The sequence below is a fragment of the candidate division TA06 bacterium B3_TA06 genome, assembly GCA_005223075.1.
GTDB lineage: Bacteria > Hydrothermota > Tepidihabitantia > B3-TA06 > B3-TA06 > B3-TA06.
Window position 1 is genome coordinate 114037 of record NJBO01000001.1, and the last position, 57671, is coordinate 171707.

The 57671-nt window shown below is 53.3% G+C and carries 50 protein-coding genes and 2 tRNA genes (2 of these 52 only partly in view); 32 read left to right on the forward strand and 20 right to left on the reverse strand.

Annotated features, from left to right (window positions below; translation table 11 throughout):
* The 4 genes from CEE36_00595 to CEE36_00610 form a co-directional block, all read right to left on the reverse strand.
* A protein-coding gene (locus CEE36_00595) for an amidophosphoribosyltransferase (GenBank protein TKJ44273.1) crosses the window boundary here: on the reverse strand, positions 1-721 show its 5' portion. Its footprint begins 44 nt before the window's first position; the window shows 721 of its 765 coding nt (coding positions 1-721); its start codon is at positions 719-721; its stop codon lies beyond the left edge, outside the window.
* A 10-nt stretch (positions 722-731) separates the two neighbouring features.
* Entirely contained in the window at positions 732-1613 is an 882-nt protein-coding gene (gene lgt, locus CEE36_00600; protein TKJ44274.1) for a prolipoprotein diacylglyceryl transferase, read from the reverse strand.
* A gap of 41 nt (positions 1614-1654) precedes the next feature.
* Complete coding sequence (locus tag CEE36_00605) at positions 1655-2788, reverse strand: hypothetical protein (protein ID TKJ44275.1); 1134 nt, start codon at positions 2786-2788, stop codon at positions 1655-1657.
* Between the two features lie 69 nt (positions 2789-2857).
* A complete protein-coding gene (locus tag CEE36_00610) occupies positions 2858-3616 on the reverse strand; it encodes a rhamnulose-1-phosphate aldolase (protein ID TKJ44276.1) in 759 nt (252 codons plus the stop codon).
* A gap of 560 nt (positions 3617-4176) precedes the next feature.
* Here CEE36_00610 and CEE36_00615 point away from each other — a divergent pair.
* The 6 genes from CEE36_00615 (at position 4177) to CEE36_00640 (ending at position 12556) form a co-directional block, all read left to right on the forward strand.
* Positions 4177-4389, forward strand: coding sequence for a hypothetical protein (locus CEE36_00615; GenBank protein TKJ44277.1), 213 nt, complete (start codon positions 4177-4179; stop codon positions 4387-4389).
* 230 nt (positions 4390-4619) lie between these two features.
* Entirely contained in the window at positions 4620-7154 is a 2535-nt protein-coding gene (locus CEE36_00620) for a hypothetical protein (protein TKJ44278.1), read from the forward strand.
* A gap of 11 nt (positions 7155-7165) precedes the next feature.
* On the forward strand, positions 7166-7918 hold the full coding sequence (locus CEE36_00625) for a hypothetical protein (GenBank protein TKJ44279.1): 753 nt from the start codon (positions 7166-7168) through the stop codon (positions 7916-7918).
* Positions 7915-9969, forward strand: coding sequence for a hypothetical protein (locus tag CEE36_00630; GenBank protein ID TKJ44280.1), 2055 nt, complete (start codon positions 7915-7917; stop codon positions 9967-9969). Before CEE36_00625 ends, CEE36_00630 begins: the two co-directional genes overlap by 4 nt.
* 11 nt (positions 9970-9980) lie before the next feature.
* Entirely contained in the window at positions 9981-10736 is a 756-nt protein-coding gene (locus CEE36_00635; protein ID TKJ44281.1) for a hypothetical protein, read from the forward strand.
* Positions 10733-12556: a hypothetical protein gene (locus CEE36_00640; protein ID TKJ44282.1), complete on the forward strand. Its 1824-nt coding sequence runs from the start codon at positions 10733-10735 to the stop codon at positions 12554-12556. Before CEE36_00635 ends, CEE36_00640 begins: the two co-directional genes overlap by 4 nt.
* A gap of 65 nt (positions 12557-12621) precedes the next feature.
* On the opposite strand, the gene CEE36_00645 is transcribed toward CEE36_00640, so the two are convergent.
* From CEE36_00645 to CEE36_00655, 3 genes are all read right to left on the reverse strand, one after another.
* Complete coding sequence (locus CEE36_00645) at positions 12622-13266, reverse strand: MBL fold metallo-hydrolase (GenBank protein ID TKJ44283.1); 645 nt, start codon at positions 13264-13266, stop codon at positions 12622-12624.
* Positions 13267-13524: 258 nt separating this feature from the next.
* Positions 13525-15315: an excinuclease ABC subunit C gene (locus tag CEE36_00650; protein TKJ44284.1), complete on the reverse strand. Its 1791-nt coding sequence runs from the start codon at positions 15313-15315 to the stop codon at positions 13525-13527.
* On the reverse strand, positions 15312-16772 hold the full coding sequence (locus CEE36_00655) for an RNA-splicing ligase RtcB (GenBank protein TKJ44285.1): 1461 nt from the start codon (positions 16770-16772) through the stop codon (positions 15312-15314). The genes CEE36_00650 and CEE36_00655 overlap by 4 nt, the downstream gene beginning before the upstream one ends.
* A 194-nt stretch (positions 16773-16966) precedes the next feature.
* On the opposite strand from CEE36_00655, the gene CEE36_00660 reads away from it, so the two are divergent.
* From CEE36_00660 to CEE36_00670, 3 genes are all read left to right on the forward strand, one after another.
* Positions 16967-18139, forward strand: coding sequence for an aminotransferase (locus tag CEE36_00660; protein ID TKJ44456.1), 1173 nt, complete (start codon positions 16967-16969; stop codon positions 18137-18139).
* A 378-nt stretch (positions 18140-18517) separates the two neighbouring features.
* Complete coding sequence (locus CEE36_00665) at positions 18518-18967, forward strand: hypothetical protein (GenBank protein ID TKJ44286.1); 450 nt, start codon at positions 18518-18520, stop codon at positions 18965-18967.
* A 76-nt stretch (positions 18968-19043) separates the two neighbouring features.
* Positions 19044-20189, forward strand: a complete 1146-nt coding sequence (locus CEE36_00670; protein TKJ44287.1) for a glycosyl transferase family 2 — start codon at positions 19044-19046, stop codon at positions 20187-20189.
* An 82-nt stretch (positions 20190-20271) separates the two neighbouring features.
* Here CEE36_00670 and CEE36_00675 read toward each other — a convergent pair whose 3' ends face one another.
* The 3 genes from CEE36_00675 to CEE36_00685 form a co-directional block, all read right to left on the reverse strand.
* Positions 20272-21702: a hypothetical protein gene (locus tag CEE36_00675; protein ID TKJ44288.1), complete on the reverse strand. Its 1431-nt coding sequence runs from the start codon at positions 21700-21702 to the stop codon at positions 20272-20274.
* Between the two features lie 255 nt (positions 21703-21957).
* Positions 21958-25569, reverse strand: coding sequence for a hypothetical protein (locus CEE36_00680; protein ID TKJ44289.1), 3612 nt, complete (start codon positions 25567-25569; stop codon positions 21958-21960).
* The gene (locus tag CEE36_00685; protein ID TKJ44290.1) at positions 25566-26705 is read right to left on the reverse strand and encodes a hypothetical protein; all 1140 of its coding nucleotides are present in this window, start codon (positions 26703-26705) and stop codon (positions 25566-25568) included. The genes CEE36_00680 and CEE36_00685 overlap by 4 nt, the downstream gene beginning before the upstream one ends.
* 244 nt (positions 26706-26949) lie before the next feature.
* Between CEE36_00685 and CEE36_00690 the strand changes: the two genes are divergently transcribed.
* The 6 genes from CEE36_00690 (at position 26950) to CEE36_00715 (ending at position 31534) form a co-directional block, all read left to right on the forward strand.
* A complete protein-coding gene (locus tag CEE36_00690) occupies positions 26950-28215 on the forward strand; it encodes a hypothetical protein (GenBank protein ID TKJ44291.1) in 1266 nt (421 codons plus the stop codon).
* 88 nt (positions 28216-28303) lie between these two features.
* Positions 28304-28996: a hypothetical protein gene (locus CEE36_00695; GenBank protein TKJ44292.1), complete on the forward strand. Its 693-nt coding sequence runs from the start codon at positions 28304-28306 to the stop codon at positions 28994-28996.
* A 36-nt stretch (positions 28997-29032) separates the two neighbouring features.
* Positions 29033-30079: a mannose-1-phosphate guanylyltransferase gene (locus CEE36_00700; protein TKJ44293.1), complete on the forward strand. Its 1047-nt coding sequence runs from the start codon at positions 29033-29035 to the stop codon at positions 30077-30079.
* Positions 30013-30501: a hypothetical protein gene (locus CEE36_00705; GenBank protein TKJ44294.1), complete on the forward strand. Its 489-nt coding sequence runs from the start codon at positions 30013-30015 to the stop codon at positions 30499-30501. Before CEE36_00700 ends, CEE36_00705 begins: the two co-directional genes overlap by 67 nt.
* Complete coding sequence (rdgB, locus tag CEE36_00710) at positions 30491-31084, forward strand: non-canonical purine NTP pyrophosphatase, RdgB/HAM1 family (GenBank protein ID TKJ44295.1); 594 nt, start codon at positions 30491-30493, stop codon at positions 31082-31084. Before CEE36_00705 ends, rdgB begins: the two co-directional genes overlap by 11 nt.
* A 374-nt stretch (positions 31085-31458) precedes the next feature.
* Positions 31459-31534, forward strand: a tRNA-Pro gene (locus CEE36_00715).
* A gap of 262 nt (positions 31535-31796) precedes the next feature.
* Here CEE36_00715 and CEE36_00720 read toward each other — a convergent pair.
* The 4 genes from CEE36_00720 to CEE36_00735 form a co-directional block, all read right to left on the reverse strand.
* Positions 31797-33581, reverse strand: a complete 1785-nt coding sequence (locus CEE36_00720) for a hypothetical protein (GenBank protein ID TKJ44296.1) — start codon at positions 33579-33581, stop codon at positions 31797-31799.
* Between the two features lie 221 nt (positions 33582-33802).
* Entirely contained in the window at positions 33803-34594 is a 792-nt protein-coding gene (locus CEE36_00725; GenBank protein ID TKJ44297.1) for an SAM-dependent methyltransferase, read from the reverse strand.
* A gap of 483 nt (positions 34595-35077) precedes the next feature.
* The gene (locus CEE36_00730) at positions 35078-35560 is read right to left on the reverse strand and encodes a flavodoxin (protein TKJ44298.1); all 483 of its coding nucleotides are present in this window, start codon (positions 35558-35560) and stop codon (positions 35078-35080) included.
* An 838-nt stretch (positions 35561-36398) separates the two neighbouring features.
* Positions 36399-37928 (reverse strand): hypothetical protein, encoded by a 1530-nt coding sequence (locus CEE36_00735; protein ID TKJ44299.1) that lies wholly within the window; start codon positions 37926-37928, stop codon positions 36399-36401.
* A 129-nt stretch (positions 37929-38057) separates the two neighbouring features.
* Between CEE36_00735 and CEE36_00740 the strand changes: the two genes are divergently transcribed.
* The 5 genes from CEE36_00740 (at position 38058) to CEE36_00760 (ending at position 39917) form a co-directional block, all read left to right on the forward strand.
* A tRNA-Pro gene (locus CEE36_00740) sits at positions 38058-38132 on the forward strand.
* Positions 38133-38139: 7 nt separating this feature from the next.
* A complete protein-coding gene (hpt, locus tag CEE36_00745; protein TKJ44300.1) occupies positions 38140-38673 on the forward strand; it encodes a hypoxanthine phosphoribosyltransferase in 534 nt (177 codons plus the stop codon).
* Between the two features lie 22 nt (positions 38674-38695).
* Complete coding sequence (locus tag CEE36_00750; GenBank protein TKJ44457.1) at positions 38696-39142, forward strand: TIGR00725 family protein; 447 nt, start codon at positions 38696-38698, stop codon at positions 39140-39142.
* Positions 39105-39422, forward strand: coding sequence for an acylphosphatase (locus CEE36_00755; GenBank protein TKJ44301.1), 318 nt, complete (start codon positions 39105-39107; stop codon positions 39420-39422). Before CEE36_00750 ends, CEE36_00755 begins: the two co-directional genes overlap by 38 nt.
* 87 nt (positions 39423-39509) lie before the next feature.
* A complete protein-coding gene (locus CEE36_00760; protein ID TKJ44302.1) occupies positions 39510-39917 on the forward strand; it encodes a GxxExxY protein in 408 nt (135 codons plus the stop codon).
* A gap of 168 nt (positions 39918-40085) precedes the next feature.
* Here CEE36_00760 and CEE36_00765 read toward each other — a convergent pair whose 3' ends face one another.
* The 3 genes from CEE36_00765 to CEE36_00775 are packed head-to-tail and all read right to left on the reverse strand — an operon-like array spanning position 40086 to position 42782.
* Complete coding sequence (locus CEE36_00765; GenBank protein ID TKJ44303.1) at positions 40086-40586, reverse strand: 3-isopropylmalate dehydratase; 501 nt, start codon at positions 40584-40586, stop codon at positions 40086-40088.
* A gap of 1 nt (position 40587) precedes the next feature.
* The gene (locus CEE36_00770) at positions 40588-41862 is read right to left on the reverse strand and encodes a 3-isopropylmalate dehydratase large subunit (GenBank protein ID TKJ44304.1); all 1275 of its coding nucleotides are present in this window, start codon (positions 41860-41862) and stop codon (positions 40588-40590) included.
* A gap of 8 nt (positions 41863-41870) precedes the next feature.
* Positions 41871-42782 carry a carboxyvinyl-carboxyphosphonate phosphorylmutase gene (locus CEE36_00775; GenBank protein TKJ44305.1) on the reverse strand — a complete coding sequence of 304 codons (912 nt, stop codon included), beginning with the start codon at positions 42780-42782 and terminating at the stop codon, positions 41871-41873.
* Positions 42783-42911: 129 nt separating this feature from the next.
* Here CEE36_00775 and CEE36_00780 point away from each other — a divergent pair, with 129 nt between their 5' ends.
* From CEE36_00780 to CEE36_00810, 7 genes are all read left to right on the forward strand, one after another.
* On the forward strand, positions 42912-43280 hold the full coding sequence (locus tag CEE36_00780; protein ID TKJ44306.1) for a hypothetical protein: 369 nt from the start codon (positions 42912-42914) through the stop codon (positions 43278-43280).
* A 196-nt stretch (positions 43281-43476) separates the two neighbouring features.
* Positions 43477-45423, forward strand: coding sequence for a hypothetical protein (locus CEE36_00785; protein ID TKJ44307.1), 1947 nt, complete (start codon positions 43477-43479; stop codon positions 45421-45423).
* A 12-nt stretch (positions 45424-45435) separates the two neighbouring features.
* Positions 45436-46005, forward strand: a complete 570-nt coding sequence (locus CEE36_00790) for a hypothetical protein (protein ID TKJ44308.1) — start codon at positions 45436-45438, stop codon at positions 46003-46005.
* 10 nt (positions 46006-46015) lie between these two features.
* On the forward strand, positions 46016-46621 hold the full coding sequence (locus CEE36_00795) for a hypothetical protein (protein ID TKJ44309.1): 606 nt from the start codon (positions 46016-46018) through the stop codon (positions 46619-46621).
* A gap of 10 nt (positions 46622-46631) precedes the next feature.
* A complete protein-coding gene (locus tag CEE36_00800; protein ID TKJ44310.1) occupies positions 46632-47021 on the forward strand; it encodes a glyoxalase in 390 nt (129 codons plus the stop codon).
* Positions 47018-47383: a hypothetical protein gene (locus CEE36_00805; GenBank protein ID TKJ44311.1), complete on the forward strand. Its 366-nt coding sequence runs from the start codon at positions 47018-47020 to the stop codon at positions 47381-47383. Before CEE36_00800 ends, CEE36_00805 begins: the two co-directional genes overlap by 4 nt.
* Complete coding sequence (locus tag CEE36_00810) at positions 47370-47780, forward strand: hypothetical protein (protein ID TKJ44312.1); 411 nt, start codon at positions 47370-47372, stop codon at positions 47778-47780. The genes CEE36_00805 and CEE36_00810 overlap by 14 nt, the downstream gene beginning before the upstream one ends.
* A gap of 773 nt (positions 47781-48553) precedes the next feature.
* Here CEE36_00810 and CEE36_00815 read toward each other — a convergent pair.
* The 3 genes from CEE36_00815 to CEE36_00825 all read right to left on the reverse strand — a co-directional run bounded on the left by CEE36_00815 (position 48554) and on the right by CEE36_00825 (position 52775).
* Complete coding sequence (locus tag CEE36_00815) at positions 48554-50935, reverse strand: ATP-dependent protease (GenBank protein TKJ44313.1); 2382 nt, start codon at positions 50933-50935, stop codon at positions 48554-48556.
* A 317-nt stretch (positions 50936-51252) separates the two neighbouring features.
* The gene (locus CEE36_00820; GenBank protein TKJ44314.1) at positions 51253-51672 is read right to left on the reverse strand and encodes a hypothetical protein; all 420 of its coding nucleotides are present in this window, start codon (positions 51670-51672) and stop codon (positions 51253-51255) included.
* Positions 51673-51746: 74 nt separating this feature from the next.
* Complete coding sequence (locus CEE36_00825; protein ID TKJ44315.1) at positions 51747-52775, reverse strand: alcohol dehydrogenase; 1029 nt, start codon at positions 52773-52775, stop codon at positions 51747-51749.
* 102 nt (positions 52776-52877) lie between these two features.
* Here CEE36_00825 and CEE36_00830 point away from each other — a divergent pair, with 102 nt between their 5' ends.
* The 5 genes from CEE36_00830 to CEE36_00850 all read left to right on the forward strand — a co-directional run.
* The gene (locus tag CEE36_00830) at positions 52878-54068 is read left to right on the forward strand and encodes a hypothetical protein (GenBank protein ID TKJ44316.1); all 1191 of its coding nucleotides are present in this window, start codon (positions 52878-52880) and stop codon (positions 54066-54068) included.
* A 1-nt stretch (position 54069) separates the two neighbouring features.
* Complete coding sequence (locus CEE36_00835; GenBank protein TKJ44317.1) at positions 54070-54336, forward strand: hypothetical protein; 267 nt, start codon at positions 54070-54072, stop codon at positions 54334-54336.
* A gap of 80 nt (positions 54337-54416) precedes the next feature.
* Positions 54417-55835 (forward strand): hypothetical protein, encoded by a 1419-nt coding sequence (locus CEE36_00840; GenBank protein ID TKJ44318.1) that lies wholly within the window; start codon positions 54417-54419, stop codon positions 55833-55835.
* Positions 55836-55893: 58 nt separating this feature from the next.
* Positions 55894-57315, forward strand: coding sequence for a hypothetical protein (locus CEE36_00845; GenBank protein TKJ44319.1), 1422 nt, complete (start codon positions 55894-55896; stop codon positions 57313-57315).
* A 71-nt stretch (positions 57316-57386) separates the two neighbouring features.
* Positions 57387-57671, forward strand: the start of a protein-coding gene (locus CEE36_00850) for a hypothetical protein (GenBank protein TKJ44320.1). It continues 522 nt past the right edge of the window; 285 of the gene's 807 nt are visible here — the first part of the coding sequence; its start codon is at positions 57387-57389; its stop codon lies beyond the right edge, outside the window.

Here is a 57671-nt window from a genome sequence, read left to right on the forward strand (position 1 = left end):
CACGAGCGCCAGCGTCCAAAAGCACTTCAGCCGCCGCGTCAAGGGTTGAGCCTGAGGTAATCACGTCATCCAAAAGGATCAGCTTGCGATCTGCGAGGAGCAAAGGATCAGCGCCTCTCCTCATGCTGAACGCGCCTTCCACGTTGGCCCTGCGCTGCTCGGGCGTCAGCCGGGTCTGGGTGCGGGTAACTCGTCTGCGTTTAATACAATCAAGCATCTTGATCCCTGTCTGGCTGGAGAGCTCACGCGCAAGCAACTCGCTCTGATTATAACCCCGCCACCAGCGTTTGGATGCATGCAGGGGGATAGGAACGATTGCATCTGCCGAGCCGAGTAAACCGTCACTTTGCACCACGAGAGCAAGCCTGCGCGAGAAGAAACGCGCCAGCCTGGAGCGACGGACATACTTAAAGGCATATACGAGCTTGTCTAAAGGATGGGTGAATCTGGCCCAGGCGCGGACGCGCGCAAGCGCGAGCGGCTTGCGAACGCACTCGGCGCAGATATAGGAGCGGCGCTTGCGTGAAACCGGCCTGCCGCAGAGCTGGCAGAAACCCCGCTCGATTGGCTGGATCAAAGCAAGGCAATTATCGCAAACAGGGGCACCGTCTGTATCCTCCTCGCAAACCAGACAGACGGACGGAAAGAAGAACTCCGCAACCGCCACCCGTAACACCCGTATCCCAAACAACACGCCCCTTAGGGCCTGCGTTCCCTTCATCGGCTTCCCCCTATCTTCGGCGAGAAGCTTTCTTGGACTTCTTGGATTTCTTTGACCTCCCTTGTTCCTTCTTGCGTCTGGCTTCTGCCATCTTTTTGCGCTCGGCAGCAACCCACTGCGGGGTGGGCACCTTCTCCTGAGTCCGACCGAAGTAAATGGCTAAACCAACTCCTACAATCACAAGACCGATGGCGATCCAGTTGTTCGTCCGCAGGTTAAGGGTATCCTCGTAGTAGCGCAGGAAGTTTACCCCGAAGCGAAAAGCGCCAAGCCCTGCGAGGAATATGGCAAAAAGCTGTCCCTTACGAAGCCTCACAAGCCTCATAAGGAGAAACAGGATAACGAAGAGTAAAATCCCACCGCCTGACTGGAAAAGCTGGGTAGGCCAGATCGAGTGGCCAGGACCGAAGATCGAGGAGGCAAAGGAATGCTCCGGGAACGTAACACCGCAGACGTCGGTGGGTTGACCGAAACAGCAGCCGTTGAGGAAACAACCTATGCGGCCGATCCCCTCGCCTAAGGCGATTACCGGAGCGATTGCGTCCAGCAAGGGAAGCACGGGTATCTTCTTTACACGGAGATATATAAGACCGGCTGCAAGGGCAAGGATGAAGCCACCGTAGTAGACCGCTCCACCTTCCCAGATCTTAAAGATGGCAGCAGGGTTATCTGCAAACTCCGGCCAGTGCATAAATACATAAGCAAGACGTGCTCCTATCACAACGCCGATTATTACCCAGAACGCAAAGTCACTCACCACTGCAGGATCTATAAGGGTGCGGCGTTTCAGGATAAGCCAGAGAAGAATTATCCCTACAACGAAAGCCAGCAAAAGCATCAAGCTGTAGGTGCGGATTTGAAAACCAGCTATCTGGAAAAGGACAGGATACATGACGCTATCCTAGGGAAAAACCTGGTGAAGTCAAGTAAAGCTCAGGAGGAGGGAGGTGGAGGGATAACCTGCAGCGGGATCGGCATAACGGTGAGCACGAGGATAATGAATGCTGCAACGGCGATTAGGATATCCGAGGCCTTTAGAGGGGTAATCTCGTCCTCTGCGGGTGGGTGCCTGAATCCGATAAGAAGGGTTATTGCAGCCCACACTAGCCACACCGAGAGCTGCCTGAATCTTACATATGTCCCGACAACGACTGCAGCCATAAGGCCATAGGTTACGAGTGCCAGCCAGATACGCTTGCGGCCTAAGAGGCCGTAGGCGATGTGCCCTCCGTCAAGCTGGGAGAGCGGCAGAAGGTTAAGAGAGGTAACGAGGAACCCCAGCCACCCTGCGGTCACCAAGGGGTTCATAACCACCTCCTGGCCGGGTTCAAGCGGCCCTTTGATAAGCCACACCAGGAACTTAAAGATAAGCGGCTCCCCGAACTCCAAGGTTCCGGGCTGCATCACATCAACACTGGCAAGCATTATGCCCACTGCGGTGACCGGTATCGCTATCAGGAATCCAACGATAGGCCCTGCCGTACCTATACGGATAAGCGTCCGGCGGTTCGGGGTAAGTCCCATTCGGATCACCGCACCCATGGTTCCGAAGAGAGGAAGGAAGGGGATAAAGAAGGGCGGGGTAGCCTGCACACCGTAATGGCGGCAGGTAAGGTAGTGACCAAGCTCATGGCTGCCCAGTATAAGTATCAGGGCCAACGAATACGGCAGTCCCTTTAACAACATCAAAGGATTGGTAAGCACCATCCAGATGAGCCTCCAGAAGCTAAATCCCTCAGGGATGCTCTCCAGGGCCATGAGGGCACCCCCAACTGTAGTGGTGATCAGTGTGATCCCCAGAAGTAACCAGTTAAGCCAGTGGCGCTGACGTAGCTTGCGGAGCGAAAAAAGACCCACCTTCAAGCGGTGAGGTGCAGTCTGTGATCCCTTGTTCGGCTCAAAGAATGGGGTGTAGCCCGCTTCTTTGAAGATCGAACGGATCGTATCAATGTTCTCGGTTTGAGGTTCATAAATCTGCCCCTCCAGGATGATGAATCGCACACCAGACTTCACTTCACCGATGCGCATGTAAGGCTCGATCCTTGAGATAAGTTCAGCTACACTCATATCAGGAGTAACTATAGTGAGTTCAAAGCCCTGGTCAAGCCAGGAGACATCGAGTGGATCCCAAGATCTTCAATCCCCAAAGGCCTCGTAGATACCTTTAAGCTGGTCATCAGAGAGTCCGCACTCCTTGCTACTATCCCCGAGAAGAAGAGCGATCCGTGCAGCCTTCTCCGCAACCTCTACAAGATCAAGTGTACATGAAAGGTTCGCGCCGGTTGCCACCAGCCCGTGCCCTCGCCAGATTACGCCACAGACACGCCGGATAGCCTCTACAGTTGCGGCGCCAAGTTCATCGCTGCCAAGGGTTATGTAATCGAGGACCTCCAGGTTGTCATGTAATAGAAGAGCCGCTTCAGGGAACATACGAATAAGGGTATCGCGGAGCTCAGCCTTGTCCTTAACAAGATGAGTTAAAGCGATGAGGAAGGTTGGATGGGTATGAAGTAACGCATGATGATCAGAGCGTTCCTTGACGAGTAGGGCGTGCACCGCAAGGTGGGTGGGAAACTCGCTCGTTACTTCTCCTCCTTCGCTTTCTGCGAGGAAAGAGCTGCCGGAATCCACGATCCCCACAAGACACAGGTTCTCTAAAGGATTCTCGGCCAAATCCCGCATCCTGCTGCCGGTGGTGGTGAGCAGAAGCGAGTGCCCCTCAAGTTCAGGCCTTGGGATGTTCAAAGGAAACCTCTCCCCTATGGGATCAAAGGAGGTCTCCAACCTAAGGGAGAGGTTGCCGCCATTGGCTTCGGCCCAGCCGCGCTCGGCCAGAAGCCCGGCAACCCTGCAAATCTCAGCCTCATGCTTGCTTAGAGCCTTTCTGAGTGCCATATCCTTTCTATCCTAACGCTAAGTGGAAGAATGTCAAGATCATAAACGCCCTTCCCTGGGCGCTGCTTGAGCTCAGACAGCAGAGCCCAAGCATATCTGCTATCCGCTTGAATAAAATGGAGGGTGGCTGCCGAGGAAACCTCAGCAGCCACCGGATAAGTATGGGAGGAGGGCGTAATTCCTTCCGTTTTCACCTCTCTTCTTTCTCTTTACTAGTTTGAAGATAGCGAGAATAACTCGATCGTCAATAGGCAAAATACCCTACCTTCTTTTCTAGGGTAAAATCCTGAGGTAAAGAACACTTGTCTTTCTTAAAAACAACAACTAATTTATGTTATATATACCATTTATGATTTTCCTGAGAGCTGGATAGTGGCGAGCAGTAAGACCCACGCAGACCAAAAAGGGGCTTTGAAAAGAGCAATGACGTGCTGAAGATTCCCTTCAAGGTAGAATGTCAAGCACATACAATCCATTCTTAACACGAAAACATAAGCATCCCAGTCTCCTTGACATAAGAGATGCCAAGCGTAAACTTCTTGTAAACCCTGGAGGTCATGATGTGGATTTATTGCGAAAATGACATCGAGATCGAGTGCGAGAGCATTGAGAAGTGGGAAGAAAACCCTTCATTCCTCAGGTTAAAACAATGCACGATCCGTAAGAAGATAACATCCAGGAAGGGGATCGCCGAGATCATACTGAACCCGAATCAGATTATAGCCATCGGAAAAGAAAAACTCGACTGGCATGAACTTCAGCGTATAAGGTAGATCGTTGAAGGCTTAAGCCTACAGTAACCTGCAGCAAACCCGTGACACCTTACCTTGATGTGGAAGCTCGGGAATGGGGTCGAGCTGCCCAGGTGAGGAAGGCAGCTGTAAGAAATCGGCATCACCGGAGAGGCTGTGGGTCTTGACAATACACTCTGAGTCGCTAAACTTATTGTTATACTTAAGTGATAGAGATTCGGAAGGCTGAGGTTTGCCTTTCGGCAAAATAGTTGGATGTAAACGATTTCATCCTAGGAGGAATCTTGAAGAGTTCGAGAGTCAGGTTTCTTGCTCCTGGCGTGCTTATACTGCTTGTTTTCATAGGTCTACTTCACGCCGAGCCAGTCGGCCCCGAGATCGCTGCAAAGGTGACCGAAACCCAAATTGAAACCATAAGCCAGCGTCTGGCGAAAGCGGATTATCTCGGCGCGAGTTATGCTTTATCCGTAAACACCATGAGACCCCTCTACACAGAGGATAAAGAAGGGTTGCTCGCTTACGTCTTCGAACTCAAGCCACAGGGTTTTATTGTAGTAACGGCGAACACCGATCTTGTGCCGGTTATCGCTTACTCTAACAACAGCTCCTTCCCCTGGGATGAGGATCCATTAAATCTCCTGCTGCACATGTTAAGAGAAGACCTCAGGATGCGTATGGCGGCACTGGAGATATTACCTGAGAGTGTGAAGGTTCGCTACAATACCCAATGGGGAAACTACCTTTCCGGAAACTTAACATTGCTTGCCCCAGGAGACTCCTGGCCGCCTGAAGGACAAACCTGGACAGGCGGTTGGGTAGAGAGTATGTGGCACCAGAGCTCCCCTTACTGGAACGAATGCCCGATTGATCCGGTTACGAGCGACCGCTGCGTTGTTGGCTGTGTGGCCACTGCGATGGGGCAGATCATCAACTTCTGGCAGTACCCTGATGCGGTGATCTTTACGGATTCAGACAGTTACACAACCAACACGCGCGGTATCTTTATCGATGCGCCGGCGGCAAGCATACCTGAGATAGACTACAACGATGGGGCGCCCACCCTTGCGGTTTGCGCGGACATCTCCTATGCGTGCGGAGTCTCCGTAAAGATGAACTACACAAGCCAGGGTTCCGGGGCATCCCACATCGATTGTGCTGATGCTTACAGAAATTACTTCGACTTTAACCGCGCCCAACGGAGGGAAGAGGAGAGCCTGGGCTTCTACGACATCCTTGAGCAGAACATGAAGGACAGTATGCCCGCCCAACTGGGAATCACGGACGCAGGTTGGAATTATGCACATTCGATCATCTGCGACGGTTTCCGTGAAACCACAGGCGACGACGAGTGGCATCTCAACTTCGGCTGGGGAGGGAATAACCCAGACCCACTGCCTTCCTCGTGGTATGTCTTGCCTGCCGGAATGCCAGCGGGTTACACCATAATTTTTGATGGGGTGCTTAATATAGAGGCGCCGAGACGTCCTGGTCCGGGAGCTCCGGAGGCCGATTTTACCGCCGATCCCCGCTCAGGACCCGCCCCCCTGACGGTGAGTTTTACCGACCTTTCCACGGGCGACCCTACCTCCTGGTCATGGGACTTCGGCGATACAAGAACATCCTCAACCCAGGACCCAACCCATGTATACGATAACGAGGGAACGTATACCGTATCCCTTACCGTTCGGAACGCGGATGGCGAGGATACCGAGGTAAAAACCAACTACATCACCGTTGGAGGTAGTGCTCCCAGCGCGGACTTTGCGGCTGACCCCCGCTCCGGACCTGCGCCTCTAAGCGTGGCATTCACCGACCTGTCTACCGAAAACCCGACTTCCTGGGCATGGGACTTCGGCGATACAAGAACCTCCACAATCCAGAATCCAACCCATATCTACAACAACGAAGGCACCTACACCGTCTCCCTGACCGCAACCAACGCATACGGCTCGGACACAGAGACCAAAACCGACTACATTGTAGTAAGCAGCACTCCTCCGCCTCTGGATGCGGACTTCTCTGCCAACCCGAGAACAGGCACAGCACCCCTCGAGGTAACCTTCAGTGATCAGTCAATGGGCAACCCAACCTCCTGGGCATGGGAGTTCGGCGACGGTGCAACCTCGGATCTACAGAATCCCACACATACCTACCAGAACGCGGGCACCTATACCGTTGCACTTACCGTTTCTGACGGGAGCGAGCAGGATACCGAGACAAAAGCGGGCTACATCACGGTTACCGAGGCCCTTCAGGCGGCGTTCACCGCCAACCCCTCGATAGGGTACGTACCGCTTACGCACCGCATGGAGGTAGAGTTCAGCGATCAGTCCACTGGTGCCCCCACCTCGTGGTCTTGGGACTTCGGTGACAATGGGACCTCAACCGAGCAGAACCCCACACACACCTATACCTCGGCAGGGGAGTTTACCGTTCGGCTCACCGTCTCCAACGCCGCCGGTTCTAACTCGACAAGCGACACCGTATACTTATTTGTGCTGCCCAATGAGTTCTTCACCCAGACGGCGGCACTTACCAGCATCGCCCGGAGCGAGATCGAGATACGCTACGGAACGCCTGTATCCACCAACATCGAACTCTCGATTTACAACGTCAACGGCCAGTTGGTCAGACGGCTCTTCTCAGAGGAGATTCCAGCGGGTGAATACGAAACCCTATGGGATTTCCGTGACGGTAAAGGTCTTTTGGTTGGACCGGGTGTATACTTCCTGCGCCTTAAGGCACCAGAAGGGCACGCGGCCTCAAAGATTATAATCACACGCTAAGGAGTGGAATGATGAAACGCACACCTCTTATTTTAGCAGTACTTCTTATCCTGACGGTGTTACTGCCCGGATGTCGTGAACGCATCGTATATACCGGCCCGGGCGACTGGCTGCTTCTGGCAGATGACCCGGACGATGGAGCAGTGGGCTACAACGCTCACTACCTATATGTTGATGCGGACTTCTCAGATGGCGTCCTGGAGTTCAAAGTCGAGACGTATGCACCGATCCCTGATGCCTATGATGATGTAATCCTTACGATCTATTTCGATACCGATCAGGATGCTTCAACAGGTCTTTCTACGTCGACTCCGGACTGGGGTGCTGAGGCGGTTCCGAACAACATCGGTGCTGACTTCATGATGTTGGCGGGCGCTGAATTCGCAGAAGGCGACAGGATCAACGAGGATGAGATCTATGCGTGGGACGGCAATGTCAACGGATGGTCCGAGACGCCCGCAGGTTCGGTACAAGACCCCTATCGCCCGGCAAATACCGACTCGGTAAAGGGCACCATCAGTTTGGATATCCTTGGCAATCCTACCGGTCAAATTGACGTGGTGGCTATCCTTCTATGCGATCCGGACGGTGAGGCTTACTACGACCACATTCCCGATCAAAACGAGGGGCACGTAACCATTGACCTGGAGAGCGGAAGCGCTACGCAGGCTTTCTCGCAAGCAGCGGGTGTTGCCGTTGATGGAGGTTCAGACAGAAGAGTTTCGCTTATCACAGGCAAAGAATTAATCGAGGAGGCAAGATGAAACGAACTATCGTCCTTCTTCTGGTAGGGATAAGCCTCGGCCTAGCCCTACCTACCGCCGCGTCCTCAAAGGGGACGCGGAAGATATACGAAGTAGAACCCACTGCCATTTCCTCCAATAACGCCGCTCTCTCCAGAGAGCCCTCCCTAATAGAAAGCCAACAGCTTACTGCATCTGAGGCAACCCTTAATAGAGCACCAAACCTTGCGATGCCTCAGGATACCATAGAGCTAATAGAGGATGAGGCTACCCCGGTAAACTTTGGCTTCAAGATGAGTGCAGGCGATCGAATGGCCGTGAAGCTTACCCCTGGAACCGGGAACTATCCATTCACCGTTACAGCAGCCTGCTACGTACCTATAGGTTGGAGTGACGATCCTGACAACTGGGACCAACCGTGCTACCTTGTGTTTTTCGACGACGGCGCTGAACCCGGTGCTGAGCTGGGGCGCAAGGAAGTAGCCGCGGTCCAGGTGGGGGCGTTCAACTGGTTTGACGTGAGCGACCTGGATATCACGATCGAATCCGGGAGCTTCTACTTCGCGGTCGAGAACAAGGTGAACGACAACCCCGGCCTGGCATTGGACGGCGGTGCTCCACCCAATCATGTCTCGTGGGCGTATGCCGTTTTCGATACGGATCCCGAGTGGTTACCGTTTGATAGCCTCAGTTTGGCTCCACCGTGGCCCGAAGGCATGTCCTTGGGAGACAGTGTGGATCTTATGCTTCGTGTGAAGGGTGTAGTTTCAGGTCAGGCCCCTCCGGATGCGGATTTCACCGCCGATCCACGCTCAGGCCCTGCTCCCCTGACGGTGAGTTTTACCGATCTTTCCACCGGCGATCCTACCTCCTGGTCATGGGACTTCGGCGATACAAGAACATCCACAACCCAGAATCCAACCCACGTATACGACAGCGAGGGGACGTATACCGTATCCCTTACCGTTCGGAACGCGGACGGCGAGGATACCGAGGTAAAAACCAACTACATCACCGTGACGAGCGGCCCGCTCCCTGCAGCGGACTTCACGGCTGACCCCCGATCCGGAACCGAGCCTCTCGATGTAACGTTCACCGACCTGTCCACCGAAAACCCGACCTCCTGGTCCTGGGACTTCGGCGACGGCGGAACCGCCACAACCCAGAATCCAACCTACCGCTACGATAACGTGGGCACCTACACCGTCTCCCTGACTGCTACCAACGCATACGGCTCGGACACGGAGACCAAACCAGGCTACATTACGGTAATCAGCGCTCCTCAACCTCCGGATGCCAACTTCTCCGCCGACCCTACGAGCGGTCCTGCCCCACTGGACGTTGCATTCACCGACCTGTCCTCGGACAGCCCTACTTCGTGGTCGTGGAGCTTCGGGGACGGCGGCTCATCGGCGGATCAGAATCCTCAACACACCTACAACGCGGTAGGGACCTACACGGTGAGCCTCACCGCTACCAACGCGGACGGTTCGGACACCGAGACCAAACCAGACTACATCACGGTCACCGAGCCTCTTCAGGCGGCGTTCACCGCCAACCCCTCGATAGGGTACGTGCCCCTTACGCACCGCATGGAGGTAACATTTACCGATCAGTCTACAGGCGATCCCACCTCGTGGTCTTGGAACTTCGGGGACAATGGGACCTCGACCGAGCAGAACCCCGCACACGTATATACCTCTGCAGGCGAGTTTAGGGTTCAGCTCACCGTCTTCGATGCGGCCGGCTCTGATTCGACAAGCGACACCGTATACTTATTTGTGCTGCCCAGCGACTTCTTTACCCAGACGGCGGCACTTACCAGTATCGCCCAGAGCGAGGTCGAGATACGCTACGGAACGCCCGTATCTACCAACATCGAACTCTCAATTTACAACGTCAACGGCCAGTTGATCAGGCGGCTCCTGTCAGAGGAGGTTCCAGCGGGTGAATACGAAACCTTGTGGGATCTGTGCAATGATAAGGGTCTTCTGGTTGGACCGGGTGTCTACTTCCTGCGTCTTAAGGCACCAGAAGGGCACGCGGCCTCAAAAATCATAGTAACACGCTAAGGAGTAGAATGATGAAACGCACACCTCTTATTTTAGCAACGCTTCTTATCCTGACGGTGTTACTGCCCGGGTGCCGTGAGCGCATCGTCTACACCGGCCCGGGCGACTGGCTGCTTCTTGTAGATGACCCGGACGACGGGAACGTACCCTATAACGGGCACTACCTCTACGTTGACGCGGACTTCTCAGACGAGATCCTGGGGTTTAAAGTAGAGAGCTACGGTTCGATCCCTGACGCGACGCGGGACGTCCAGTTCGCGGTCTACTTCGATACGGATCGAGATGCTACGACCGGGCTTTCTACATCGACTCCGGGCTGGGGTGCTGAGGCGGTTCCCAACGACATCGGTGCCGACTACATGATGTTCGTGGGGTCCGACACAGCCGACGGCAGTATAATTAACGAGAATCTTGTGTTTGCATGGGACGCTACTCTTGTCACCCCAGGATGGTCAGAGGTTGGTCAGACGGGTTCACTCTATCAAGCTACCGATGCCGATTCGGTCAAGGGAAGTGTTACCAAAGAAGACCTCAACAATCCTACCGGTCAAATTGACGTGGTGGCTATCCTTCTATGCGATCCGGACGGTGAGGCTTACTACGACCACATTCCCGATCAAAACGAGGGGCACGCAACCATTGATCTGGAGAGTGGAAGCGCTACGCAGGCTTTCTCGCAATCGGCGGGTGTTACCATCAACCTAAGCTCAGGTAGAAGGGTTTCACTTATCACAGGCAAGGAATTAATCCTCGAGGAGGCTAGATGAAAAGGCCTATCGCCCTTCTTCTAATTGCTGCAAGCCTTAGCTTTGCCCTGCCCACCCTGCAAGGCACCCGAGGCACGGACTTCGTTTACTCGGCACGCTGCGAGAACATGGGCTACCTTTGGTTCTATATGGCTTCAGAAGGCTACAAGGATCACGTCATCTTCCAGGACTCCGCCGGAGCAGTCCAGAACACATACGACATCTGGGCGGCAAAGCCCGTGGTCTCACTGGGATTCACCCCATGGCACTACCTTGAGTTCTCAGCATACGGTTCCGGCTACTTCTACATGAACGTTGACCCCTCGGCCAACGCATTCGGACTTACCGATGTAGGCGGACACGTGAAGGGAAGCATACCGTTCACGCCTCTGGATAAACCCCTGTCCATCGCGATGGCCTTGGACGGATTCTTCCTCATGTCTATCCCCTTCGAATTCGATGCAGGGGCCAACCAGACAATGAGTCAGTATCTGGGCTACTACCCATTTGAGGAGGCGGGTCCTGAGTTCGGCGGCAGGCTACTCTTCTCGCTCGAATCCCAGTACATATCTACTCACCTCAATGCAGGCTACTGGTACCGAAGCGCCCATAACTTTGGCCCCGATTCCACCGTCTCCTACCCCCAGACCATCATCGGCGGCTTTGCTATTGAATCATCCCCGCTGAAATGGTTTAATCTGTTTGCGGAGTTCAATCTGAACTACGGCCTTACAATGGACTCACCTGAAGCCAGCCTAACCGGAATATCCACCCATGCCAGCGCAGGTTTGAGATTGCCGATCTACCTTGGAGAAAACTTTGCGTTCCTCTTACACGTTGGCGGCGGCGCCGACCCGATGAACTTCACTGCCACCTCCTCACTTTACGCAGGTCTGGGTATCGGCGGAGACCTGATCCGCCCCAAGGAGAAGCTGATTGAAGGTCTGGTCAAGAACGCTGAGACCGGACAACCAATCGAGGGCGCCAAGATTCAGCTCTCAGGGGCTCTGATAGACACCATCTTCTACTCTGATAGCACGGGCCGATTCGTTCTGCCTGAGCTTATGGAAGGCGACGAGATCAACGCAACCAAGGAAGGCTACCATCCTGAGACGGTTGCAGCCGAGGAGGTCGGCGAGGCACTCACCCTTACCATTGCTATGGATCCAATAAAGGAGTCCTTTATCGCAGGCATAGTCGCAGACGCCGAAACCGCAGATCCGCTGCGTGCGGTGGTAAGCTTCCATGACATCGAGACGGGCGAGGTTCTCCCCTCTATCTCATCCGATGCTGTCACCGGTTACTTCCGAACCAAAATCGAACCCGCTACTTACCGTATGAAGACCAAAGCGCCAGGTTATCACGAAGACCACACCACCCTGACCATCGGAATTGCCGAAAACAAGATGGTGGACGTATTCCTTACCCCCATCGAGAAGCCCAAACCCGCAGAGCTTGAACCCATAACCATAGGCGGCTTCGGCAGGGGACACAGCGACATCGGTTTCGAACAGATGGTCGAGCTTGAGAAGGTGGCCGAACTCCTCGAAGAGAACCCAGATGCTACGGTAGTCATAACCGGACACACCGACAGCGTAGGCTCTGATGGTGTCAACCTGACGTTAGGCAAAAAGCGAGCCGAATCTGTAGCCGGCTATCTTCTGATGCGCGGTATCAAGGTAACCCGGATGCAGATCGCGACCGGCGGCGAACGTTATCCTGTGGGCGACAACCGCTACCGCAGCGGTCGCAGAGCCAACCGCCGGGTAGAGCTGCACTTCTCTCGAGAGGCTTCGGAGGAGATCTCAGAAGGAGGGGTAAGACCTCCTACGAGGAAATAATCAAACGGGTTTATAAGCTAGAAGCGCGGCCCCAGGTCGCGCTTTTTTTTAGGTGAATAATGCAATTAATCTTGAAGGAAGGGATTAATCCTTAAGATGGTGCTGAACTTCGCCCTGCCCCCGTGACCGGACAGAACCAGGGTCTCGGGTTCAAGAACTCCTTTGAGTTTCTCCAGGGACTGCATAAGGGTCTGCTCGTCACCTCCGGGAAGATCGCTGCGTCCGATGGAGTCTGCGAAAAGCGTGTCGCCGGTGAACGCCCAGCGCCTCTTGCGTTCGATAAAACACACGCTTCCAGGGGAGTGACCGGGGGTGGCGACAACCTCAAGCGTTATGCTGCCTATGTTAAAGCATACCCCATCCCACAAAGACATGGAGGGCTCAAAGGGTTCATCTACGTAGCCAAGACCGGCAAAATCTGGCGAGACCCGATTGAGGAGGAATCTGTCCTCAGGATGCAGCGCCACCTTCCAGCCATTCTTCTTAAGCAAGGGGCACGCTGTGGTATGGTCAAAGTGCCCGTGGGTAAGAAGGATCATCCGCGATTCAAGATAATTCAGGGATTCAACCCGCTCCACCAGCTCATCCTCAGGGAATCCTGGGTCTATAAGGATCGCCGAATCCTCGGTTGTTAAAAGATAACAGTTGACCTCAAGGGTTCCAACTATGAATCGTTCCAGGGTTACGTCGTCAAACTGATTCTTCTGCAAAAATTCTCCTTAATCCTACTTTGGAGTGCAACAACCATGTTGTTGCATCTGTAACGGCAATGACGCGGTCATTGCACTCCATAATATAATGCTCCTTTCGTCCGTAGAACGAAAGATCGCAGAAGTAAAAATCATTCAGGTGCCCTTCCAAAAATGACAGACAGCTTTTGAAGGATAATAGACATCCCCTCCCTTGATGGGAGGGGCAAGGGGGAGGGTGAAAAAAATCTGCGTTAATCTGCGCAATCTGCGGTTTCATCATCCCTTGTGAAAATGTCGGTAGATTGTCTCAGCTAATGCAGGACCTATTCCAGGAGCAGCTCTTAACTCTTCGATAGAAGCCTTACGGATACGAGGCACCGAGCCGAAGAACTGCACCAAGTCTTTCGCGCGTTTGGGGCCCACTCCGGGGATCGCGTCAAGCTCGGAAGCAATGCCCGCCTTAAAACGAAGCTTGCGGTGGTAGGTCACGGCGAATCGGTGCGATTCGTTGCGGATTCGTTTGAGAAGTTTAAGAACTGCCTCACTCCCCGGAATCACCACCTCCTTGCCGTCCCGACCGAACAGATGATCGTGGGTCTTGGCAAAGGCAAAGACAGAAAGGTCAACGTCTATCTTGTTAAGAAGCTCTCGGACCACGGAGAGCTGGGACTTACCGCCGTCTAGTATCAGGAGGTCAGGAAGGCTCTTGCCCTCCTTCTGAAGACGGTTAACCCTGCGCGCCACCACCTCGGCCATCATCGCCGGGTCGTTGGCGCCTTCAACCGTTTTTATCTTGAACTTTCTATAATGGGACTTGGCAGGACATGAGTTCTTAAACACAACGATGGAACCGGTAGGGTTGGTTCCCTGGATGTTGGAGATATCTATCATCTCTATGTGCTGGGGGGTGGCAGGAAGATGAAGATACTCCTGAAGTTTGATGAGCAAAGGATCAGTCCGCGTGGTCTCGGCATCCTGGACAAGTGCGAGCTTAGCGTTCTCATCGGCTATCCCCAAAAGATGGCGTTTCTCCTCGCGCACGTTTGCTGAAAGCTTTACCTTTTTATCACGGTAGTGGGCAAACCAGTCAATGAATACCTCAGGGTCTTCGGGAAGCAAAGGGAGCACGATCTCATCAGGCACGTCGTAGGTGTGGGTGTAGATGAAGCGAAGCACGGTGTGGATAAGATCGGCATCACTGGTGTGAGGGGGTACAGTAAGCATGAAGGTTTCTGATGCGTACATTCGTCTTTCCCTGAGCTTGAGAAGCACGGCGGCTGCACGTGACGCATGCCGAGCAACTGCAATGAAATCGCGCGGGGTGGCGTCCTGCGATGCTTCTTTAGCATAACGTTTTACTTCGCGAATTGCCAGAAGCTGATCTCTGAGGAGGGCTGCCACCTCGAACTGCTCGGCCTCGGAGGTCTCCCACATGCGGCGCTCGGTTTCCTCCTCGAGTTTTTCGGAGTGCCCCATGAGGAAGTCTATAAGTCCTTTAAGCTGGTTTGCATACTCCTCTTTGGGGAACCCCTTCTGACAGGGGGCGGAGCAGAGCTTGAGCTGGAACAAAAGACAGGGGCGTTCGGGATGGTCCTGAGGAAGATCGTAGTGGCAGGTGCGGATCTTGAAGATGCGCTTTACCGCATCCAGGGTGCGTTTAAGATTCTTGGCCGAGGAGTAGGGACCGAAGAGAAGGCTGCCGTCACGGCGCTCGTTGCGCGTAACAAAGATGCGCGGGAACGCTTCCTTGACGGTGACCTTGAGATAGGGATAGCGCTTGTCGTCGCGGTAGCGGATGTTGTAGCGCGGCCTTGAGAGCTTGATGAGGTTTTCTTCGTAGATGAGTGCCTCTGCCTCAGTCGCGGTAAGGGTTAGATCGAGAAGTGCCGCCTTATCAACAAAAGCCCTGGTCTTGGGTTCGGTTGGCGAGAGGTAGGAATGCAGGCGATTTGCCAGGTCGGACGCCTTGCCCACGTAGAGCACCCGGTTGCGGGCATCCTTGAATACATAAACCCCTGGCTTGTGTGGAGCGGCGTTTATGCGTTCGCGGACCGCAGGGTCGATCACCCTTTGATGACCCCCAGGGGACGCATCCGCGCGACCTTTGCCGAGATACCTGCGTTATGGGTCACTTCCACCACTTCGTCCACGTCCTTGTATGCCTCGGGTGTCTCCTCTGCAAGGGTCTTGGTGCTGACGGATAAAACCAGGATTCCTTCGCGCTGGAGCCTGGATTTGACCTCGTAGCCGCGAACTTCCCGCAGCGCCCTGGAGCGTGACCATACACGACCCGCGCCGTGACAGGTTGAGCCGAAGCTCTCCTGCATCGCCTTCTCGGTGCCGACAAGCACGTAGGATGCGGTGCCCATGTCACCTGGGATGATGACCGGCTGCCCGATTGAGCGGTAGTCGGAGGGTATATCCGGATGTCCGGGGCCGAACGCGCGCGTCGCTCCCTTACGATGCACACAGAGTTTGCGTTTGCGACCATCCACCTCGTGCTCCTCGAACTTGGCGATGTTGTGCGCCACGTCGTAGACCAGTTGAAGACCCAGTTTTTCTGCGCCCATGCCAAAGGCTTGCTCGAACGCCTCTCTGACCCAGTGCATAATCGCCTGGCGGTTGGCCCAGGCGTAGTTTGCCGCAGCAGCCATACCACCGAAGTAGGCTTTGCCTTCAGGTGACGAGATCGGCGCGCAGGCAAGCTGCCGATCAGGTATGGAGAGATGATACTTCGCAACAGTGTGGCCCAGCTTCTTTACCGCGTCGTCGCAGACCTGGTAGCCGAACCCGCGCGAACCGGTATGGATCATCACAACGACCTGACCTTTTCTTAACCCCATGACTTCAGCAGCTTTAGTGTCGTAAATCTCATCCACACGCTGAATCTCCAAAAAGTGGTTGCCCGCGCCCAGGGTGCCGATCTGAGGAAGGCCGCGTTCGTAAGCGCGAGGAGAGATCACGGATGGGTCGGCTCCAGCAAGACTACCTTCTTCCTCTGTATGAGCCAAATCCTGGCTCCAGCCGTATCCTTTATTTACCGCCCAGCGCGCGCCCTGTAGGAGAACTTTTTTCAGCTCCTCACGAGATATCCGGATGCGTCCCTTCTTACCCACGCCTGCAGGAACCGCGGAGTAGATAGCCTGCAGCAGCTCGCGGAGTTTGGGCTTGACCTCATCTGTCTCAAGATTAGTCCGCAGCAGTCGAACACCGCAGTTGATGTCGTAGCCAACGCCTCCAGGGGAGATAACGCCTTCATTTACATCAAACGCGGCCACACCGCCTATGGGGAAGCCGTAGCCCCAGTGGATGTCAGGCATCGCCATCGAGTAGCCGACTATCCCGGGAAGATGTGCAACGTTTGCAACCTGCTGGGGCGCGTTGTCTTTGATTAGCGTGGAAAGAAGCTTCTCGCTCGTATAGATCACCCCGTCGGTCTTCATCCCTCCCTGGCGGGGGATACGCCAGCGGTTGGCATCCAACCGCTCCAGCCTACCCTGGTATCCTTGCTTATCGTTACTCATTCTTAGATTATAGAACGCGATCGCGGCACTGTCAAGGATAACAAATTTTCGGGGGCCCCGCGCGGATGCGAAGTAGCCGTATGGGGTGCATTAGGGGTTGTCAAGAAGATTTTTATGAGTAGACTCAGGTGAAAGAACAAGGAGGTCACGTGCCTTTTGATGCAAACCATTTATTCTCCAATACAGCCAACCGGATGCGCCGTTCAGAAATACGTGAGTTGCTAAAACTCACGCGAAAACCGGACATAATCAGCTTTGCGGGTGGGCTGCCCGCACCCGACCTGTTTCCTATCGAGGAGTTCAAGGATATCTCGGTCAAGGTCCTGGCAGAGAACGGGGCCAAGGCGCTGCAGTACGGCCCTACCGAGGGTGATCCAGGGTTGATCAACCAGCTGGTTGAATTCGAGAAGCGCGGCGGCGTTGAGGTAACGCCGGAGCAGGTGCTTGTAACCACCGCCTCCCAGCAGGGGCTTGATCTGCTGGGCAAGGCGTTCATCAACGAAGGCGACCCCATTGTGATGGGACTGCCCTCCTACCTTGGCGGCATACAGGCGTTCCGCTCCTACGGTGCCGACATGCACGGCGTCCAGCTGGATGAGCACGGCATGAAGGTCGATGCCCTTAAGGCCAAGCTTGCCGAACTCAAGAACGCAGGAAGGACCCCCAAGTTCATCTACGTGGTGCCCGACTTCCAGAACCCTTCCGGCGTAACCATGAACAAGGAGCGCCGGTTACAGGTGCTGGGGCTAGCGCGTGAGTGCAACACACTTTTGATCGAGGATACCCCGTACCGCGAACTCCGCTTCGAAGGAGAAGCGATCCCACCGTTCATTCTGCTTGATGACGAAGAACGCGTCATCACACTGCATACCTTCTCCAAGATTCTGATTCCCGGCCTCCGTATAGGCTGGTTAATCACCCGGAACAAGGCGGTCATGGATAAGCTGGTCATGGGCAAGCAGCCAGTCGATTTATGTACCTCACCATTCGGACAGATGCTGCTTGCCGAGTACATGAAGCAGGGTCTCTTGGACAAACAGATAGCCGAAATCCGCAAGGCCTATCACCGTAAACGCGACGTGATCCTTGAGGCCTTTGAGAAGCACATGCCAAAACTTGAAGGACTTTCATGGACCAGGCCCGAAGGCGGATTGTTTCTGTGGGTCAAGCTACCCGAGTACATGAGCGCCAACGAGATCTTCCCCAAGGCGATCGACAAGAAGGTGGCCTACGTTGTGGGTACGGCGTTCCACTGCGACGGAGGTGGCCAGAACGCCATGCGCATCAACTTCAGCTTCCCATCCGAGGAGCAGATACTTGAAGGCGCCAAACGGTTAGCCGAGCTCATCGCCGAAGAGGCAAAGTAGCCGCCTCACCAAAGACAATATTGTAGGGGCAAGGCATGCCTTGCCCCTATTTTTTGAGTGCTCCTTTTTGCCCTGCGGACAAAAAGATCGCAGAATAATCGGGCCGACCTGAAGGTCGGCCCAATTCCTATGCCGCAAATGAACAAAAAATCCCCCTCCCTTGACGGGAGGGGGTAGGGGGAGGGTGATTCACCCCCACCTACCTCTCCTACGGAGAGGCTTCCTCCCCCATCAAGGGGGAGGAAATATCTTTGTTATGCAACAACCGCCTTGTTGCTTATATCGTCGATAGAACTCGCAATGACACGGTCATTGCACTCCAAAGCAGACGCGTTGAGTGTACATTGACATCGTGCAAATTCTGGCGTCAATTAGGGTATGAAGTTCTTTAAGTTAAAATCGTGGATCGCCTTCCCTATCTTTGTTGTTCTGGATCTAATCTGCGTAGGCGCAGGGATGGGGGTTCCGGTCTTCTGCATATTCCTGGGATTCCCGATCGGGTGGTATCTGGCACGAAGGCATCTTTTACTCAACCTGGAGATCAAGGACGCTCTGGTGAAGATTCTCAGGGACTCGCTTATTACATCCGGGGTAACCTTTGTTTTTATGGCCGTGCTCTGGGGTAGAACGGTTTCCATGCTCTTCGATCCTGCCGCAGACTTTATCAACTTCGGCATCCCCATGATCCTATACGATCCCAAACTGAGCTTTGTAGGCTGGCTTGTGCTGATGATTGTCATATCTCCATTTCTTCAGCTTCTTGCCACGATCTTCGCCGCCTACTTGACTATTACCAGAAGACTGCGGCCCAAAACCAAGCAAGGTTGATCCCCATCACTCCTTGACACCCCATAGTTCCAGGGTATAGTTAAGAGACGGCAATGACTAAGAGGAGCAGAATATATTGAACGCTTTCTGGACTCCGCAGGCAGCTATTATTGTTTTCCTCCTGGTAGTTCTAGCTGTCGTCATAAGCAATCTCATTATCCTAAATCGAATGCGTTTAGGTAGATACCCCTTGCCCAAGCATCTCCCTCGGGTCTCGGTGATGGTCCCAGCGCGCAACGAGGAAAAAAACATCTCATCGTGCGTTGAGTCTCTCCTGAGCCAAGACTATCACGACTTCGAGCTACTGGTTCTTGACGACCACTCCACTGATAGGACGTGGGAGATACTGCAGGAACTGGCAAGGGAGAATAAAAAGCTGAGGATAATCAAGGGTAAACCCTTACCTTCCGATTGGCTGGGCAAGCACTGGGCATGCCAGCAGATGGCTGAAGAGGCCTCAGGGGAGCTCTTTCTATTCACGGACGCCGACACCCAACACCATCACCTGGCACTGCGTGATGCGGTGGCCGCCCTGATCAGTGAAGACGCCGATCTCTTGACCGCTTTACCTGCAGAAGAGGTCGGCTCGTGGGGTGCGAAGTTAATCGTGCCTCTTCTGCCATCGGGTCTTTTGGCCTTACTTCCTCTGAGCATCGCATACCGGGTTCATTGGCCTGCACTCTGCGCTGCCATCGGAGGGTTCATGCTCTTCCGGCGCGAGGCTTACCAGAAGGTAGGCGGCTTTGAGGCGGTGAGAACCAATCCGGTTGACGACATAGCCATTGGAAGAATAATAAAAGCCCAAGGGTTCCGGTGGAGACTTGCAGACGGCCAGGACCGCATCAGTTGTTGGATGTACAGTAATTTCAGAGAAGCGTTTGAGGGCTTTGCGAAGAGCCTTTACGCCGCCTTCAATCGCAGTGTGCCGATATTTCTCCTGATCTGGCTCTGGCTTGCGATCGTGTTCTGGGAGCCGCTGGTGGTTCTTGCATTAAGGATAGGCGGTGTGCCGATATCAGATCTTTCGCTCATCCTTGCGGGTGCTGCGATCGGAATCTCGCTCCTACTCTGGGGAATCTCCCTTTGGCGCTTTCGGTTCCCGATCCATCTCGCCTTTCTGTATCCCGTAAGTATGCTCATTGGTTTTGTGATCGCCATGTATTCGATGATCGTGACCCTTACAGGCCGTGCCGTATGGAAGGGACGCAGGGTAGGCATGTAGAGCTAGAGACGAAGAAAGGCGGCCTTGCGGCCGCCTACATTTTCAATCTCTGCGATCTTTTGAGCTTCGCTCAAAAGGAGCACTATGGACCTACATCGCCGTCTGCGTTGTCGTGGAAGGTGTTATTGGCCAGCAGCTCTGCCGGATCGAGTTCAGAGTAATAGAGGTAGATTCCCCACGTACTGCTATAGGCTATCTCGCAGTCGGTGATCGTTGGATCAGCATACCAACACTGGATGTTTCCGTAGCTGTTGCCGCCGCCGTATTGGATCAGGCAGTGGCTGAGCACAGTCGCCGGATCGATGGTATTGTCACTAAACTCAATCCCACCCCAGTCACCAGGTGAGGGTGGGGATTTGCTAGCGGTGAAGGTGATCGAATCAGCGCTGCCGTCAGCGATTAGGGCCCCGGGATGGAAGGCGCCGACCCTGAGCCGCACATCCGGTGCGAACTTCAAGGTGTTGCCCGGAGCGATTGTTATGGTTGGGTTTGCCGTTCCTTCGATACTCAGATCACCGGCGATGATGTAGGGAACACCCTGGCTGAGCCATGTGCCGGTGGTGGTGATGTAATCACCTGCAACCTCTATCCCGTCATTTGTGTTGCCGGTAAGGGTGTTGTTCGATCCAAGGGTGCGGACATATTCACCATGAATCCTCAGCGGATATTCGGCGTTTGAGGTGATGGTGTTGCCACTGAACTCGGTGAAGCCATTCTCATAGGAGTAAACCCCGTAGCTGCTGCTGTGGCGAATGGCGCAGTTGGTGATGGTTGGTGATGCATAATAGCAGTAGATGTTTCCGTAGTACTCGCCACCGTATTCGATCACGCAGTTGTTAAGCTTGGTCGTGAGATCGATGTTTTCATCACCAAAGGCAATCCCATCCCAGTCACCAGGTGAGGCAGGACTCACATTGCTGGTAAAGGTAATGACTGCGTCAGCGGTTCCATCGGCAACAAGCGCCCCGGAATTGGAGTAACCTACCAGGAGGCCTTTGTCGGCGTTGAACTTGACAATAACCCCAGGCTCCAGGGTCAGGGTCGCCTCCACTTTAACACCACACGTAACTATATGAGGATTGTCTTTTGCGTACCAGGTCTCATCCTCTGAGATAGTTCCACAATGTTCCATACCTGGTCCTGCGCCCTCGGCGATCGTAACCGTGATAACCGAGGATTCACCTACGTTTTCAGCTTCGTCATATGCCTTGGCTTTAATCGTATGAGTGCTGCCCGGGTCCTCGCCGCTCGCATCCCAGGAATAGGAATACTCGGAATCGGTAGCCGAGTTGTCGGTGCCTTCAAGATTACCGTCCACATAGAACTCGACCTTTGTTACGCCTTCGTTGTCGTCTGCAGTGGCTTTGATCTCCACAGTCCCTGAGACTACGGCGTTATCCGCAGGCTGGGTGATGGAGACCGTAGGCTCCTCGGTGTCCCCGAGGAGCTCACAACCCGACAGAAAGACAAAACCGAGGATCATCACGGATATTATAGTTATACGTTTGATCATCGCTCCTCCTTTTGAGATAGATCAACGTCTTTAGGAGTCTTTGGGAGTGTAGTCCAAATTATTCCTCTGTCAAGAACCTGCCTCACCATTTCAGGCCGTGCCGTATGGAAGGGACGCAGGATCGAGGACTCTACACAAAAACCAACCGCTACCCCGCTCGCCCTCATCGTTATCAGCCTCTCCCCCTCCGATCCCTCCGATTGCTGAAACCCTCCCTTATAAAGTACACAAAAAATCCTGCGGGTGCGCAGCTCCTCAGCGCAGAAGGACGAGCTTTTCTACCGCGCTGTAGTCCGGGCTCTGCATCCTTAAAAGATATACGCCCTGAGGGAGCTGGCGACCTATATCGTCCTCGCCGGTCCACAAGACGAGATGATAGCCGGGCTGAATGCTGCCGTCAACGAACGTACGAACCTTCTGACCGGTAACGTCGTATAGAGCAAGCGAAACCGCAGCCTCACGCGGAACCGCGAAGCGAATCAAGCACCGACCTCGAACAGGGTTGGGAGATACTTCCGAAAGCTCGAATACGGTTGGCAGCGCCTCCGCAATACCTGAGGTGCCGCCGATCTTAACCGGCTCTTCCCACTCAGGATTGTGGGTGTCGTTGGATTTGACAAGGACAATCCCCACAGGCGGCCCGGCTCCAACCTTGGAGGCATCACCTATCATCGTCACATACGCGCTGTCCTGACCTCGAAGGATAAAGGACTTAGGATACAGAGCGTATATCCAGGGCGTTTCGGTGGAGATCTCCTTCACAACCAGATCCCTCATACCGAGGTTATAGACCCAGAAGCTGCCCCGCATGGTTTGTCTGTCCATGACGGCGGTATCAGGTTTGCAGCAGATACGAGGTGGGATCTCCTCTACAAGAAGCTTGACCGGTTCCAGCGCCATAGGCTCATCCGTGTCGTTGGAGTAAACACGGATGTGGGCGTTGTAGACACCCTGTCCGAGTTTCTCAGGCATAACCGTGACATACACGTCATGGGAGCCATCCGGTTCCACGTCAAATGCTGTGGGCGGTGAGACCGAGATCCACTGGCGGGTTGGGATAACGTTGGTAACCTCGAGTATCCGGTCGCCCTCGTTGGATACGGTAAGATCATCCTCGGTTTTGTTCCGGCTCTGGTCTTCCCAGGAGAAGAAGAACTCGAGGGTATCCGGGGAGAGCGCTATATCCGGCGCACCCATATGTAACCGCACAGGTAACTTGCGTTCAAGCTCATCAGGATCGTCGGTAGAAAACACCACGTTCGCATCGAAGGTGCCGAAACCCAGGCCTGCGGTATCAACCGTGATCGCCACGGACTGGAGGCCACCCACCTCAAGGTTGAAGCTGGTGGGAGCGATGGTTTCGATCCAATGAGCCGAGGAGGTTACAGAAGAGACCTCAAGCTCTGCACGCCCCCCGTTTGTTACATCACAAGCCAGGGTTAGGGAATCGCCCGCCGGCATGTTGAAGGCCAGGGTGTCGGGGGTGATCTCTATGTCAGGCCAGTCACCCTTGATAAGCTTCACCGGATGATAAGCGATGGTTCTGTCGGGATCGTTGCTTAAGATGCGAATCTTGCCCAGATAGATATAGTCGGGGAGCCCGGTGGTGTCCACAAAGAACTCTATCTGGCGACCTTCGCCCGCTGCCAGAACACAATCCGTTGGGTAGATGGAGTCGATCCAGGTTGCCTGGTAGGGCGAGATCTGCGTGACAACCAATGAGTCGGTGCCGGTGCTGGAGATGGTAAACGAGGAGGAGAGGGGTTCTATCTCTGCATCTAACCAGGTGGTGTCAGGTGAGATAGTCAACTCGGCCCTCCTTACCCCTACCAGGATATTTTTATCTACCCAGTCATAATGATTTGCTCCGGTTACCCTAAGTTCCAGGAAGCCAGGGGTAGGTGAGATCTCCAGGGCTGCTACACCTGATGCGTCCGTATAACCCCAAGCATAGACGTTTGGATACTGCCGAGCGCAGACAAGCATCCCTTCAACAGGATAACCGGCCTGGGAGCTAACGGTGACGTAAAGGGTCTGGGGGCCTTCCACAATGGGCGGATGGCTGACTACAAACTCGGACGGCTCACGGGAATGCACGGGCATGGCAGGATCACCATGCAGGTTAAGCTCGTAGATGGACCAGCGACCATACGAGACGTTTCCCCACCAGGCATTCTCTTCCTTAGCTGTGGCCAACGCCGGGCCAATCTCGGGGTTGTCCAGGCCGTATACCTCCTCGAAGAAGGAAACGTCAAGGCACTCCGAGGGACCACGTGTGGGGGGAGTGCCCCAACCGTAGCGGGAGTTTCCAACCCACGCGACCGTGCCGCCGTGTTCGGCCCACTGGAAAGCCTCAACAAGACACCCGCCGAACCCATCGTAGTCGAACGCACCAACGAGACAGGATATTGCAACGTATACAGGCATCTTCCCTGCGTTGATAAGTCCCCTGGCCTGCCAGTTGTAGAAAGACGGCTCACCATTCAAGTGCCCGCAAGAGATGGCGATCTCGTTACCGTGAGCGCAGTGATGAACAAGTCCTACCCCTGCGTTGAGTGAATCCTCTAAGGCGTTACGGGTGAGCGTACCCTGGGTCTCATACATCTTGGCAATACTCGTTCCCGGATGCGCCAGATCGGCGATCGCATCGTTGGTTCCGTCTCCAGAGTAGCCACGATCAGGCCAGAGGATCTCTGAAGGCAGCATCAGCTTGGAGGCAAAACCCTGTGGCGGATTATCCTGATACACCACCACCTTGCCCACAAAAAGGCCAGCTTCCTGGACATCATTCACGCATGCCCTGCCCACTGTAACCTCGACTGAAAGATCAACCTCGTCGTTCATCTCGCCGAAGGTATTATTGGCGTTAGCGTCCCAGTCCCCATCAAGGCACCCGAAATACATATCCGTGGGGATCGTGTCTCTAGAGCTCCCATCATAGCTTGCGACAAAGCAATCCCTTGTGGGCACAAGCCCCTCGTCGCCTCCGAGCAGAAGATACTCAACTCCCCAGCGCTCGTGGGCAAAGATCACAAAGTTGCGAATCTGTTCTGCAAGATCCCTGCCAGAAAAGCTTGAGGCGATGGCCTCCAGAGCAACCACTGTATCGCGAACACCCCTTGCGGTGTTCCAATCGGCAAGCTTCTGAAACTCATCTCGAAGCAAGGAAGGTGTAACTATCGCATGCCGATAGTTTTTTTCAGCCGCAGGCTGGAACGTAACCCGTGGGGCTAGGATCTCCGGATTCTCGACCAGAGCCTTGATCCTCACGTTGAGTCTGCGTTGCTGGCTTGGGGTAATACCCACGGGCGGTGTGTAGCCAGGATCGGGTTCATACCCTACGGTAAGCACCATCTGCTCTGCCACCTCCAACTTGCCCTCGGCAGGCGTGTAGCGCAGCGGACGAACCGCTATCAAGGCAACCCTCTCGCCCTCAAGCAATCCCTGGTATAGAACCTGGGCTTCGAAATCTGAAACCGGAGTGCTAGAAGCGTAGACCTCCTCACGTGGCCCCACAAACTCTACCTTCTGCGCGGTCAACGGTCTGGGGGGTTGCGCAGGATAAACAGGGGCCTCTACGTAGGTTGTCTTCACGCTCAAAGCCTCAAGCCTAACATCTGCGACCTTCGTCCCCCTGGGAAGGAGATAGCGCTTCGTGATAAAAGGTATCAGAGGATAGCTTGGTGGAGCATCGTATGAGGCTCCCTCGAAGGAAACCAACGTATACTCTCCGGCCCTGTCTAAACTGAGCTCGCTCAAAGGCAGCTCAAGAACGTAGTGAAGTTCCCCAGCCTCAAGAGCCCCGTAGGACAGAACCGTCAAGCACACTCCCAAAAGGGCTCCAAGGCCGTAAGGCCTTGTCTTCATCGTAAACCTCCTTGTTCTCCCTTTGCCTCAATCTCGGCAAGCAACTGCTCGGCTGAGATCGGCTGATTAAGTGGAACGATATAACTACGTGGGCGACCGTCGTCTCTGTTTGACTGGAACAGGAGCCAGTTACCGTCGTCCGAAAGATCAGGGGCTGTATCCATCTTCTCATTGTAGGTAACAGGTATAACCTCGCCAGTCCGCCGGTCGTAAACAAATACGTCAAACTGTCCGCCTCCGTTACGGTCCGAGACGAACGCTATCTTGCGGTCATGATCACCGAAGTCAGGATAAATATCTGTCCCCGGCCAACTTGTAACCCTCTCTGTCACCCTCCCCCTGGAGTTCATGATGTATATATCGGGCTGTAGTCTACGGTAATTTGTGTAGACTATCAGTTTACCGTTGCTGGAGTAACGCGGGTAACGATTCATATATGCGTTGTGGGTAAGCTCAATAAACTCACCCGCCTTGCGATCGTATAAACCGATCTCCATCGACTTGGTATCCAAGGACATGTAGCCGAAGAGCACGGGCAATTCATCGCTGACCCAATCCGGCGATTCAAAGAATTGTGAGAACCCGCTGAACAGAACTTCGGGTTCGCCACCGCCTTCGGCGTTATAATATACAAGCTCCATACCCGAGTTGTCGACGGTGTTACGGATATACAGGAACCGGTCCGGTGAACCGGCGAAGCACACCCCTCTATTGCGTCGCTTGTCGTTGGTAATCCAACGGAAGTTCTCTCCTGAAAAATCCATGGAGCCTATCTGATCATTCTTCAGCGAATGGAAGACGATCCTCTTGCCGTCAGGTGAAAAGCGCGGCGTCATAGCGATAGAGTCGGAGACGGGCTGGGGGAAGAAAGGCTCCACTCCAAGGTATACAGCGACCTTCGTGCGAAGGAAAACATCCGAAGCGAGTTCTAAGTCAAGGTTCGCAAGACGCTTCCATGTTTCAACAGCCTGAACGGCTGAATCCTCTTCGCAGTAGCGCCTTGCAAGTTTGTATACGGCACGGGCTTTGTTTGGATTCCGAGCAACCTTCTCCTCAAGCGATGCAAGGCTTGCCTTGGCCTGCAGGCATCCTACGAGGAGCACAACTCCTATTGTAAGGAAGGCGATTCTATTCACTCAAACTCCTTGGTTCAGTTTAAGATTCTTACCTATTATTTTAGGCTGTGCATCATGCTTTGTCAAGGTCTTTGGGGGGGTGTTCGTGCGCCAAGAGATAGTTACCAGGTCAAGGGTAGAATAATGATGAAGACGGTCAAAGAAACGGTAAACTGGCCGGTAGTTCATTCCATTCTCTTGTATACTCTACATCTTACCCTTGACAAAACTCCATACAGGCCTATTATTTGGGTGGAGGTGATGTATGAAACATCTAAAGCTTAGCGTTATCCTTTTAGGGGTGGTACTGATAATAGGGTGCAGCATGGAGCCTGACGCACCCAAGTTGATCTCCCCCCAAGATGGCGAGGTGTTCGATATGATCCCGCCCACATTCATCTGGAGCTCGGAAGAGTACGCGGAAGGCTACGCAATTATAGTCGATGAAACCCCACCCGATCTAGGTGATCTCATCGGGTCGATGCCTTTCTCGGATGAGCTTGCCGATACCACCGTAACTATGCCTCAGGAGGCCTTTGATTTACTCAACAACATCACCTACTACTGGCACGTAGCCAGCATGTGGACTGAAAATGGCGATACATCGTACGTCTGGAGCGAGTGGCGCAGTTTTGTGGTACAGAAACCAGGCGAACCTTCGCCTCCCATCCTGATCTCGCCTGAGGATAGTGCAGTGTTTGAGACAAATCCCCCCACTTTCATCTGGGGTTTTGACTCTCTGGCGAAAAGCTGCGTGATTCGTATTTCCACCGGCTCAACCACCATTCTCCAGGATACACTCGAAGACACAACCTATACAATGTCAATCGAGATGTTCGATACATTGGAGAACGGAATTTACTTATGGGCTGTAGCTAACCTCTCAAAATTGGATGAGTTATTCTGGTGCAATAGCCGTACATTTATCTTGAACAAGCCTGTAGACCTCGACACCACCTACTTCCCGTTCGGGCGAGGGTATGAGTGGTGCTATGAAAAGCATCACTATGGGTATAGAGACCCTGATTCCCCAGAAGATACTACAGGATTGGAATGGGATAATTATGACACAACAACTCTTGGAATAACAGATTCTACATGGGAAGGAGATACTTTAGTATTTGGCCCTGACTGGTTCTACTGTATCGAACCTCGAATATGGCAAGATAGCATCCGAATTCACACTGGCTCTTATTTTAGTTATTGGTTTGGCTCTGTCAGCATATCAAAACCTGAACCTTATGAGAGCAACTACGGCTCGAACAGGATAACCATTCGAAACGATACTATGTGTTTAGTAACTGGTGGGTATAATGGAGGCTATCGCTTTAACTCTAATCAACGCATTTCAGCCGAAACAAAAAATATGCCTGTAACCTGCCACAGTGTATTTGAATCAAGGGTAAAGCGGATTGGAACTATAACCCAAGGAGAATACTATTGGCAATCTAGCCCCCAGTATCATGATGGTACTGACTACCGTCTCCTGTACTTCTACAACGGGCGGGATACGGTGTATAAGGCTGAGTAGCGAAACCTTTTAGAACCCCGGATACGTCTTATTCCACGGAATAAAATCGTTGACATCACGGTATTTCTTCTTAGACTAGGAGTGGACGATGAAGTTACTCTTATTTATATATTTGGCGTCACTGCCTCACAAGGAGGTGCTGACCTACGACGTTCACCTGGGGCCCATATACGCGGGCCAGATGGAGCTTTTCTTCTACGAGGCCACCTTCGAAGGACAGCCCTGCTACTCTCTCCGCTCGGTCCTGAATTCGCTTGAGAGCCTTGCCTGGCTTTTTACAATCAACGATACCTTCTACTCATACGTAACCCGCGATTCATTCAAGGTGCTCTACTTCGAGAAGCGCATGCACGAGACCAACTATGATACCGTAATAAGGGTGCGTTTCGACTGGGAGGGTCAGCGCATCTGCTACGAGGACGGCTCCTCCTACCCGCTCCTGCCCGGCACCCTGGATGTGGTCTCGATCTACTATTACTTCAGACTGAACTCCCTGGCAGTGGGCGAGGAACGCGACGTTGTCCTGCACGCGGACCGGATAACCGAGCAAGCAACGGTCAAGGCGGTGAAAGATGTTGCGGTGCGATCGCAAGCCTCACCAACCGGGAGCTTTGTCTGCACCAAGCTTGTGCCCGACGTTCGAGGCAAGGGCAGCTTTGGCTCAGGAGGGAACCTTATCTTCTATCTTACGAACGACGAGAACCTCTATCCTGCGTTAATCAGAACAGTTATGACCATCGGCTCCATCAACGCGCGCCTGAAATGGGTATGGAGCGAATAGTAACACACCTAATACAGAGCTACAGGAGGAATCTTTATGCCACCTAAATCACCTGCCATCCATGCTGTTCTTCTGGTAGGCGGCAAGGGCGAGCGATTCTGGCCCGCAAGTACGCCACAGCGCCCCAAGCAGTTCCTGCGGATATTCTCGGATAAAACCATGGTGGCTGATACAGTGGAGCGCATCAGACCACTTGTGCCGATGGATCGAATGCACTTCGTGCTCCCACACCACCTGGTTGATCTCTTAAGTGACGAAATTAAAGGAGTTAAGCACAAGAACATAATCGTCGAACCCGAGGGACGCAATACCGCACTGGCCATAGCACTTGCCGCACGCGCCCTGCGCCATAAGCCGGACGCTATCATGGCAGTGCTGCCCGCCGACCATCTGATCTCCCCCCGCAAGACCTTCCTTGCCGACCTCAAGACTGCTTCCAGGCTCGCAGAAAAAGGATATCTTGTGACCTTCGGCATCCCGCCCTCAAGACCCGAAACGGGCTACGGGTATATCGAGATTGACCGTAACACACCATTAGGCCAACGGGGGTTTAAGGTTAAGCGTTTCAGGGAGAAACCTGATAAGAAGACGGCTAATCGTTACGTGAAGTCGGGTAACTTCTTCTGGAACTCCGGGATGTTTACCTGGAAGGTTGAGGCCATCATTGAGGCGTTCTGCAAGCATCATCCCCAGATATATAAGGCTCTTCTTGCGAAGCGATCCAGGGAACCGACAAAAAGCTCCTACGCCAGGTTAGAGGCGACGTCTGTTGATTATGCCGTCATGGAAAAGGCCGAAAACGTGGCTGTTTTGCCTGCAAGATTCCGCTGGGACGACGTCGGCTCGTGGAGCGCTCTGGAACGTCACCTACCTCAAGGACTTGACAAAAACACTAGGATTGGTAAACTTATAGTATTGGAAAGCGAAGGATGTATCGTCTACACCCCCCAGGGCGAGGTAGCTCTGTTGGGCGTACGCGATCTTGTAGTTGTGAAAGCTAAAGATACAGTGCTTGTATGTGCAAAGGATCGGGCCGCCGATGTCAAGAAACTCCTTGCACGGCGGACTCCGCTGAAACCCTAGGAGGAGCAAAGATGAAGCGTTTGATTGCAGTGGCTCTGGTGGCCGTTGTGTTAGGGTTAGGATTTGTGGGCTGTACTCCGCGTAAAACCACGAAGGTGGTCTCTCCTGGTCAGGACTACTCCCTCTACGAGATGGAGCAGACCGGGGACACGACTAAGGGGATTACCCCGAGTGCAGCTACAGTGCCCGGCTACCGGGTACAGATCTTTGCCTCAAGCACCAACGAAGGTGCCAACAAGGTCGCCAGCGAAGCGCGTTTCAAGTTCACCGAGCGGGTCTACGTCGAATACGACGTCCCCTACTACAAGGTACGTGTGGGCGACTACAAGAACCGCTCCGACGTCGAGATCCTGCGCGAGAAGGCAAAGAACCTTGGCTACGGCGACGCCTGGATCGTCCAGACGGAGGTCAATGCCCAGTAAGCTGCTTGTTGCAACGGGCAACGAGGGCAAGCTGCGAGAGTTTAAGAAGGTGCTCTGTGGGGTTGCAGATGTTGTGGCCCCACACGAGCTTTCTCTTCCCCTAAAAGAGGTAAAAGAAGGCACAAACTACGCAGAAAATGCACTTGCCAAAGCCAGAGCCTACCGGGATCAGTTTGAAGGCCTTATCTGCGGCGAGGATTCAGGGTTGGAGGTGGATGCTTTGGGCACAAGACCAGGGCCCTTATCGGCAAGATACGGTGGAGAGAAAACTTCTTATCCTGAAAAGTGCAGGATGTTGCTCAAAGAGCTTAAGGATGTGCCGCTGTACGAACGAACCGCAAGGTTCAGGGCTACCATCGCTCTTATAGATGGGAAGGGGGTGAAAACGTTCGAGGGTGTGCTTGAGGGTTGGATCGGGTTCGAGCTAAGGGGGACCGAGGGGTTCGGCTACGATCCCATATTTATACCTAAGGGTTTCTCGCAGACCAACGCCGAGCTGGGGCTCGTGATCAAGAATCGAATAAGCCACCGGGTAAAGGCGATCGGCAAGCTGGCCGAGTATCTCAGAAGTCTTAAAACCTGAAGCCTTTTAAACCTCCAAGGTAATTATCCCAACGGACATTTTAAAGAGGTGGTAGTGCCTCCCCTTTGACGGGGCGGAGTGCCACCGTCTGGTAGAGGGGGGGGTGAATTACACCCTACGTTGTAGCTTCATCGCGTCGCGTGAGCTCCAAACGAGGATTAGTTCTTTTCTTTATTGCGATCTTTTGTCGGTAAGGCAAAAGGAGCATGAATCACCCTCCACCTTACCCCCTCCCATCAAGGGAGGGGGAATTATCGGTGACCGCTCCACTGAAGGCACCAGGCATACCGTGCCCCTACTTTGACGGATTGACTCCTGTCAATCGAAGGTTATAATTGAATCAGCACCACCTCTTAGGAGATGTGTGTTACGGACGGGGAGTAGCGTAGTCCGGTTCAACGCGCCTGCTTTGGGAGCAGGAGATCGGGGGTTCGAATCCCCCCTCCCCGACTTTTTTAACCCCACGAAGCTGCTTCGCATCTCCGTGGGGACCCCGATAGGAATGCTCCTTTTTCCGCAAGCGGAAAAAGATCGCATAATAAGATGTGGCACTGGCTCAACGTACCCCGTCAGGTGCTCCAGCCTGTGGAGTCCAGCGCGTCCTTTATATCCTCTGCTTCAGGCATCCATGGCTTCATGTTCGTCATCTCCGCCTTCCGTGTTCCCTGCTTGCCGAGGTCCCTGCGAACTCGCGAAGTGAGTTCATGGGGTATTATTTAAGGGCGGTCTTGACAGGGTGAAGACTGCGGCGCAGGAGCAGCGGCCCCAGAAGATCTATAAACCAGCCAAAGGCAAGCTCAACCCATGGCACAACCCACAGGAACCTGGGGACATACGCGAGCCTGCGCGGGCGGTTCAAAACACCCCAGATGCGCACCGCTACGCTGTCAGGGCTGACCGCCAGGCTCTCTGCCGGAACGCGGAAGCCCCCGGGCTGCCTCTCAGCGACCCTGAAAAGCTCGGTAGCCACCGCACCCGGCTTGATGACGCTTACGTTAACGTTGGTGCCACGCATCTCCCGGTAAAGCGAGGTGGTGAAGCTGTCTATAAAAGACTTGGTTGCGCTGTAAAGCATCACACCCTGCTGAGGGAAGCTGCCAGCAATCGAGCCCACGTTTATGATGTGCCCCGAGTTGTAGGAACGCATCCGGCGGATCACGAGAAGCGTAAGGTGGACGAGGGAGCGAACGTTGAGCTCGATCATCTTCGAGGCCACGTCCCAGGGCATGTCGGCGCCGTATCCGTACCATGCGAATCCTGCGTTGTTTATGAGCACGTCTATCTTTCCCCAGGCATTCCTGATCTCTTCGATTACGCGCAGCCGCTCGTCCTCATTGGTAAGGTCGGCTGAGATGACCATGGCCTGGCTACCTGCGGAGCGGATCTGGGAGGCGATCTCTTCGAGCTTTTGTTTGCGGCGCGCCACCAGTGCGACCTTGAGTCCTTTGGCGGCCAGGCATCGTGCGGTTGATTCGCCTATGCCGCTGGAAGCGCCGGTAACGAGCGCCACTTTATCCTGCCAGTATGAGGGACGCTTTCGGCCCCATTCGGTGCCGGGCGGAAGGTAGGGCGAGTGTTTGAGTATTGCCCGGCGGACAAGGGGGCGAAGGAGGCTTATAAGGTGGCGCTTGAAGCCAAGGTTGGCCTTGAATGTCTCGAGGTAGTCGTCAAGGGAGTGTCGCTGATATTGGAGTATGCGCTGGGTTTCTTCAGAATCCATCCAGTCGGTGTAGAACGGTTCGGGACCGAACGCCTCGCATGGCAATCTGCCGATGCCGACCGCTTCCAGGGTCTTTCCTACGTAGTCGCAGTATGAAAACTGGCAATCGGGACCTCCGCCCAGAAGCAGAATCTTACCCCAGACCTTCTCTGACGAGGCCGCGTTTGCCAGTGCCAGGCCGGCGTCGCGTGGATCGAGGAACTCGATGCGTGTATCGAGCGAGATCTTGAACATGATGGGGTCTAACCCCATGTCCTGCAATGAAGGCATGGCCGGACATCTGAGTATTGACCATTCAAGCCCGGATTGGGTAATCATCTCCTCGCAGATGATCTTGTGCCGGCTGTAATTGTCCGAGGGCTGCAAGGATTCACCCACGCGTCGAGGAGGGGGCTCGTTAAACTTCCTTCCAAAGACCGAAACCGAGGAGGTAAATATCAGCCTGGGCGGATCGGCAAGGCCCTTGAGTGCCTCAATAAGGTTCCTGGTTCCACCGATGTTAGTATCCTCGGCCAGTTGAGGTTCCATCTCGCTGCGTGGTGGGATGATTGCCGCAAGGTGAATGACAACATCTTGATCCTTGAGGGCAACTGCAATATCCTCCCGGTTGCGCACGTCGCCCCACAGCAGTTTGACCTTATCCTTGAATCTCTTGGCGGACCTTAATGTAGCCTTGTTCTTGAGATCAAGACAGGTAACCTGGTGACCCTGTTTAATCAACTCTCGAAGGGTATTTGACCCTATATTGCCGAAGGCACCTGTCAGTAAGACCTTCATATTCTCACTCCTTTCCCTAATTAAGGATAACCTTCCCTCTCCCCATTTTTGTCACGATCAGCCTGTGGTTCATACCCTGATTATAGGTAAATTTCACTAATTGTCAAGTTGCTTAACTATAACTGGGCTTAACTGTTAATCTCAAGATAGTTCTTGAGTGTTAACATCATGATCTAACCGGTTTTTCTTGCCATGATGCTGTTACCGCTAGAATGCAGTAATTAAGCCTCAGGTTTGCGGCAGCGCACGATGAGGTACTGGGCAATAATCCTGGTATCGGCAAGGAATGGGCAGCGCTTCACCATCTCATCCGACGCAACCGGCTCGTGGAGACGTTCGATGATAAAGCCGGTATTAATCAGATGATTCAGCCAGCTCGCAAAGGTAAAGTGGAACCGAGGCACGCGGAATTTTTTAAGTTTTTTCTTCAGCTCAGGTGGTGTTAAGAAAAAGATCCACTCCTCGATCTCCACGAACCCCTCCTTGAAGTAGCCCCAGCACTGGCGGGCTATATGTTTGCCCTTTTGGTCTTCAACCCACTTGCTTGGCGGGCTTGTAAAACAGGGGTGGATGATGGAGAACTGGAAGAATCCGTCAGGCTTCAGGACGCGGTAGGCCTCCTTGATCGCACGCTGCGGATCGGCCATATCCATCAGGCTCATGAACGCGGCGACGAAGTCGAAGTGCTGATCCTCAAAAGGCAGCTCTGCAGCATTGGCCGTCTGGTAGAGGACACCCAGGGATTCTTCTTCTTCCTTCTCCTTCGCATGTCGAATAAAGGTTTTGGAGATATCTATACCCGTCATCTTCGACCCGAGCGAGGCAAGGATTCTCGTATTGTGCCCTTCGCCGCAGCCGATATCCAGGCCGGTTAAGCCCCTGATGTCAGGAAGGATGGAAAGAAAGGCCGGTGTGTTTAGATTATCCCTGGTTACGTCCATTCCCATGCGTGATAGTTTTGTCCAGGTCTCGGCGTTCTCCTCCCAGTACCTTCCTACCTCTCTATCATCCAAACGTCCCTCCCTTTAGAAACGATTTTATTTAATTGCTTACTTCTATATTGATCGGGGTCTCCGAGGAAACGCGAAGCGTTTACTTGGGGTAGTGCTTGTTTATCGTCCAAGAGACCTCCTTGCGAATGTTGTTGATTATTCCTAAGGGTATCGTGATCCCCTCTATTTGCAAGCCATTACCTGACGTGGGAGGGCGAGATTTTGTTGATACAACCCCTACCCTAGCAGGATAAACTTGTGAGTGCCACGGGCGGATGATGACATTTCGGCCTCAACCCTGATCATTTACCCTACCCGTCTGCTTTGCATCCGCGCGAACGTGGCACAGGCTCTCCAGCCTGTGCTTTAATATTAAACGGCCTGGAGAGGCCGTTTAATATTTTTTCTTTCTGCTATGAGATTGCCACGATTTTGCTTCGCAAAATCTCGCAATGACATATTATCGAATCAACACCAACTTTTGAACAGACGATGACGATCCGTTTATCCTCGCAGCTTCTTGCAAAGCTCAGCGACCCTTTTGCCCAACTTGGCACCGTTGGCAAGGGTTAGCTCATCAGGGACACCCTTGCACGAGGTGCCGTAGTGACCGGTGGCATCCATTGGATCGCCTGCGATAATCATGCCGTAGATCAGCATCGCCTGGATGATAGATATGATGGTTGTCTCCTTGCCGCCGGAGGTGGCGCCCGAGGTGGCGAACGCAGCGCCTATTTCCCCTTCCATCTGGCGGCGGATGCCCACGAAATCGTCGAACACCTTTTTGAGTTCGGCGGCCATGGTTCCGAAGTAAACTGGTGAACCAGCGATTACCCCGTCAGATTCAAGGAAATCCTCCCTGGTTACCTCCTGGGTAGACTTAAGGACGGCGTCAACACCCTCGACCTCCTCTACTCCTTTGGCAATCGCCTCGGCCAGCTTCTTGGTATTACCCGTTCTCGAGTGATACAACACCAGAACCTGCAACGTTCCTCCTTGGTTACAACAGAGAGACTATAGGGAAAGCTGCGATGGAGTCAACCCCCCGGAACATACCATAACCACAACTCTAACGGATCAAAATGCCCTTTTGAAGGGATGCTGACGTTTCGGACTCAACCCTGAGGAAGTAAACTCCAGGTGAGAAGTCATGGTGTGTTACTGGCCAGGTGATGGTGCCGGACGTCAGGTTTGAGTGCAACTCGTCGCAAAAAAGCTGGACAAAAGATGGTCAAAAGATGGTCAAAAGATGGACAAAAGTTGGACAAAAGTTGGACAAAAATGGGGCGATTTTGGGGTTTTTTGAGGTGTTTTGGGGTAAATCCCCGCCCCCTTAATCCCCCTCCACCGAGGAGGGGGAATTTTTAAATGAAGAAGGTCGGCGGGCCGACATTACGCGAAGCGCACAACCGAAAGTTGTGAACGTCAGCCCATACGATCTTGTCCACCTTCGATTACAACTCACAAATTATCTGTAGGGGCACGGCATGCCGTGCCCCTACCTTAGGATGGAGATATTAAACGGCCTGAAGAGGCCGTTCTACATTCCCCCGCCCCCTTTATCCCCCTATCCTATGGGGTGCAGTAAAGTTAGCACCCCAAGGGGCACACTGTCCACCGGGGAGGGGGAAATCTCAATCGTCGCAAGTTCCCCTTCCCTTGTGGAAGGGGTCGGCAACTCGCAGAGTTGACGGGGGAAGGGGGAGGAATTATTTTGATCCCTCCGACCACTCTTAGGAGCGGCCACCTCCCTTAAATCCCCCCGCCCTTCGGGCACCCCCCTTCAGAAGGGGGGCAAAGCAGTATCAATGAGGATACAGGGGGATCAACGAACCAGCACCGCCTTTTGGGTAGTTGAGCTTTCTGCGTCCCTGATGAAATACACCCCAGGCCCGTAACACTCACCCCACTCGATGGTGCCAGACGGCTGGTCTGAGTGCAGTTCGTCAACCTTGCGGCCTGTGGCATCGAAGACCGAAGCTGAGAAGCCTTGGGGGTAATCGGAATATCGCAGGGTGATTTGGCGTCCGACCGATGAAGTGATCTGCCAGCTAGATAGGTGCGTTACGGGTGTTACGGGTGTTACGGGTTCGGCGATGCTGACAGAGTCAATGCCCAGCGCCCTCATCGAGTTCATTCTTAAAACTTTTCCCTTATCGATTTGGATTGTGTCAGCTGAATTTAATATCCGATCCCAGATTTGTTGATTTATCCAATCAGGATGAACATCCCAAATTAATGCAGCAAGTCCAGCCACATGTGGTGTTGCATCTGAGGTCCCAGAATGTGTTGCATAAGTTCCATCTTCCTCAGTTGTTAAAACATTTGCTCCTGGGGCATAAATATCAACACTTGATCCATAATTTGATTTTGACCATCTTGAATCTGAAGAAGTTGTAGCACCTATGCTCATAACATGTTCATAAGCTGCTGGATAAAGTTTATCGTTAGTGTTTTCATTTCCTGCTACAGCACATAAAAAAACACCATTTTCCCAAGCATAATCTGTTGCAGTTTTATATTCCTCCGAAAAATTATAACTCCCTAAACTTATATTAATTATTGGGATATTATTATCTGCGGCATAATAAACAGCATTTATTACCCAACTAGTCTTTATAGCCCCGCTATTGTTAGATACTCTTAAAGGTATGATCAGACAATTTCCAGCAACACCAGCAATTCCTTTATTATTATCTATTTTTGCTCCTGCAATTCCAGAAACATGGGTTCCATGCCCATTTCCATCTTCTATATTTATGTTATTATTATAAAAATTATAACTAAACTCAAAATTTATATTATCAACTAAATCTTCATGATCAGTATCAATTCCTGTGTCAATAATTCCAACCTTAACTCCATCGGCGGTCGAGACGTTCCAAGCCCAGTTGGTTTTTGTTATTCTCATGTTCCACTGCTGATTATATAAAGGGTCGTTTGGGGTGTATGGCTCAGAAAACGAATCCGGCATGAAGAAGTAGCTTTCGGTTTCCTCCTCAATGTCAGGTTCAACCTCTCTGGTGGGGATGGAATCCACATACTCCACCCCTTCAAGACCCTCCAACTCTTCAACTAAACTATCCTGAACCTCTTGCAGTTCTTCAGGGAAGGTCACGATGTAGTAGCACCCGAATAACTCCAGCACCTCTTCAGACGGGTTGGGATAGGTAATCAAAGGGCCAACGCTAAGACCGTTCTCCTCAACAAACGCCTGAAGCGCCTCGGAATCCGGGGCCTTGATGATGAACTCGTTGGTTTCGATTGCATCTTCCGCTGCGCTTATTCCTAAAGGAATCAACAAGGCCAAGATCACCGCTCCCACTACTATCCTCAGAACTATTGAGTGACGCACAGCGCCTCCTTGATTCAGAAAATCATATACGGATTGCGAGAGATGTCAAGGCCACAAAATTTTGCTGTTGACAACTTCTCGCAGGCATCGTATAATTCGGTGTTACGGTGTTACGGTGTTACGGGATTGCGGGGCGTAGCGCAGCATGGTTAGCGCGCTTGGTTCGGGACCAAGAGGCCGGTGGTTCAAATCCACTCGCCCCGATTTCACGATGGAGAGAGACCCTCAAATAATCCCGCTTTTCACTGCGGAGGAGATCGCCGACCGAGTGGCGGAGCTTGGTGCGGAAATCACCGAGGACTATGCAGGCAAGAATCCGTTGCTGGTTGGAATCCTCAAGGGGGCGTGGATGTTTCTGGCAGATCTTACGCGGGCGATGACCATCCCACATCAGTGCGACTTCATCCGGGTATCAAGCTACGGATCAGGGACCGAGTCCTCGGGTGAGGTGCGCCTCCTGACCGATCTTTCCACCCCAATTAGAGGTCGCCATGTGATCTTGATAGAGGACATCGTAGACACCGGCCACACACTTGCCAACATCGTAAATCGATTAAAGGAACGTGAACCTTCTTCCATCGCCGTGTGCTCACTGCTGGACAAGCCCGAGCGCAGGGAAGTGGCGGTTCATATAGACTACCTGGGTTTCACCGTTCCCAACAAGTTCGTTGTCGGTTACGGGTTGGACTGGGACGAGCGTTTCCGGCATCTGCCATACATAGGTTACCTGGAGTTCGGGGAGTAGATTTATGGAAGAGAGCCGCAACATCCAGATAGGGGTGATAGGCGGCAGGTTCTGCAGAGATAAGGTCGCCCGGATTGCCGAGGAGTTGGGACGACTGATCGCTGAACAGGGTTGGACGTTAATCTGCGGTGGACGCGGCGGTGTGATGGAGGCGGCGTGTAAGGGAGCGATCAAGGCAGGTGGAGTGACTATAGGCGTGCTGCCGGACTCAAACGCCTCAAAGGCCAATCCATACCTTACCCATACGATTGTTACGGGCATGGGCGAGGGACGCAACATCATCATCGTTCATTCGGCAGATGCACTGGTAGCGGTTGACGGCAAGTACGGAACGCTGTCAGAGATCGCCTTAGCACTCGCCCGCAAGAAGCCGGTGTTCGGGATAGGGACATGGGATATATCAGGGGTAAAGATGGTCAAGGATCCAGCCGATGCAATCGAACGAATCAAGGAGGTGCTCGGTGAGTGATGCCAGAGTGCATACAGTGGTCTGCGGGGTTGTTCAGGGTGTGAATTTTCGCTACTTCACGGTTAGACTGGCGCAAAGGCTGAACTTAACCGGCTGGGTTCGTAACCTTGGATACGAGCGGGTGGAGACGGTTGCTGAAGGACCAAGGGACGCTCTTAATGCGTTTCTTGAGGAACTGAGAATTGGACCTTCATCTGCGCGCGTTACCAGGGTGGATGTGGAATGGCAAAAACCCACCCACGAGTTCAGCGATTTCCGAGTCACCTACGAGGAATGGTAGAGATGAAACCGCAGATGAGAACTCCTGAGAAGTCGTTCTCGCCATAGGCGTTCGCAGATTACTCAGATTAATCTGAATAAGAAGTGAATGGTGATAAAGGACAAGAGAACCTACGATATAATCGGTGCGGCAATGGAAGTTCATCGCCAGTTAGGAAATGGTTTTCTCGAAGCAGTCTATCAGGAGGCCCTTGCGACAGAATTTACAGCCAGAGGCATTCCATTTAAGCGTGAAGTTGAATTACCCGTATTCTATAAAAATCAGCAACTCAACACTTCTTATCGTGCCGACTTCATTTGTTACGATTCAATCATTGTTGAGCTCAAGACCGTATCCCATTTGGGGAAGATCGAAGAAGCTCAAGTAATTAATTATCTCAAAGCAACCGGATTGGAACTAGGAATCCTCCTCAATTTCGCCGCTCCCTCTCTCGAATACAAAAGGTTTATCAACTCAAAAGAAAAACCACAGATTACACAGACTAACGTAGAATAGAAATAGATTAACCCAATCCGTGAAATCGGCGTAATCTGCGGTTAAAGAACCTTCCCTTTCACCCCACCGTTCCAAAGGGGAACAAATAAAACCACAGATTACACAGATGGACACAGATCAATTCGAATAGAACAATCCGTGAAATCGGCGTAATCTGCGGTTAAAGTCCTATCCCAATCCTAGTTTCTTGCGTGTCGCCGGGATCAATCCGCCCTGCCCGATGAGATCGAGGATGAAGCGAGGCAATGGCTCAAACGATAGTCCCTTGCCCGTAGTAAGGTTCTTCAACTTGCCTTGAGCAAGGTCAACCGTGATCTCATCCCCTTCCTCAACATGCTCGCGGATGCCGGGCACCACAGCGATAGGCAGACCGAGGTTGATGGCGTTGCGGTAGAAGATGCGGGCAAACGAAGAGGCAACCACGCAGGCGATGCCGAAGTAGCGGATGGCGGTGGCCGCCTGCTCGCGGGAGGAGCCGCAGCCGAAGTATTTGCCGGCAACGATCACGTCCCCCGGCTTGGCCTTTTGGCGGAAGTCAGGGTAGACCGTCTCGAACAGATACTTGGGGGTCTCCTCGGCGTCGGTTATGGACATGTAGCGACCAGGGTAGATAACGTCGGTGTTCACGTCGTCCGGGAATATCCATGCTTTTCCTTTAACAGGTTCCATGTTACGCCTCCAGATATCTGCGGGGGTCAGCCAGTTTGCCCTCGATTGCCGACGCTGCCACGGTAGCAGGCGACGCCAGATACAGGAACGCATCAGCCGAGCCCATTCGGCCCTGGAAGTTGCGGTTGGTTGATGTTACCGCCGCCTCACCCGGAGCAAGGCATCCCTGATGAGCGCCCAGACAGGGTCCGCATCCGGCGTTGACTATTACCGCGCCAGCGTCTATCAGGGTTTCGATGATTCCCCGCTTGAGCGCTTCGCGGTAGATGCTCCACGAAGCGGGAACAACCAGCAGGCGGACTTCAGGGTGGACATTTTTACCTTTAAGGATTCGGGCCGCCTCGCGTAAATCCTCCAGCCTGCCGTTGGTGCACGAACCGATCACCGCCTGGTTGATCTTGGCGCCTCGGACTTCTGAGATGCCCTCGACGTTATCCACCTGATGGGGGCAGGCAAGCTGGGGTTCCAGGTCGGATACGTCGAAGGTGTGCTCAGACAGGTAAGTGGCATCAGGATCAGGGGTAATCATCTCGTAGGGACCCTTGGCACGGGTCTTAACGTAGGACTCGGTAACCTTATCCGGAATGATGAACGCTACCTTGGCTCCGGCCTCCATGGCCAGGTTGGAGATAACCATGCGGGAGGCGATGGACATGGAGGATATGGTATCCCCGGAGTACTCCATCGCCTTGTAGTCGGCGCCGTCGGCACCGATGGTGCCTATGATGTTGAGAATCACGTCCTTGGCGTAAACACCACGAGGCAGCTTGCCCTCGACGACAATCTTCAGGGTCTCGGGAACAAGAAGCCAGAGCTCTCCTGTGGCCCATACAGCGGCCATCTCGGTAGCGCCGATGCCGGTGGCAAACGCACTCAGAGCTCCGGCGGTGGTGGTGTGGGAGTCGGTTCCCACGAGGAGGATGCCCGGGCGGGAGAACCCCTCCTCCACGAGTACTTGATGGCAGACTCCAACGTTGATGTCGTAAAAATTCTTGATACCCTGGGCCTTTACGAACTCGCGAAGCTCCTTCTGTCCGATGGCGGTGCGCTCCGATTCTGCCGGCACCCGGTGATCGAAGATGATGACGATCCTGTCCGGGTCCCACACTTTTTCTACACCGATCTTCTCGAAGGATTTCTTGACCATGCGGCCGTTCTCGTGCGACATGGCAACGTCCACCTTGGCCTGCACGATCTCACCGGCGGAAACGGTATCTTTGCCTGACTTCTTTGCTAGAATCTTTTCGGCAAGGGTCAGCGGACTCGTCATTCCCATGATGACTCCTACTTACCTTTATACTTCTGCTCAACCACCGATTTAGGCAGGAAGCGCTTTTCCAGTTCCTTGTATTCTGGCAGACCAACGAACCGCTTGAACTCATCGAACGTGCATAAGAGATCGGTGCGGTCGGGCATGATGCCGCGTTCTTTGAGCACGGATAAGTACTCGCGCAGCCACTTGGTAACCACAAATATGGTTCCCACGGGAACGGAAACACGGGCAACGCCCAGTTCTCTAAGCTCCTCGATAGGGATAAGCGGGGTCTTGCCGCCAACGACGGAATCAAACAGATTTATGGATAGCGGCGCATTGATCTTGGAGACAGCATCTCTGATCATCTCCTTGTCGGTTGGCGCCTCGAGGAATATCATGTCCGCGCCCGCCCTGGCATAGGCGTTGGCGCGATGGATGGCGTCCTCGTAGCCGGTTACAGCGATGGCGTCGGTGCGGGCGTTTATTACGAAGTCAGGATCAAGGTCCTTGCGGACCTGGACCGCCGCCTCGATCTTTAAGACCATCTCCTCCTCGGATACCAGCTGCTTACCCTCCATGTGTCCGCAGCGTTTGGGGAATACCTGATCCTCCAGATTGACCCCTGCCGCACCTACCTGGATGAAATCCTGGACGGTGCGGATCACGTTCAGCGCGTTGCCAAACCCGGTGTCGCCGTCTCCCATCACCGGGATGCTAACCGCCTGGGCTATCCGCCAGGTGATGTTGACCACTTCGTTCCAGCCGAGCAGCCCCACGTCAGGTTTGCCTAAAAGGCACGCAGATACGCCGAAACCGGAAACCTGGGTAAGTTCGAACCCGGCCTCCTCGATCAGTTTGGCCGAAAGTACGTCGTAACAGCCCGGTGCAACCACCGCGCGGCGCTCGTTAATCATCTTTTTCAGCTGCGTTGTTTTCTTCACGTACGTCCTCCGATTCAGGTTTCAAATTCCCGGTGAGTATAGGCTTCGGGAATTGGAAGTCAAGAAACATATACTTGACAGCGTCATCCTTGCTAGTATAGTGCTGGATAAAGAATTAAGGAGGAGACTATGTTCAAAAGCATTCACACCATCGCGGTGTACGTTTCGGACATGGAGCGGGCCAGGAGGTTCTACACCGGGACCCTCGGTTTCGATGTCAGGGTGGATCTCGGTCCTACCCTCTGTTTCCTTATCTCCAAATCAGGCAATATCAATATCTACCTTGAGGCCGGTCATAAACCCAATCCGGTAGATAACAAGGGTACCCATTTGAGTTTTTTCCTCGAGACCGATAAGTCGGCTCAGAAGACGTTCGACGCGCTCAAGGCGGCGGGTGTAGAAATCCTGAACGATGCGCCTGAGGAGGTAGGAGACGGGGTTTTTGCCTTCCAGTTCCTTGACCCGGACGGAAATATACTGGAAGCAACCGGACACTGACCGTTAAGAATATGCAGAGGCGACGCGTGCGTCCCCCCTGCAACTTGACACCAAATCGGAAGTTGTGTATAGTCAGACAAAATAAACATAATTTAGAAGGAGGCCGATCCAGACGTAGTCGGTTGCTAAAAGTGTAGAGTTGGTTCGGAACTTTCTTTAATCATATACGTCTTTTATTAAAGCAAAGGAGGAGATCATGGGACCGCTAAAGCAAAAAAGGGGATTCGGCAAATGGGTCCTGGTAGGTGTAACCCTTCTCTTGTTGGCCGCCAACGTTGCTTCAGCGGATATGGAGGTAACAACACCTACATTTCTTTACCCTGAGACAACCTCGCTTTCTCTTGAGGTAAAAGAGAACCTTGAGGCCCTCTCGCATTTTGCCGCCGGCGACAGCCTGCCTCTTATGTTCCGATTCTACGACACCCTATACGAACACAAGCCAGGCGTTCTGTGCGTGCTCACCCACAAATCCACGAGATTCGAGGGCTTCTCAAACGATAAGGGAGAAGTGCTTTTCTGGGTGCCGCGAGCAAGGAACTACTCCAAGGTCAACTTCGTGGCATATTCCGATGAGCCGATAGAGCCGATCGTGCAAGTTAGTGGGTCCTTGCATGCATCCGGAGCTGCCGAAATCCTTGAGCTTTTATTAATGTGGTTTGGGGTCAAGAAGATGGATGTGGTGACCGGCGAAGGGCTTCTTGTGTTAAAGTCCGGCATGATAGAGGTGCACTACCCCGAAGGACACGAGGAGGAGGCGCGGCAGCTCATGGCGGAACTTAAGAAGGGCGAGAGGGTTATAGACAGCCTTACCCACATGAGATTAAAGCCGCTTTCGATCATTATGAGAGATAGTTTTTATGTGGGTGTAAGCGTCGGAGGGATGTGCACGTCTTTTGAACCTGACAGCGCGAGGGTGTACGGCACTTTCCCCCACGAGTGGGTAGAAGGGGGTATAGAAGAGTGCTACGGAGCCTACCAAGACTCAACCAACCGCTGGATCGGCGACGGCATCGCAAACTACATCGCCTTCGAGATATGCAAGCGGTTTTACCCTAGGTCTCTTTTAGATAGAGGCGGAAGCTTCTACAAAAACCCTGAGAGGGTTTACGACCTTAGGACCTGGACAACGGCTACCATTGCAAAACCTTTGGGCGGATGGAACGTAAGTTTTAAGGGTTATGACATCGCGCCTTACTTCTGGGCAAAGGTGGTGGATAAATCCGGGGATTCCTTAATCATCGCCCGGTTCCTTGCCGAGTTCCTAGAGACGGAAGATAAAAGCCAGCAAAACGCCATCGCTATACTTGAGCGCCTCTCAGGCCTGGACATAGACTCCGAGCTGGTCATCACCGGCAAGGAGTTCTTAGAGAACGTTGGCCGCTACTGGCCCCTATTCATAATCCCTTCCGAGATAGCTCATATCTACGGGAAGGACTTCTTCCTGCTAGGAAACGCTCTGGATACTACCTCCTCCCCCGCCATCAAGATCAAGGTAGACGATTTTTGCATCGAACGCCACGAGGTCAGCAACAGGCAATTCTGTGAGTTCCTGAACGCTGCAGGCAACCAGGAGGAAGGCGGTTCATACTGGTTCGATGATACAAATGATCCCGAAATAGACATGGTGGATGGTAAGTATCAGGTTAAAGAAGGGTATGAGAGCTACCCTGTCCGTTACGTTACATGGTATGGAGCCCAGGCTTACGCTAAATGGAAAGGCAGACGACTCCCAACGGAAGCGGAGTGGGAGCTTGCTGCAAGGAGCGGAGGTTCATTAAGTCGCCGTCCCTATCCCTGGGGCAACCGGTGGAATAGCAGATACTGCAACTGGTCTAAGCGCGACAGGTATAAGGAGACCGCTCCTGTAGACGCCTTCCCTAAGGGGGTCAACAATTACGCATGCTTCAACCTCGCAGGCAACGTTTCGGAGTGGGTGGCGGACTGGTACGCGCCTTATGATCCGGCGGATACGCTTAATCCCAAAGGTCCCCAGGCCGGCACCGAAAAGGTCTACCGCGGGGGAAGTTACGCCGACGAGAAGGAGTGGATGAGCACTTACAGCCGTCGTGGCGCTAACACTTCCGAAGTCTCGCCCTACATAGGCTTCCGCTGCGCCATGGACATACCAAAGCCAAAGAATTGATTAGGAGGCAAGATGCATAAAACAGATGAACAAGAACCTTCCTTCCACTACATAGCCACGAGGAAAGAGGGGCGGGCGATAATTGATGCCCACGACCGATTCTGGGTCTCCAACTGCGGGTGCCGTGAGGGCGGACCGGGGTGCAAACGCTCCCGGATGGACCTCTGTCTGTTCTTCGACGATCAAGAGATGCAGGGCACAGGGTCTGACTGGAAAGAAGTCGACCGTGCCTTCGTCGAAGATATCTTAAAAGAAGCGGCAGAAAAGCACCTGGTCACCCGTCCCTTCAGATACGATAAAGACCGCACCCGGGACCAGGGCATCTGCTTCTGCTGCGACGACTGCTGCGCCTACTTCAAAGGTGACGAGTGGGGCTGCGACCCGGGAAAATACATCGAGCAAACCGACATGGAAGCATGCACTCAGTGCGGCGACTGCGTGGATGTCTGCTACTTCAAGGCGCGTAAGATGATCGATGGGAAACTAGTAATTAATCCGGAGGGGTGTTACGGGTGCGCTGGCTGTGGATTGTGCCTTGACGTATGTCCTGCCGACTGTATAGAAATGGTGCCGCGCACATAAGGAGGAAACCATGAACGAACAAGAGCCTACTCTCCATTATGTTTGCACCCGTGATGAGGCCCGAAAGCTGACAGCCCAACATGATAAGTTCTGGGTGTCCAACTGCGGTTGCCGGGAAGGCGGCCCGGGATGTAGGAGATCCCGTATTGACGTCTGTCTTATCTTTTCGGAGTATGATCAGGGTTCTGGTTCCGGGCTTCACGAGGTTTCCAAAGAGTTCGTAGAAGGCATATTCAAGGAAGCCGAAGAAAAATATCTCGTGACCCGACCTTTTCGTAATCCGGAAGATAAGACCGTAACTGACGGTATCTGCTTCTGCTGCGACGACTGCTGCGGCTACTTCAAGAACCCCGAAGAGGTCTGCGATAAGGGCCGCTTCATGCAGCAGACCGACATGGAGACCTGTACCCAGTGCGGCGACTGTGTGGAGGTATGCTACTTCAAGGCGCGTAAGATGATTGATGGGAAACTGGCAATTAATCAGGAGGGGTGTTATTTCCTTAAAGACGGTTCAACCAATTATGGAAATGCCCCGAAGGGGTACGGGTGTTACGGGTGCGGGCTGTGCCTTGACGTGTGCCCGGAAGACTGCATCGAGATGGTGGAAAGAACTTAAAGGAGGAAAGATGCCCAAAATCTGCGTTATCCAGTTCAACGTGTCCGACATGGATGCGGCTATCGATTTCTACTGCTCGAAGCTGGGGTTTAGTATCAAGGGTAAGGAGTACTACCCTGACATCGTACTTTTGGATCATGAAGGCCCGTCGGTTCTCCTCTACAAAGTGGATAAACCCTTCAAAATCGACTATCCCAACGTTGCCCAGACGCTTGTCAACATCCAGGTAGACGATCTGCGCAAGGTAATGGCCGATCTTAAGGCCAAGGGCGTGGAGTTCATCCACGATAAACCGCAGCCCTGCCCTGCCGGCATCTACGCCGCCATCCGCGACCCATCCGGCAACGTGCACGAACTGCTTGAATTCGGAGGCAGTGTAGACGACCAAGGAACCTCATGAGTAACGAAGAAAACCTTATCCTGGGCAGGTTCGAATTCTGCCTGAACGTTGCCGATCTTGCCAAATCCCTGGAGTTCTACGAGAAGCTGGGATTCGAGGTGATCGACAGCGATATCGAAGCGGGCTTTGCTGTGATAAAGCACCACGACTGCACCCTGGCGCTGTATCAAGGGCATATCAAAAGCAACATGCTGAACTTCCGTGGAGGAGACGTGTTCAAGATCGCCACAGCGCTCAAGGCACAAGGTCTTACCTTCGCCGAGGACACCCGCATCGAGGAGGACGACTCGGCAGGCGCCGTTATTCATGACCCGGACGGCAACGTTATATATTTCAACACCGCTCCAGGTGAGGAGGTATAACATTGCTATAGCCACAAAGCATAACCAAGACCTTTTGGAGGGGATAGAGAGGTGTCCAAGATGTGGTAAAGGACTTGAGAGAGGATGGATCTACAACAGCGGCTTCTATACCCACGGGATGCTCTTTTGGTACAAGGAAAAAAGATGGTTCGGGAAGTTCGAACGGCTTTTGTATCCAAGGTTCCTGGTCCGCTGGATAGCGGCACGAAGATGCCGCAACTGCTCACTTGTCCTGTTTCGCTCCGAGAACCCAACCGCTAAAGAAGTGCGTCGCTACATGTTGAAGTTCATTCTCATCTTTTTATTGATTGTGATCCTCATCCTGGTGATTTTTCTCGGTATCCCCATGCTGCGCTGGTGGATTCGATACGGGGCCGATTATCTCTCCTTGGCTTGACAGGATGGGCCGTAGACAGATAATGGGGCTGGGGAATATGCGGTAGGGAATGAAAGACAAGAAGGAGGTGCCCAATGTCAGACAGGGTGAAGTTCCGCGAACTGGGAGAGGCGAGGTTAAAGATAGCCACGCAAGCGAAGAGCCGCGAGGATTTCTCTCAAGGTATATACGCGGCATTCCGCGACCCTGCAGGCAACGTGCTGGAGAAGAACTTATCCACGGCCAGCTTGTAATCTACGATGCTTTGGGTCGAGAGGTTTACAGGCGTTCGGTTAATTCAGGAGCACGGGAGATTTTATGCTCTACGGATGCCGTGCCTTCCGGACTTTACTTCTACAGGTTTAGCTCTTCTGATTTAACCGTCAGTAATAAACTAGTAACACTAGGTACTTCCTTGTTTGTCATTGCGAGGACGGTTGAGCTTGTGCGGGGCCGGATGAAGCTCCGAAGGGCGACGAAGATGGGGCAATCTCATATGTGGCATAATCCGAGAACTCATCTCTAGATGTTTCTCACCCGCCTATCCACCTTGATGGCGGCCAACGGTCGCTTCACATCAACACGCGTCAGATATATTAGATCGCCACGTTCCCTTCGGTTACTCGCGATGACACGTTTCCTTGATAGTCTCGGGGTCCCCGGCCGAATACGAAGTATTCGGTTGGGGTGAAGATAAGGGGCGCTTTCGCGCCCATCTCTTTTTGAGTAGTTTAATTATCGCAGCAGGACGGTCTTCCGGCTTGCCTGGTAGCTATGATACCTTTAGCCCCGGGTTACTCCTTTGTTTCTTTAAGCACCTCGAACATCTGGGTCAGGCGTTTTTGCACCTTTGCGAAGATCTTGGAGGCCGGCTGGCCGGAGAGTATCTCGATCCCCTCCTCAACAGTGGATACCGCGTAGATGTGGAACTTACCTTCGCTTACCGCATCACGCACATCATCACGCAGCATGAGGTTTGGAAGGTTCGATGCAGGAATCATCACCCCCTGCTCGCCTGAGAGCCCCTTGGCCTTGCATAAGTGGAAGAACCCCTCGATCTTCTGGTTGGCCCCGCCTATGGGCTGCACTATGCCGAACTGGTTCACCGACCCGGTTACGGCCACAGACTGGGTCAGAGGCACCTGGGCCAGGCTTGAAAGGAGCGCATAAAGCTCGGCACTCGATGCGCTGTCGCCTTCCACCTCGTCGTAGAGCTGCTCGAAGGTCAGGCTTGCCGAGAGCGGCAGCGGGTGTTTGGCGGCGAACTTGGCGCCCAAAAAGCCCGTGATAATCAAAACACCTTTGTTATGGATAGGGCCGCTCATCCGGGTCTCACGCTCGATCTGCAGAACGCCCTTGCGACCGAGCCAGGTGCGCGCGGTGATCTTTACCGGCTTGCCGAACGAGTAGTCGCCCAGGGAGAGGACGGTGAGTCCGTTGATTTGCCCTACCTTTTCACCCTCCACATCAATTAAGAGGGTGCCGCGCAGCATGAGGTCTTGAATCTTTTCTTCAATCATGCGGCTGCGGTAGACCTTTTCCTCAAGCGCCTTTGCCACGTGTTCTGCGCGTACCACCGGTGAGTTGGTGTCCATTGCCCAGAAGCTTGCTTCGCTGGCAAGTTCGGCTATCTGCGAGAAGCGGGTGGAGAGTCGTTGCTGATCCTCTGCAAGACGGGAGCCGTGTTCGATAATTCGGGCCACCGCCTGTTTGGTAAAGGGACGCAAGCCGTCGTATTTGCACCGCGCCGAGATGAAACGGGCGTAGGCAAGCTCGTTCTGAGGTGTGCGCGGCATATCCACGTCGAAGTCAGCGCGGATCTTAAACAGCCGCCGGAAATCCTCGTCAAGCTCGTGAAGCAGTCCATATATCCTTGCAGAACCTATAAGTATCACCTTGAAGTCGACCGGGATAGGTGTGGGGCGCAGGGTCTCGATGATCGCACCTCTGACCTTTTCTGAGATGTTTTCGACCTTGGCCTCGTTGGAACGTAGGGTGCGCTTGAGCGCATCCCATGCAAATGGTTCTGAGAGGAGCTCCCGTGCGGGCAGGATCAGGTATCCGCCGTTGGCTCGGTGCACCGCGCCCGGTTTGATCTTGGAGAAGTCGGTGACCATGTTCCCCGAGACGTTGCGGTACTCAATCGCACCGAAGAGGTTGTAGTAGGATGGGTTGTCCTCGAAGATCACCGGGGAGCCGCTGAGATTGGAGTTGTCCACGAAGACGTTTACCCGATACCGCTCAAGAAGCGCACGAAGACGAGCCTGAGTCTCCGCATCCTCGGTCTTCTTAAAGAGGTCTATGTGGCGTACCACATCGCGCTTGACCCAGTTGAAGTAGCGGTTTATTCTGGCTTCGTCCTTGTGCTTCTCGATGAGGGGATCGAGGAGCAGCCCCAGCGTGTAATAGGCCACCTTGCGGTCGTATTCGGTAAGAGCCTCGATCTGTTGGGTTTCTATCCTGCGTACCTCCCCGAGAATGGTCTCCATGACCTTGGTAAGCTCCTTGCCTTTCTTCTGGATTTTTTCCTTTTCTCCATCGGGCAGTGCCTGGAACTCCTCCTGCTCCAGTGGCTTACCTTCGCGAACCGGGATTGGGAAGAGGCCTGTGGGGCCTCTTTTTATAACGAATCCGCGTTTCTGCGCCTCCTCGGAGAGCTTCTTGAACTCGGCCTCCTTGCGTTGCTCGAACGAAGCGGTTACCTTTACGCGTTCCTCGGCATACTCCTCGCTTTCGAATACCTTGGGGATCTGCTCTCGACAGGCCTTGATGAAGGAGTCCATCGAGGAGGCGAAGTTACGCGCCGTGCCGTTCTTTAAGCCTATGGAGAGCGGTTCTGACGGTTTCTCGAAGTTGTAGACATAAACCCAGTCAAGCGGTTTTTTTTCTTCGCTTGCACGGCGGCGCACCAGGGACATGGTTGTTGTCATGCGGCCGGTGCCCAAGGGCCCTGACACGTAGCAGTTGAAGCCAGGGGTGCCGTGGGCCAGTGCAAATCTTATGGCGCGCACCCCGCGTTGCTGGCCTATCGTGCCGTGCAAGGGTTCGATCTCGTCTGTCGTTTCAAAGGAAAACTTCTCCGCCTCCATCCTTGCCCGCAGCCGCTCTGCGGATACGCGCTTTTGCGCCCTCAAGTGGTTTTTCTCTTTTTGGGGCTCGGCTTTCTTCGCGTTCATGGCCTCAGTATAGCAGCGGTTTGTGGAATGTCAAACAGTTCAATGCTCCTTTTGGATTACGTCCAAAAGATCGCAGAAAAGAGGGGTGCCCTTCGGGGTCCCCGCGCGTATGCGAAGCAGACGTGTGGGGTGCGTAAGAATGTAGAACGGCCTCTCCAGGCCGTTTGATAATATATGCGACTTCAGATTACCCTCAATTCGGATAGGTGGGTGACTGACACCTAGAGGTAAGTCCCAAGATTGTGCCACATATGAGATCGCCACCCTCCCCCTACCCCCTCCCATCGAGGGAGGGGAGATAACTTTTTCAAGGTGTGTTAATGTACAATCAAAACCGGGCAGACCGCCGACTCGATCACACGCATCGAGGTACTGCCCAGTGCCTTGCGCTTTTGGGCATCAAGCCCACGGGAACCGAGGATTACCAGATCATAATCTCTTTCTTTAAGCAGACGTAGTATTCCGTCTTCAGCCTTCTCGTCGAAGAGAAGCTCTCGGCGAGGCTCTAACCCCGAGCCATCAAAGAGCCTCGCGGTGGCCCCAAGTATGCGCCGACCCTCCTCTCGCAGCGCCTCCCTTATCTCCGACCCCAGGTCAGCGGAATACATTGCCGGAACGTAGGCTGCATAGACTAACGTCACCTCTGCGTTCATGCACGCAGCTATGTCCCTTCCCACCTCAGCCGCACGTAGTGAGTTTTCCGAACCGTCGGTGGCTATCAATATCTTCTTAAACATATCCTCTCCTTGTAGAAGTTGATGTCAACCTCTATTGTCTTAAATCTGCCAGATCTCTTCACAAAACCACAGCCTCAATTTTGCGATCTTTTGCGCGGAGCGCAAAAGAAGCATTGAAGAATCGCTCCGCCTTGAATTTTACTCTCTTTCATCGCCCGTAACACCTTGTTCGCGTCCTCTAACGGAAACTCCGTAACCTCAGTTTTGATCGGTATCTTGCCAGCGTACTCAAGGAGCTGGCGAACGTCCTCGTGCGTGCTGTTGGCTACCGAGCGCAGTGCTCGCTCCCGGTAGATCAGCTCGTAGGGGAAGCTGGGGATGTCGGTCATGGTAATCCCGGCAAGGGCAAGCGTTCCGCGAGGTCTCAGATGCTTCAAGGCTATGGGGACAAGAGGGCCGGAAGGTGCGAAGATTATGCCTGCGTGGAGGGGCTCAGTCGGTTTCTCGTCTGCGGTTCCGGTCCACTCCGCGCCCAAACGCTTTGCCAGCTTGCGGTTGGCAGGTGTCCGTGAAAAAACGAACACCCTTATCCCTAAGTATCTGGCTACCTGCATGGTTACGTGCGCAGAGTTCCCGAACCCGTAAAGGCCAAGTATCTGGCCCGCCTTTGCACGCGATAGAACCAGCGCACGGTATCCGATCACACCCCCGCACATCAGCGGCGCGGCCTCGGCGTCTCCTATACCCTCAGGTATCTGATAGGCAGAATCCTGAGGGACCACCAGGTACTCCGCATAGCCTCCGTCAACGTGGTAGCCTGTAAATCTTGCATTCGCACAGAGGTTCTCTTTTCCTTCTCTGCAGAAGGAGCACTCACCACACGTCGAGTAGAGCCACGGAACGCCAACGCGCTCGCCTAAGCGTTCTCTAGATACCCCTTCACCTACCTTATCTATCCTGCCGATTATCTCGTGGCCTGGAACGATCGGCAGCCGGGGCAGCGCAAGATCGCCTTCCACCGTGTGCAGGTCGGTATGGCAGACCCCGCAACGAGAGACCTTTACCCGCACCTGGCCTTCTTCGGGTTCTGGAATCTCCAGATCAACGAGCTTCAAGGGATCTTTTTCAATCCCGGCAGTTGATTGCAGTTGCATCGCTCTCATGATCTTAAAATAGTCCCTTTAGCTGCGAAGTCAAGGCTTGACAGTTGCAATCTTGTCGCTAAAGTGAGGAAGGTGATATATCTTTTTCTCTTAACGGTTGGCATGCCTCAAGACTCTTTGCAGGCCGAGTTCCGGTCTCTTGCACACGAATGGGTAGAGAACGCAGAAAATGAGGGTTGGGCGATTGATGCGGTTGACGCCTTGGTCTTTGAGCGCACCATACAGGAGTTCGGGCTTTATCTTGAGCAGGAGGTGGGGCCGAAAAAACGCAATAAAGTATTTCGGCGCGTGAATACCCCAAACGATCTTTCTTCCGCCCTTGAGGGGGTCCTGGGCAAGCGCTTCGGGGAGTTCTTCTTCGGTTTCTACGACTTCTGTGAGCGCCAAAGCACGGCCCAGCCTGGCTGGCTTGAGGCGGAGAGCGAGCATTTCATTTACCTTTATCATCCAGGAAGTGCAGCCCAAAAGGACATCAAGCTCATCGAGGCTGTGGCCGAGCAGTCATTCAACCAGATCACAGATATCCTTGCGCCCGATTCCAGCGCCCGCTTGCGGCTTTCCCACCTCGTAAGAACAGATAGTCTCCCTCCTGGATTCAGCGGAAAGATCCTTTTAAGGCTTCACCCCACCCGCAAGGATCTGGGTGCGTTCGAGAGCACCTCAGGGGGCCAGACCGGATTCAGACCTATATGGCACGATGACACGGTGGGTTATGCACTCTGGATAGATCTTGCCTATCCCGGTCCGGTGGGTCTTTTTGGGATTCCGCACGAGGTCGCACACGCTTTGGCTTTACTCTACCTGTCTAACGAACCCCTGCTCGCCGAACTGCTTTCTTCTGGAGAACACGTCCCGGCGAATCTCCTGCGTGAGGCGGTCCTCCCCGAGGATGTCCTTCGTCTGGAGGGCTGGGCCTACATGGTGCAGCACAACCACTCCACCTTTGTTCGGCTGGGGCTTTGGCGCTCAACGAGTCAGTCAATGGCAGAGATGACGAAACACTATGATTTCCCTGACGCTTACCTGTTGCTAAATGGAGAGATGAGTAAGAGTTTCATGGAACAAACACTTGCCCTGCTTGGCTTCAGGCGAGCCGCTCGTCACAGTGAGATGATTCGTTATCTTTTCGCATCGGCTGACCTGATACGATTCCTTCACGAGCGCTACGGTTCTGAAAAGCTCAAGCTGTTCCTTGCCGATCAATCTGCTCCCATGGACGCCCTGCTCGAAGTCTACGATCTGACGCCCTATGCGCTTGAGGAAAAGTGGAAGAACGACGTTCTCCAGGAATAGCATGAAACCACCAGATTCCTTCTACGTTTACATACTGCAGTGCGCCGACGGCTCGCTCTACACAGGCATCGCAAGGGACGTCATGAAACGTTTAGCCGAGCACAACCGAGGCAAGGGCGCGCGTTACACCCGTACTCGTCGTCCCTGTCTCTTGCGTTTCATGGAACGCCACGCCACCCGGTCCAGCGCGCAGAAGAGAGAGGCGGAGATCAAAAAACTCTCCCCCGAACAAAAGCGAGCACTCATTCGAGGGTGTCCGATCCCGTAAGCCCTTTTCAAAAATCACTTCCTTGACAATCTGACGTTTGGGATTATTATCCTGAAAACCATTAAGTAGGAGGTACGATTATGAAAAGGATCGCTTTGATGGTCCTGGCAGGAGTCCTTGCACTCTCTGCCGCAGAGTGGGAAACCGTGCAGATCACAGATGAGGCGGATCTGTGGAGCACTGATCCTATCCTTGTCCTCGATGCCCAGTGGCATCCGCACATACTCTTCACTCAGTGGAACGAGGAAGTTCACATAAAGGTTGCCTCTCACGATACCGATCTATGGATCATAGATGACGTGGCAACTGTGAGCGAGGATTTCATGCCTTATTACAGCATCGACGTGGATGCCCAGGGGAATACCTACATAGCCTACTTTGACTTGGTAGGAGTAGGGAACTCTGATCTCTTTTTTGCCTCGGATAAAGATGGCCCGTTTGCACCAGTCAACATCACTGATGATGAACTGTTTCAGGTAGCACCGCATGTTCGGGTATCCTTTAACGGAGTCCCCTTTATACTCTACGCTGAGGCCCTTACGCCTGATGATTCTATGAGGCTTTTCATTGGATCGATTGACGAAGAAGGTTTGCATAGCCCTGAACTGATTGCTAAGAATGTGTATCAGGAGGAGTATCTAGGTTACGATCTCGTATTTGAGCCGCGTGTGCTAATATCGCCACACGTTTTCTACATCGGTGACGACGGCTATCTCTGGCACGTTACGCTTGATGAGGATGATATTATATGGAGAAAGGAACCGCTTAACGAACTCTCAAGCGAGTGGCCTTCGGCAGTGGCCGATCCTTTAGGTTCGTTCCACGTGGCCTACGATGTGGGAGGCGCGAGCATCCACTATATCACCAATATGAGCGGCACCTGGCAGGATGAGCTGGTTTCTGACCTCGGCGATCCGGAAGGCGGTAACGAAAGGCCCTCGCTTGCTCTTGAGATTGTTTACGGAGGTTACCTGGGAATAGGCAATCCCCATGTGGTCTGGATGCATGCCGATGCGGAGGGGCCATACGATTTCTACTACGCTCGCAGACCCGAAGACAACTGGCTTGAAGAGTCCGTTTTCGTTACGCCTGAAAAAGACGAGTTGCCAGGTTACGGACGCTACTTTGCATTAGATGCTGAAGGTTACGGACATCTCGTCTATCATGCCGAGGATGAGAACTATGTCACCCAGATCTTCTACGCCAGGAGCAAAGAGCCTTTGATTGGAGGGATTACCGAAAACCCTCCTCAGTCAACACCTCTCAGTCTAAAGGTTAGAGGAGGAGCAGTTTGCTTCAGTTTACCGCAGACTGGTCTGATCCGCCTCGATCTCTACGATGCTGCAGGCCGCAGGGTTACCTGCATCGCGTCAGGGGCCTATCCTGTGGGCGAGCACTCGATCCCCTTGAATCTCGCAGAACTTCCGGCAGGGGTTTACTTCGTGCACCTTGAATCAACCAATCAGCAGGCTAGCGCCAAGTTTGTGGTGATGCGCTAGAGCAGTAGGAGGCGAGGCATGCCTCGCCCCTACAAAAGACCAACCGAGGAGGTTGACAATGAAGAGGATAGCTTTGATACTGCTCGCGGCGGTGCTTCTGCTCCCCGCTGTCCAGTGGGAGACAGAGCAAGTGACCAACGAAAGATGGGCAGATAGCTACGAGCCGGTTATTGCCGTCGCCCCTGACGGAAGCGTAAGGATTCTTTTCAACCAGTGGGATAATAATGAGGAACGGCTGTATCTCAAAGTGGCTTATGGCTCAGCCGGTGATTGGGTTATTAAGGATGTAGCCCAGGTGAGCGAAGAAGCTTCAATGTTCTATAGTATAGACGTTGATGCTGAGGGTAACACTTCCCTAGCTTATAGCGATTGGACGAGCATGGAAAACTCAGATATCTTCTACGCTACTGATGAGGGTGGCGTTTTCTCACCCACTAATCTCACCAACGACGTGGACATTCAGATGTGTCCGATGTTGCGGCTGGATACCCAGGGTACACCCCATCTGATTTTCATTGAATTACTGGAAGGTGAAGGAGTAGTCCAGATCTATTACGGTTGGATTAGTGGGACCTCATTGGTGGACAAGGAGCCAGTGACCGACACCTTCTCCCTTTGGGATTTCTACGGCTACGACCTTGTACTTTCCGGGAATGAAGCACCTTTTGGCCGCCATGTATTCTACATCGGAGAGGGCGGTTATCTCTGGCACGCGTATACTCTCCCTATATCTGCCACTTCTCCTCAGTTCTGGGCTCAGGAAGCGATAAACGATATTCCCAGCGAGTATCCTTCGGCTCGGATCGATGCATCGGGAACCATCCACATAGCCTACGATGCCGATGAGACAAGCATCCATTACGTTACCGGAGATATCGGGAATTGGCATGATGAGATCGCCGTGCTTGCCGATACGGAGACCACCTGGGTGTTTGCCCCCCGTATCGATCTCGATCCCAACGGCGATCCTCACCTCGTGTGGATAAAATCGGTAAACGACTGGTACGATCTGGCATACGGTAACAAGCTGAGCGGTTCATGGATGAGTGAAGACATAACCGACACCCCGGATGAGGATGAGTATCCGGGCTACGATCGCTACTTTGCCATAGACGCTGCCGGCTACGGACATGTGGTCTACGATTTCCCCGACACTAATTACATGTGGCAGATATACCACGCCAAGTCCACCGAGCCTTTGACCGGGAGTGCGATCGCCGAACAGCCTGCTTCGTCCAACCCCCTCAATCTGGAAATTCGAGGATCATCAGTTCACTTCAGCCTGCAGGTGACCTCCCCTCTCCGCCTCGATCTCTACGACGCCTTGGGCCGCAGGGTTACCTGCATCGCGTCAGGGACTTATGCTGCTGGCGAGCACTCAATCCCAATCAACTCCACCGATCTTTCGGCAGGGGTTTACTTCATCAGGATGGAGGCCGGGGGGTACTCGGCATGCGCTAAGTTTGTAGTTACGCACTGATCATCCGGGGATTGACAGACTAAGTTATTAGCTTATCCTGTATAAGCAAACTCAACCAGAGGAGGTTGGACATGAGAAAGATCGTATTGATCTTACTGGCAGGTGTATTAATGCTGTCTGCCGTGGAGTGGGAGATAGAGCAGGTGACTGATGATCTTGACAGGTATAACTATGAGCCGTCGATCATATTGGATGGAGAGAATCCACTCATTCTGTTCGAACAATTTGACGATGCTGATTATGATTTTCTCAAGCTGGCTTATAAGGATAACGGCTCATGGGTTACCGAAGAGGTCTTGGATTTCGATGCAGCTTTGTATAACTTTGCCATGGACTCTGAAGGAAACCTCTATATA

Bases quoted from the DNA above. Each gene is read 5' to 3' on its own strand.
- lgt (TKJ44274.1), bottom strand. From the start codon at position 1,613: ATGTATCCTGTCCTTTTCCAGATAGCTGGTTTTCAAATCCGCACCTAC.
- CEE36_00605 (TKJ44275.1), bottom strand. From the start codon at position 2,788: ATGAGTGTAGCTGAACTTATCTCAAGGATCGAGCCTTACATGCGCATC.
- CEE36_00610 (TKJ44276.1), bottom strand. From the start codon at position 3,616: ATGGCACTCAGAAAGGCTCTAAGCAAGCATGAGGCTGAGATTTGCAGG.
- CEE36_00615 (TKJ44277.1), top strand. From the start codon at position 4,177: ATGTGGATTTATTGCGAAAATGACATCGAGATCGAGTGCGAGAGCATT.
- CEE36_00625 (TKJ44279.1), top strand. From the start codon at position 7,166: ATGAAACGCACACCTCTTATTTTAGCAGTACTTCTTATCCTGACGGTG.
- CEE36_00630 (TKJ44280.1), top strand. From the start codon at position 7,915: ATGAAACGAACTATCGTCCTTCTTCTGGTAGGGATAAGCCTCGGCCTA.
- CEE36_00635 (TKJ44281.1), top strand. From the start codon at position 9,981: ATGAAACGCACACCTCTTATTTTAGCAACGCTTCTTATCCTGACGGTG.
- CEE36_00640 (TKJ44282.1), top strand. From the start codon at position 10,733: ATGAAAAGGCCTATCGCCCTTCTTCTAATTGCTGCAAGCCTTAGCTTT.
- CEE36_00655 (TKJ44285.1), bottom strand. From the start codon at position 16,772: ATGAGTAACGATAAGCAAGGATACCAGGGTAGGCTGGAGCGGTTGGAT.
- CEE36_00660 (TKJ44456.1), top strand. From the start codon at position 16,967: ATGCGCCGTTCAGAAATACGTGAGTTGCTAAAACTCACGCGAAAACCG.
- CEE36_00665 (TKJ44286.1), top strand. From the start codon at position 18,518: ATGAAGTTCTTTAAGTTAAAATCGTGGATCGCCTTCCCTATCTTTGTT.
- CEE36_00675 (TKJ44288.1), bottom strand. From the start codon at position 21,702: ATGATCAAACGTATAACTATAATATCCGTGATGATCCTCGGTTTTGTC.
- CEE36_00680 (TKJ44289.1), bottom strand. From the start codon at position 25,569: ATGAAGACAAGGCCTTACGGCCTTGGAGCCCTTTTGGGAGTGTGCTTG.
- CEE36_00690 (TKJ44291.1), top strand. From the start codon at position 26,950: ATGAAACATCTAAAGCTTAGCGTTATCCTTTTAGGGGTGGTACTGATA.
- CEE36_00695 (TKJ44292.1), top strand. From the start codon at position 28,304: ATGAAGTTACTCTTATTTATATATTTGGCGTCACTGCCTCACAAGGAG.
- CEE36_00700 (TKJ44293.1), top strand. From the start codon at position 29,033: ATGCCACCTAAATCACCTGCCATCCATGCTGTTCTTCTGGTAGGCGGC.
- CEE36_00705 (TKJ44294.1), top strand. From the start codon at position 30,013: ATGTGCAAAGGATCGGGCCGCCGATGTCAAGAAACTCCTTGCACGGCG.
- rdgB (TKJ44295.1), top strand. From the start codon at position 30,491: ATGCCCAGTAAGCTGCTTGTTGCAACGGGCAACGAGGGCAAGCTGCGA.
- CEE36_00720 (TKJ44296.1), bottom strand. From the start codon at position 33,581: ATGAAGGTCTTACTGACAGGTGCCTTCGGCAATATAGGGTCAAATACC.
- hpt (TKJ44300.1), top strand. From the start codon at position 38,140: ATGGAGAGAGACCCTCAAATAATCCCGCTTTTCACTGCGGAGGAGATC.
- CEE36_00755 (TKJ44301.1), top strand. From the start codon at position 39,105: ATGCAATCGAACGAATCAAGGAGGTGCTCGGTGAGTGATGCCAGAGTG.
- CEE36_00760 (TKJ44302.1), top strand. From the start codon at position 39,510: ATGGTGATAAAGGACAAGAGAACCTACGATATAATCGGTGCGGCAATG.
- CEE36_00765 (TKJ44303.1), bottom strand. From the start codon at position 40,586: ATGGAACCTGTTAAAGGAAAAGCATGGATATTCCCGGACGACGTGAAC.
- CEE36_00770 (TKJ44304.1), bottom strand. From the start codon at position 41,862: ATGGGAATGACGAGTCCGCTGACCCTTGCCGAAAAGATTCTAGCAAAG.
- CEE36_00780 (TKJ44306.1), top strand. From the start codon at position 42,912: ATGTTCAAAAGCATTCACACCATCGCGGTGTACGTTTCGGACATGGAG.
- CEE36_00785 (TKJ44307.1), top strand. From the start codon at position 43,477: ATGGGACCGCTAAAGCAAAAAAGGGGATTCGGCAAATGGGTCCTGGTA.
- CEE36_00790 (TKJ44308.1), top strand. From the start codon at position 45,436: ATGCATAAAACAGATGAACAAGAACCTTCCTTCCACTACATAGCCACG.
- CEE36_00795 (TKJ44309.1), top strand. From the start codon at position 46,016: ATGAACGAACAAGAGCCTACTCTCCATTATGTTTGCACCCGTGATGAG.
- CEE36_00800 (TKJ44310.1), top strand. From the start codon at position 46,632: ATGCCCAAAATCTGCGTTATCCAGTTCAACGTGTCCGACATGGATGCG.
- CEE36_00805 (TKJ44311.1), top strand. From the start codon at position 47,018: ATGAGTAACGAAGAAAACCTTATCCTGGGCAGGTTCGAATTCTGCCTG.
- CEE36_00815 (TKJ44313.1), bottom strand. From the start codon at position 50,935: ATGAACGCGAAGAAAGCCGAGCCCCAAAAAGAGAAAAACCACTTGAGG.
- CEE36_00820 (TKJ44314.1), bottom strand. From the start codon at position 51,672: ATGTTTAAGAAGATATTGATAGCCACCGACGGTTCGGAAAACTCACTA.
- CEE36_00825 (TKJ44315.1), bottom strand. From the start codon at position 52,775: ATGAGAGCGATGCAACTGCAATCAACTGCCGGGATTGAAAAAGATCCC.
- CEE36_00830 (TKJ44316.1), top strand. From the start codon at position 52,878: ATGCCTCAAGACTCTTTGCAGGCCGAGTTCCGGTCTCTTGCACACGAA.
- CEE36_00835 (TKJ44317.1), top strand. From the start codon at position 54,070: ATGAAACCACCAGATTCCTTCTACGTTTACATACTGCAGTGCGCCGAC.
- CEE36_00840 (TKJ44318.1), top strand. From the start codon at position 54,417: ATGAAAAGGATCGCTTTGATGGTCCTGGCAGGAGTCCTTGCACTCTCT.
- CEE36_00845 (TKJ44319.1), top strand. From the start codon at position 55,894: ATGAAGAGGATAGCTTTGATACTGCTCGCGGCGGTGCTTCTGCTCCCC.